General features: G+C 34.2%; 40 protein-coding genes. 8 read left to right on the top strand and 32 right to left on the bottom strand.

Annotated features, from left to right (window positions below; genetic code table 11):
• The 17 genes from TS1_RS06360 to TS1_RS06280 all read right to left on the bottom strand — a co-directional run.
• A partial coding sequence (locus TS1_RS06360) for a CDP-glycerol glycerophosphotransferase family protein (protein ID WP_169792361.1) occupies positions 1–2,409 on the bottom strand: 2,409 nt, incomplete at its 3' end.
• 365 nt (positions 2,410–2,774) lie between these two features.
• On the bottom strand, positions 2,775–4,208 hold the full coding sequence (locus TS1_RS06355; RefSeq protein WP_083498251.1) for a polysaccharide pyruvyl transferase family protein: 1,434 nt from the start codon (positions 4,206–4,208) through the stop codon (positions 2,775–2,777).
• A gap of 121 nt (positions 4,209–4,329) precedes the next feature.
• Entirely contained in the window at positions 4,330–5,517 is a 1,188-nt protein-coding gene (locus TS1_RS06350; RefSeq protein ID WP_068708956.1) for a CDP-glycerol glycerophosphotransferase family protein, read from the bottom strand.
• Positions 5,498–6,247 carry a WecB/TagA/CpsF family glycosyltransferase gene (locus TS1_RS06345; protein WP_174519329.1) on the bottom strand — a complete coding sequence of 250 codons (750 nt, stop codon included), beginning with the start codon at positions 6,245–6,247 and terminating at the stop codon, positions 5,498–5,500. Before TS1_RS06345 ends, TS1_RS06350 begins: the two co-directional genes overlap by 20 nt.
• Complete coding sequence (locus tag TS1_RS06340) at positions 6,237–7,391, bottom strand: CDP-glycerol glycerophosphotransferase family protein (protein WP_068708953.1); 1,155 nt, start codon at positions 7,389–7,391, stop codon at positions 6,237–6,239. Before TS1_RS06340 ends, TS1_RS06345 begins: the two co-directional genes overlap by 11 nt.
• A 223-nt stretch (positions 7,392–7,614) precedes the next feature.
• Complete coding sequence (locus tag TS1_RS06335) at positions 7,615–7,842, bottom strand: hypothetical protein (protein WP_068708951.1); 228 nt, start codon at positions 7,840–7,842, stop codon at positions 7,615–7,617.
• 363 nt (positions 7,843–8,205) lie between these two features.
• Entirely contained in the window at positions 8,206–9,603 is a 1,398-nt protein-coding gene (locus TS1_RS06330; protein WP_068708949.1) for a polysaccharide pyruvyl transferase family protein, read from the bottom strand.
• The gene (tarL, locus tag TS1_RS06325; RefSeq protein WP_068708947.1) at positions 9,596–11,329 is read right to left on the bottom strand and encodes a teichoic acid ribitol-phosphate polymerase TarL; all 1,734 of its coding nucleotides are present in this window, start codon (positions 11,327–11,329) and stop codon (positions 9,596–9,598) included. The genes TS1_RS06330 and tarL overlap by 8 nt, the downstream gene beginning before the upstream one ends.
• Positions 11,330–11,363: 34 nt before the next feature.
• Positions 11,364–12,389, bottom strand: a complete 1,026-nt coding sequence (locus TS1_RS06320) for a ribitol-5-phosphate dehydrogenase (RefSeq protein WP_068708945.1) — start codon at positions 12,387–12,389, stop codon at positions 11,364–11,366.
• Entirely contained in the window at positions 12,382–13,098 is a 717-nt protein-coding gene (locus TS1_RS06315; protein WP_068708943.1) for a D-ribitol-5-phosphate cytidylyltransferase, read from the bottom strand. The genes TS1_RS06320 and TS1_RS06315 overlap by 8 nt, the downstream gene beginning before the upstream one ends.
• Before the next feature lie 212 nt (positions 13,099–13,310).
• Positions 13,311–15,053, bottom strand: a complete 1,743-nt coding sequence (locus tag TS1_RS06310; protein ID WP_068708941.1) for a hypothetical protein — start codon at positions 15,051–15,053, stop codon at positions 13,311–13,313.
• Between the two features lie 91 nt (positions 15,054–15,144).
• Positions 15,145–16,443, bottom strand: coding sequence for an asparagine--tRNA ligase (gene asnS, locus TS1_RS06305; protein WP_068708939.1), 1,299 nt, complete (start codon positions 16,441–16,443; stop codon positions 15,145–15,147).
• Positions 16,444–16,480: 37 nt separating this feature from the next.
• Positions 16,481–17,671: a pyridoxal phosphate-dependent aminotransferase gene (locus TS1_RS06300; protein ID WP_068708937.1), complete on the bottom strand. Its 1,191-nt coding sequence runs from the start codon at positions 17,669–17,671 to the stop codon at positions 16,481–16,483.
• 26 nt (positions 17,672–17,697) lie between these two features.
• Positions 17,698–18,210, bottom strand: coding sequence for a cell wall elongation regulator TseB-like domain-containing protein (locus TS1_RS06295; protein WP_083498250.1), 513 nt, complete (start codon positions 18,208–18,210; stop codon positions 17,698–17,700).
• 80 nt (positions 18,211–18,290) lie between these two features.
• Positions 18,291–21,041 (bottom strand): helicase C-terminal domain-containing protein, encoded by a 2,751-nt coding sequence (locus tag TS1_RS06290; protein WP_068708934.1) that lies wholly within the window; start codon positions 21,039–21,041, stop codon positions 18,291–18,293.
• 288 nt (positions 21,042–21,329) lie between these two features.
• Complete coding sequence (locus tag TS1_RS06285) at positions 21,330–21,530, bottom strand: cold-shock protein (protein WP_068708932.1); 201 nt, start codon at positions 21,528–21,530, stop codon at positions 21,330–21,332.
• Positions 21,531–21,756: 226 nt separating this feature from the next.
• On the bottom strand, positions 21,757–22,854 hold the full coding sequence (locus TS1_RS06280; protein ID WP_068708930.1) for a baeRF6 domain-containing protein: 1,098 nt from the start codon (positions 22,852–22,854) through the stop codon (positions 21,757–21,759).
• Positions 22,855–23,099: 245 nt separating this feature from the next.
• Here TS1_RS06280 and TS1_RS06275 point away from each other — a divergent pair, with 245 nt between their 5' ends.
• The 5 genes from TS1_RS06275 (at position 23,100) to TS1_RS06255 (ending at position 29,320) form a co-directional block, all read left to right on the top strand.
• Positions 23,100–24,443, top strand: coding sequence for a Y-family DNA polymerase (locus TS1_RS06275; RefSeq protein ID WP_083498252.1), 1,344 nt, complete (start codon positions 23,100–23,102; stop codon positions 24,441–24,443).
• Between the two features lie 88 nt (positions 24,444–24,531).
• The gene (locus TS1_RS06270) at positions 24,532–26,589 is read left to right on the top strand and encodes a heavy metal translocating P-type ATPase (RefSeq protein WP_068708926.1); all 2,058 of its coding nucleotides are present in this window, start codon (positions 24,532–24,534) and stop codon (positions 26,587–26,589) included.
• 176 nt (positions 26,590–26,765) lie between these two features.
• Positions 26,766–27,830: an ABC transporter permease gene (locus TS1_RS06265; RefSeq protein WP_068708924.1), complete on the top strand. Its 1,065-nt coding sequence runs from the start codon at positions 26,766–26,768 to the stop codon at positions 27,828–27,830.
• Positions 27,831–27,832: 2 nt separating this feature from the next.
• Positions 27,833–28,510 (top strand): ABC transporter ATP-binding protein, encoded by a 678-nt coding sequence (locus tag TS1_RS06260; protein WP_068708922.1) that lies wholly within the window; start codon positions 27,833–27,835, stop codon positions 28,508–28,510.
• A 210-nt stretch (positions 28,511–28,720) separates the two neighbouring features.
• Positions 28,721–29,320, top strand: a complete 600-nt coding sequence (locus tag TS1_RS06255; RefSeq protein WP_068708920.1) for a TetR/AcrR family transcriptional regulator — start codon at positions 28,721–28,723, stop codon at positions 29,318–29,320.
• Between the two features lie 89 nt (positions 29,321–29,409).
• Here the strand turns inward: TS1_RS06255 and TS1_RS06250 are convergent, their stop codons facing one another.
• From TS1_RS06250 to TS1_RS06230, 5 genes are all read right to left on the bottom strand, one after another.
• Positions 29,410–30,129 carry an MIP/aquaporin family protein gene (locus TS1_RS06250; protein WP_068708918.1) on the bottom strand — a complete coding sequence of 240 codons (720 nt, stop codon included), beginning with the start codon at positions 30,127–30,129 and terminating at the stop codon, positions 29,410–29,412.
• A 5-nt stretch (positions 30,130–30,134) separates the two neighbouring features.
• Positions 30,135–31,940, bottom strand: a complete 1,806-nt coding sequence (gene glpO, locus TS1_RS06245; protein WP_068708916.1) for a type 1 glycerol-3-phosphate oxidase — start codon at positions 31,938–31,940, stop codon at positions 30,135–30,137.
• A gap of 3 nt (positions 31,941–31,943) precedes the next feature.
• Complete coding sequence (gene glpK, locus TS1_RS06240) at positions 31,944–33,461, bottom strand: glycerol kinase GlpK (protein ID WP_068708914.1); 1,518 nt, start codon at positions 33,459–33,461, stop codon at positions 31,944–31,946.
• Positions 33,462–33,597: 136 nt separating this feature from the next.
• Positions 33,598–35,034: a helix-turn-helix domain-containing protein gene (locus tag TS1_RS06235; RefSeq protein ID WP_068708912.1), complete on the bottom strand. Its 1,437-nt coding sequence runs from the start codon at positions 35,032–35,034 to the stop codon at positions 33,598–33,600.
• Positions 35,024–36,340: an NAD(P)/FAD-dependent oxidoreductase gene (locus TS1_RS06230; RefSeq protein ID WP_068708910.1), complete on the bottom strand. Its 1,317-nt coding sequence runs from the start codon at positions 36,338–36,340 to the stop codon at positions 35,024–35,026. Before TS1_RS06230 ends, TS1_RS06235 begins: the two co-directional genes overlap by 11 nt.
• Positions 36,341–36,621: 281 nt before the next feature.
• Here TS1_RS06230 and TS1_RS06225 point away from each other — a divergent pair, with 281 nt between their 5' ends.
• Positions 36,622–37,518: a diacylglycerol/lipid kinase family protein gene (locus tag TS1_RS06225; RefSeq protein ID WP_068708908.1), complete on the top strand. Its 897-nt coding sequence runs from the start codon at positions 36,622–36,624 to the stop codon at positions 37,516–37,518.
• Positions 37,519–37,683: 165 nt separating this feature from the next.
• Here TS1_RS06225 and TS1_RS06220 read toward each other — a convergent pair whose 3' ends face one another.
• Entirely contained in the window at positions 37,684–38,658 is a 975-nt protein-coding gene (locus TS1_RS06220) for a hypothetical protein (protein ID WP_068708906.1), read from the bottom strand.
• Between the two features lie 229 nt (positions 38,659–38,887).
• Between TS1_RS06220 and TS1_RS06215 the strand changes: the two genes are divergently transcribed.
• Positions 38,888–39,772 (top strand): fructose bisphosphate aldolase, encoded by an 885-nt coding sequence (locus TS1_RS06215; RefSeq protein WP_068708904.1) that lies wholly within the window; start codon positions 38,888–38,890, stop codon positions 39,770–39,772.
• A gap of 565 nt (positions 39,773–40,337) precedes the next feature.
• Here TS1_RS06215 and TS1_RS06210 read toward each other — a convergent pair.
• From TS1_RS06210 to TS1_RS06175, 9 genes are all read right to left on the bottom strand, one after another.
• Positions 40,338–41,330, bottom strand: a complete 993-nt coding sequence (locus TS1_RS06210; RefSeq protein ID WP_068708902.1) for a nuclease-related domain-containing protein — start codon at positions 41,328–41,330, stop codon at positions 40,338–40,340.
• A gap of 324 nt (positions 41,331–41,654) precedes the next feature.
• On the bottom strand, positions 41,655–41,786 hold the full coding sequence (locus TS1_RS12805) for a hypothetical protein (protein ID WP_281177363.1): 132 nt from the start codon (positions 41,784–41,786) through the stop codon (positions 41,655–41,657).
• A gap of 118 nt (positions 41,787–41,904) precedes the next feature.
• Positions 41,905–42,168 (bottom strand): helix-turn-helix domain-containing protein, encoded by a 264-nt coding sequence (locus TS1_RS06205; RefSeq protein WP_068708900.1) that lies wholly within the window; start codon positions 42,166–42,168, stop codon positions 41,905–41,907.
• A 112-nt stretch (positions 42,169–42,280) separates the two neighbouring features.
• Complete coding sequence (locus TS1_RS06200) at positions 42,281–42,478, bottom strand: hypothetical protein (RefSeq protein WP_068708898.1); 198 nt, start codon at positions 42,476–42,478, stop codon at positions 42,281–42,283.
• Positions 42,479–42,597: 119 nt separating this feature from the next.
• Positions 42,598–43,473: a serine hydrolase gene (locus tag TS1_RS06195; protein WP_068708896.1), complete on the bottom strand. Its 876-nt coding sequence runs from the start codon at positions 43,471–43,473 to the stop codon at positions 42,598–42,600.
• A 16-nt stretch (positions 43,474–43,489) separates the two neighbouring features.
• Positions 43,490–45,391, bottom strand: coding sequence for an asparagine synthase (glutamine-hydrolyzing) (asnB, locus tag TS1_RS06190; protein WP_068708894.1), 1,902 nt, complete (start codon positions 45,389–45,391; stop codon positions 43,490–43,492).
• A 302-nt stretch (positions 45,392–45,693) separates the two neighbouring features.
• Positions 45,694–46,587: a serine hydrolase gene (locus tag TS1_RS06185; RefSeq protein WP_068708892.1), complete on the bottom strand. Its 894-nt coding sequence runs from the start codon at positions 46,585–46,587 to the stop codon at positions 45,694–45,696.
• 266 nt (positions 46,588–46,853) lie between these two features.
• Positions 46,854–47,690 (bottom strand): hypothetical protein, encoded by an 837-nt coding sequence (locus TS1_RS06180; protein ID WP_068708890.1) that lies wholly within the window; start codon positions 47,688–47,690, stop codon positions 46,854–46,856.
• Positions 47,691–47,814: 124 nt separating this feature from the next.
• Positions 47,815–48,312: an HXXEE domain-containing protein gene (locus TS1_RS06175; RefSeq protein ID WP_068708888.1), complete on the bottom strand. Its 498-nt coding sequence runs from the start codon at positions 48,310–48,312 to the stop codon at positions 47,815–47,817.
• A 160-nt stretch (positions 48,313–48,472) separates the two neighbouring features.
• Here TS1_RS06175 and TS1_RS06170 point away from each other — a divergent pair.
• A partial coding sequence (locus TS1_RS06170; RefSeq protein WP_068708886.1) for a TetR/AcrR family transcriptional regulator occupies positions 48,473–48,977 on the top strand: 505 nt, incomplete at its 3' end.

The raw sequence follows: 48,977 nt of genomic DNA, 5'->3' as shown, positions 1-48,977 counted from the left end.
GTCACTTTTTAAATAAAATTCGGAAATATATTGTTTAAATTTAGGATGCAAAAAGAAAATTAATTGTAAATTATATTTTTCCAATATAGCTTCCAGCTCCTTTGAACTTAAAAAACTAATATAATTATCGTAATAATCCGTCCTCTTAAAATCTTCTTTAGGCATATCTTCCATCCAAGTTCTCCAAGTTGGCATAACAAAAATTTTTTTTCTGTTACCATTATTTACTTTATTAAATAACTTATCCCATCTAGAAAAACCAGTTACCGCTATTTCATTTAGTTCATATTTCCAATTTTGATGAATAATTTCTTTTTCTAAGTCAGACGTTGCAATGACTAAATTAAAATTTCCCCTTCCTTTAGCTTTTTTAAAGACTTTTGATTGCTTTAACGCAGTCACTCCATGTTGAAGAAAAACGCTTTGTTTTTTCATTATTCTTTTAGGGACAAGACCAGTACGAACATGTAAATTATATACATGACGTTTATTTTCTGAAGAAATTAATAATTTACTTGCATAAATTAACAAAAAATACTTAAATGACATAAATGTCACTACATTATTGCTTTCTTTTTTTATGTCATTAAAGTCAGAAGAATTCCTGTCCAAGATAAAATAAAAATCGCCATGTAAATTATTTGTATCTACATATTGAAAAAAAGCATAACCATTATCTTGTGCTGTAGAAGAAAATTTTTCAAACCCGAGCCAGATATCTTTACGCCTAAAGTAAAATGGTTTTAATATTAAATAAACTATATAAGCTAATTTTTCTTTTATTTTAGTTTTTTTATTTTCATAATACTCCCTATTACGCATCATAAAAGCAATATCATCTTTCAATGTTACATAAGGATATAAAATCTTATCTTTCACATATATTGCATTTTCAAAGTAGTCTTTATTTATTTGTTTTTTCAGCTTATATGTAGCGTTTGTTACCTTTATTCTCTCTTCGTTGCCATCCTTATCCATAACTGTTATAAAAATATCCCAATATAATGGAAAGAAATCATTATCCCAATCCAACAAAAGAGAACCTTGAACAGAAAAAGTACGGTTTTGTATATGTTCTACCTCAGTATCTTTTGCCTCAATTAATTTAACTGTATCATGCGAGCGTAACTTTAAAAGGATGTTTTTAATAGTTAAATTTCCATCTTGTTTCACTTGTGCTGTTATTAAAAAGCCCTTGTTGTTTTTTTTGGTTATATCTAACATTTTAGTCTTTACCTTATATTTTTCTTTAAACACAGCGGAACCAGAAGATTTTAAAATAGCAACATAATTATTCATTGTTGAATAAACCATTATTGAGTAATCTTCAATAGAAGTATTCAAATAAGTTAATCTATTGTTTGTTTCTCTCACTACTTGTAATCTTCCAGATTTTGATTTCTTTCCGTCAACAAACCATGCTTCTAAATCCCAACGGTTGTTTCCCACTTCCTGCAGACTTTCTGCAGTCAATGGTACAAAGATATTGCCATTCATCAATTTTACAGTGGTTATTCTGACGCGTCTTTTATTTTTTCTTGAAACAAAAATAATTTCTTTTAACTGACTGTTTATAAATTGCTCGTTAACAATACACAACTCCAACCCTTTTGTAGGTTTGTTATGAACGAGAACTTGTTTCATTACTATATCTTCTCTCTCATCTACAGGAATCGATTTAAAAAATTCTTCAATTAAAAGCGAACATATTATAAGCATATTCTGTCTAAAATAAACACCTTGATGTCTACCTCTGCTATAACCTACATAACCAATAAATGATGATTTGTTATAACACATAGGATCACCTTCGACCACCGTATCCATTAAATAGGTCTCACCTAACTTATAAAGAACTTTTAATTGCCAATGCCCTTGAGGTAAAATTTCAGATAAGTTTATTGAAAATTTATCTTCTGAAAAGGAATAAAGAAGCCTTTGCTCCTCTCCTGTTTCTTCGTTTACAGCAAAAAAACCTTTTACATTATTTTGGGTTAGTTCCTTGTTAAATAGCTTTAATGACGAATTATGTTCTGTAAACTCAACTAATGTAACGGGAATATCACCTTCCATTATGTATTTTGAGTTAGTCGAGTAAATAGAATCTTTATGCTTCCTAAAGACGATGGAATCAGCATTCCCCTCAATACTTAGATTATTTATTCCTATAAGAAAATTTTTCTCACTTGCTTTTTGATAATCATTGATCCATAGAGAATAATTTACACCCTTTTCCATTTTTGCTTCTGGGTTTTTTAAGGCCAAATTATCTTCTTGGGACGTAATTTCAACATCTATCCGATGTTTTTCTTTATCCAAAAGGAAAACATTATCGATGGCTAATTGCTTCGATTTTTCAAATATAATATTATCTTCTTGTGCTGAAATCAGTTGAATTCTTTCTTTCAATATTTGAACCTCCAAAATATTAGCATTACAAATATGCAATACAAATTTTTTCTTACTTAACTGAAATATTCTCTTCATCAATTACTCATCATATAAAAATATTTCTAAACAATCGAGATTAGTATAATAAAATGAAGTTATGATAAAAACATTCACCATAATAACTCTACAATAAAAACTTTAATGATTCAATATAAGTATTATTCTCAAGTAAAAATATCAAACTTAATAAATTTCGTCATATTTTTATTTACTATTTAAATTCTCTTCGCTATTTATTGCTTTAATGAGTAAAAATAGAATTCGGTTTCTTAAAAATAAATAAAAATTTTAAGAAACCGAATTCTATTGAGCTTATTATTTAACTAATGTCTTAACTCTCGTAATGGTTTGGTTAATCTCCAAGACTTTGAATTTTCCATACTACTAATTTTATGGCTTAACCTTTCATTCAGTTTTTCTTTTTTATTCAGTTGACTCCTCAATTGAGATATAGCATCATCTTTTATTTTAAACTTTTTATCGTTATTGTTTTTTATTTTCTCATGCTTTTTTACCATAATATCAAAACTATTTTGTAGCCTCCCACGCATCTCGTTGCTATTACAAGAAGTTATTGGAGTAATAGGAGGCTTTAAATCAATTTGTTCAATTTTTTCATCAAAACGTGTCTTCAATCCTTTTTTATCATAGAGATATACACTTTCAAGGTTATTCTTATTTAGAAAATTAATAAAATTTTCGTAATTTTTTTTCTGATTTTTTTCAACTGAATGTATATCAACCATATTTAACAACTCTTCTAATTCCATACCTTCATACATTTCATCAACAGAAACACGGGGAAAATTATGGAATTCAGCTAGCTCTCGCATTCTACCGTCAATTGGAATTACCATGCTTGGCGTGCCAGCAAGAATAGGGGCAACATTTCCATGCAATCTAGTTCCTACACTTAAGTTTACATTTTTCATATGTTTAATCCATGAAGGAGCAGACAAGAAAAATTTAACTTGATTATTTTTATATAAATCTGAGTTCAAGCTATTAGGGTAATTATTTATTGTAGAATTAATAGCATTTCCTAAAAACGGAGCACCAGAATAAGTTAAAATCATTTCATCAAGATCCTGCGGAATAAATTCTAAGTTCTTATATTTTCGCGATAGCCCATTTAAAAATTTCAATGCTTTTTGATCCGCTTTAGGTGTCATATTAATACTTATAAAAGAATTACTGTTCAAATCTAAATCACGAATATTTATATTATTACCAAAAGTATACATTGATGGACAACCAATTACCATATGGTCTCTTCCTTCTTTAAATCCTAGGTAAGATAGGTAATCAGATGTAATTTGACCTCTTAGTCCCAAAATGTTTGAATTTTCTAACACTGCACTTACAAATTTTCTTACATCGTTATCGAAAGGGCGTTCTTGCTCCACGTTTGGTTCGTAAGGAAAAGCCATCCCCATACCAATAACAATTACCGGTATTGTAAGTTTCTCAATTAAGTCAGTATATTTCCTCAATGTAGGGATAAAGCCTGGTCGTATAGCATTTGCTAAAGGGAGTACATAAGAATCATATGTTTGATTTATCTTCTCCGCATCAGCCGGATTTACTCTATAATAGTCTGGCACCAATTCCACACCATATGTACTCAAATTTCTAAAAACACTAAAAGCGTACATTAAATTGCCCACATTATTTCCAATTGCATTTCTCTTAATAATTTTATCTGCACTAAAAGAGTCTAATGGAGACATCCCAGCTCTTACAAGAATCTTCTTCATGATTTAATTTCTCCCACACATCTTATATTTAAAAAATATTTATATACAAAGTTACTTACAATTGTACCACTAAATTCTAACGCTCGGAATAACAACAAACTTTTCTATTTTAAATAATTTCTCAGTTATGTAGTTTCTCCAACAATATTTGGCTAACTTTTAACGAAGCTTTCCCATCTTCCCAACTACAGAATGTTTGTCCAAACACTTGCTCTTTTTCTGAATATTGTAAAAACTTGCCTCTTTGAACAAATTCATCAATAAATTCATATAATTTTTCTTCGCTCTCGGCAATCGGTCCTGGGACTTCGTTATAATCCAAATAAAAGCCTCGCAATTTTTCTTTATAATGAACCATATCATAAGGGTAAAATAACATTGGGCGCTGTAATATTGCATAATCAAACATCACAGAAGAGTAATCTGTAATTAATAAATCACTTATCAAATAAAGCTCATTAATATTTTCATCTACACATACTTTCACCTGATTTTCATAACCCTTTATATTAATAGAATCGCCAACCAAGTAGTGTGGACGGATAATAAAGGTGTCTTCTTTATCTAAACAAGTAACAATTTTTTTTAAATCAAAAGGCATGAAAAATTTATAGCTTCCTTTTTTAATAAAGTAATCATCGCGCCAAGTTGGTGCATATAGTATAACTCGTCCACTCTTTTTACCGACAATTTTTTCTTTCAATTCGTCTTTTAATTCTCGGTTGCTTTTATTGTTAACTAACTCATCATTACGCGGATACCCAATTTCTAAAAATGTATTTTTAAACTGAAACGCACGTTTGAAAATATCTTCAGAGTATTGGTTAGGAGCAATGAGATAATCCCAACGGCTCGCTTCAAAGATAAAATTATTTCTATACTTTTCCGTGTCAGTCCCAGGCATTGCCACTTCTTGTATATCAGCGCCTAATTTCTTTAAGGGCGTACCATGCCAAGTTTGAATATAGCTTGTATTTTTGTTTTTCTTTAGCCAATTAGGCATGCGGGAATTAAACACCCAAAAATTAGCCCTAGTAGTTAACCACAACCATTTAATAGAAAAACGAGGAACAAGATTTAAATCAGGAAATTGTGCTCTTGCTTCCTTGATATATACCTTTTTTATCCCCCAGTATAAATGTTTGTTATCTGTCTGTTTGACTAATTCCTGATAAATCGCATATGGATTGTCCGAAGGGAGTTTCCCATTAAAAGATTCAAATAATACAAGTCCCTCTTGAATAGGGAAAATAGTAGCCGTAATATTAAAAATAATTTTATATATTTTACTAAGAATTCTTTTTATCATCTTTTATGCAAACCTTCCAACATAAACTTTTAATTACAAACAAAGGAAGTTGCAAAATTCGTTTAAATCTTTTAGGATCAGATAACGAACGATACAACCATTCCAAGTGTACATTAATAAAAAATTGCGGTGCACGCTTGACATGCCCACTTAGTACATCAAAACTTCCTCCCACATCTTGAAAGACTGAAACGTCTAATCGAGGAATATTTCTTGCTAACCACTCTTCTTGCTTAGGGAAGCCTAATGCTACAAATAAAAAGTCCGGACAAGCAAGATTAATTTTTTGAATAATTTCTTCTTCCGTTAAATTCGTATACCCATCAATTTTACCACTCAATTTTAAATCCGGGTAGTTCTTTTTTATCTGTAATGCTGCATCATCAACTACCGCTGGTTTTGCACCATACAAAAAAATACTTTTTTTCTCTTTATTTGCATATTCTAAGAAGCGGTACATCAACTCAATACCTGCCACACGTTCTTTAATTTGTCCACCTATTAACTTTGAAACCAGGACAATGCCAATCCCATCAGGAATCCGATGTGTACTTCTTTTAATAAATGGATAGATTTCCGGATATTTTTGTCCTTCGACAATAATTTGTGGGTTCACGCTAATCGCACTCATTTTCTTGCCATTATTGTTTAAATAATTTGGCAAGTCATTGACTATATCATCATAAGTGAGTACATCGACAGGAACACCCATAATTTCTTCAGTTGTCATATACTTTTTTCACCCACTTTACGAGTTGTTCACATGCATTTCCTTGAGCGTACTCATTCCACATCTGGTTAAAAGAATCGAAAGTTTGATTCGATTCTTTCTTGATTGCAGTAATCAGTTCTTCTTCGTTTGTTACAATCTGTCCTGGAGCCCATTTTTCAAAATCTTCTTCAATCCCCACTTCTTTATTATATTCATCATAGTCATAACAAAAGAAAACCATTTTCCCATTAGGGTTGGCTAAAGAATACTCAAAAACAACAGAAGAATAGTCTGTAATCAAGCAATCCACCGAGGGTAGTAGTTGAGTTAAATCCATTTCTTTAAAGTCGGAAATGACCTCTTTTTCTGACTTTATTTGTTGATAGAGCATTGTATCATGAGGATGTGGTTTTACCATAATTACCCAATTATTTCCCAACTGACGCTTTAGATTGTTAAAATTTAATGGGACTTCTGAGTCATTTTCTCGATAAGTCGGAACATATAAAGCCACTTTTTTATTCGTCGGAAAATAATCTTTGAAAAGCTTCTTAGCTCTACTTAACCATTGCTGGTCAAAAAAAAGATCCGTGGGTAAATAACCAAAGGGCAGTTCTTGAAAGGTCTGTTGATAGTTTTTAGCAAACGTCTGTGACATCTTTTCTGAGCTTACTACATAGTGTGTAAACTTTTCATAAACTTCACGATATCTTTTTCGGTCCTTTTGTGAGACTTTCTTCGTATATTCTGCAGCAAGCCCGAAAGATTTAATCGCGCCATTTGCGTGCCAAAGCTGTACTACCTTAGTATGAGAACTAAACCTGACTCCAGCTAAAAATGCAAAATAGTTGTCGCAAAAAACTATCTGACTTCCTGTTACTACAGGTACAATATGCTTTAACAATATAGAAAAGCCATCCATACAATAAGTAGAACAACCTTTTTGCTCATAATAAGTCGCTAAGTCTTTACTATTTTTAGTATAGCAAATAACAAGTTTATCCGGAAAAGTTTTATACAACAGTTGCAAAGCCATTTGGCTAGTTGTAGGAAAACTCAGCAAAAAAACGATTTTATCATTCTTTTTAGTAGTATTTTTACTGACTAAATGAACAAGCCAGAGATATAATTCTTTGCTGGCCAAAACAAGTGGATTACTCACAACCTCGCCTCCTGAATCATTCTTTACTATTTTAACTGAAAACAATAAAAAAAGAAAACTGTCTTTGTTATTCAATAAACTATAGGGATAAATTTTTATTTTAAATAACGATTGAATATAGAAAAATTTATCCTGATCTTTCAATAAAAAAATACTGTTGTGACAGTCGATCTCTGTCTCAACAGTATTTTTAATAGCTTTATTAGACTTATTTTACTATTCTTTAACTAAAAAAGTAATTTTGATTCATCGGATATTTCACATCTGCAATATCTACAGTAATTAAACGATCATCGTTTATTTTCTCTTGATCGACAAATTCAAAATTTTCCACTTCAAAAGTAATGTCCGTATCCTCCACTTTTTTTACAATACCAATAAATGGACGATGAAAATGGCTCGGTTGTACCTTATAACGTTCTCCGATTTGGATGTTTTCTATAATGTTCATTGAATGTACCCCCTAATAAATACTTATGAAATCGTTACTATACTATATACATAACACGTATAACTTAAACATACAAGTCTTTTAGTTAAAAAAAGTTTGAATTCCTTAAATTTTTTTAGGTATATAGACCAATTATGGAATTTTCTATTTCGTTTATTTTTTTAAAGCGATATATCATTTTTTTGTCGCAAGAACATATATAGACCAATTGTATTCTTATGTAAGTTTCTTCTGAGTATAGATGTACTTTTTCATATCCAATCATACAAAATAATGGATAATGTAAATTTGTAAAAAACAAGAGATAAAATTAATTATATAACTTAGTATAATTAATCTTATCCCTTATTTTATTATTTATTTTCAATTTTTGCGCAAAAAGTCGCCTAATTTACGTACTATCTTAATTTCTTTTCTGTCCAATACATTTTTACAATGTTTATTTTTCTTTTCTAAATCTCTTATTTTTTTCTTATTCTTCCGATCTTTTGTTTTATACTTCTTGTTCTCCTCTTTAATTCCTTTTAACTCTTTATTTCTCCTTTTTTCATAACTTTCTAGTCTGCCAGCTAATTGCTCTGGCTCTAATTGATTGATTGGTTTTACTAAACTAGGAAGTTGCGCTTTTTCAAGTTTTTTGTCTAATGGTGCCTCTGTTTCATGACGATAAATATGATCAAGTCCGTTTAGCTCTAAAAATTGAATAAAATTATCAAAGTTAACTTTTTGCCTTTTTTCTGGTGAATGAAAATCAACCTTTTCAATTAATGCAGCTAAAGTTGTTTCTTCCGTAATTTCATCAGCCCAAATATGAGTTAAATGATGGTAATCTGTTAATTCACGCATTCGCGCATCTTTAGGGATAAGCAAGCTAGGAGTACCAGCAATTGTGGCTGTTATGTTTCCATGTAAACGAGAACCTACGGCTAAATCAGCTGTCTTTAGAAAATCAATCCAAGATTTCGCATTAATAGGAAATCGCACTCTGTCTTCTTCATAAAACTTGTGTGTAATATCTACAGGATAATATTCTGTATCTTTCTTTAGTTTTTCATTTCCTAAATAAGTCATTTTTAATTCTTTTTGCCACTGAGGTATAAAGTAATAATTAGGATACTCCATTGATATTCCTTCAGTAAACTTCAGTACATTATCTGGAGACAACTTCGATCCATTAAGAACAATTAACGAATCTTTTGTGATAGTGGTATCTCGAATATTTAGCGCTGGGCCGAAACTATACATAGAAGGACAACCAATAACCATATGATCTCTTCCTTCTTTAAAACCTAAAGAAGTTAAATAGTCAGCAGTAATTTGTCCACGAACACCAATCATCGAAGAATGCTCTAGCACTGCCTTTACAAATTCTTTTACTTCCTTATCAAAAGAAAACCCCTCTTCTAAATTTGGTTCAAAAGGAGCTCTCAAGCCTACTCCTATCACAATAACAGGAATGTTCAGCTTCTTAAATAACTTAGTGTAGCTTTTAAGTTGTTTTACAAATGCCTCCCTAAAGGCATCTGCTAAAGGAATAATATAAGCATCATATTTTTCATTGATTTCAGTTGCATCTTCTTCGTTAATTCTATAGTTATCAGGAATAATTTCTACATTTTCAGTTGTTAAATTACGATAAACTGAAAAAGCATAAATTAAGTTACCTACATTACCGCCAATCCTTGGATTTACTACCATATCCTCAGGCGTTTTAACATCCGTTGGCGCTATACCTGAACGTATTAAATATCTTTTACCCATATGTCTCTCCTACTTGTTCGTTTTTTTCTTGTGGTTGATCCGAGAAAAGATTATCAACTAATCTCTCGCTTGATTTGCCATCCTGATACTTAAAATGCTTATTTAAGAATTTAGGAACTTTCTCTTGTTCAAAATCTTCTTGATATAAAGCAGTGATCAATTCATCAAAAGTTTCTACGATTTTTCCAGGTACAAAGGTTTCATAAGGTTCATAGAAATCTCTAGAAGTGATATAATCTTCCAAGTCGAAAGCATAAAACAACATAGGTCTTTGAAAAACAGCAAATTCATAAATTAATGAGGAGTAATCACTAATCAATATATCGGTAATAAACAAAATATCGTTTACTTCTCTAGCACTAGAGATATCAAAGAAACAGTTCTCATATTTTTTTGGTATATTCAACTCATTTTTTACAAATGGATGCATTTTAAAAAGAACAATAGCGTTGTTCGCCTCACAATACCGAGCGAACCTTTCAAAATCAATTTTAAAAAATGGATAATGAGCTGTCCGATGTCCATTGCCGCGAAATGTTGGAGCAAATAGTATGACCTTTTTCCCATTAATAAATGGAAGCTCCGCTTTTAATTGTGCAACAACGTTTTTTTCATATTCTTTATCAAACAATATATCCGTTCTAGGTACACCGGTAGGTTTTACATATTCTTCTTTAATACCAAATGCCTCTGCATAAAAAGGAACATCTGTTTCAGAAGAGACATAGGCTTTTGTATAATTCCGATGATTTTTTGAATCGAATAATGGGCCTCCTCTTTTTCCTGCCCGACTAAACCCCACTGTTTTAAAGGCTCCTACTGCATGCCATACTTGAATAATCTCTTGCATACTTTTAAAATTCAGCTTATAAATCAAAGGATGGAAATCATCCACAAATATATAATCAGACTTGCCTAATAAATAAGGAAAACGAAATTTGTCAATCAATCCTCGTCTTTCAGTAATATTGGGCTTAAAAATCTGATGTATCTTATATTCTTTATCCAAACCTTGTCGCAACATCTCATTATAAACAAATTCAAAATTTCCGGACATGCTTTCTCTTGAATCAGAAGTAAATAACACTGTATTCCCTTTTTTTCTATGTAACAATCTTGCGGTTTTAAAGATAGAATGAAAGAAGAAGTTCCGTATTTTAAAGGAAATTTTGTTGTACTTTTTTTTGATAGACTTAATTCTTTTGCTAAATACACTTTTTCGTGGTTTGTTAACACCGTCAAATTTGACATCTAAAACAAATTCATTAACTTCTTCAGAAATCCTGGGTTTAACAGTATACTTCCTCTTTTTAGAATTTCCCCCTTGCCGGAAAACTTCTGTGTAACGATCTAACAAATAATTGTTTCTACCATTCTTAGTTTCTTTTGCCTCATATTTTTCCCATTCTTCATCAGTAAGTTCATATAGATGACTATCAAGAAACTTGGGGTTAATCTGAGCAATGTAATCCAACTCTTGTTTGTTTACTAATAAATATTGACCTGAAGGTAAATAATAACCATTGTCCAAAATAGCTACATCGAAACGACATAGAAATTCATTTCCTCTAACTCTTACTTCATTTGCAGTCAACATTTTTGTTTCTACCAAATTTCTCAAAACGAAATAACTTTGAGAAATATCCAAGTTTTCGGCGTGTCCACTTATAAATAATTGAACCCTTTCCCAGTAAATCTCATCGATTACAATCTTACTACTAACCAAAACTACTTTGCTTCCTTTCTTCGTTTCATAGTATTTATAAAGTCCATTTTATAACCGTTTTCCCCCATGAAGTAGACAAATCAGATTCGAAAGCGTTTGTTATATCATTTATAGAACGAATTTCATATTCGTTACCTTTCAATAAGGATAATTTTTCTACAACATCCGGATATTTTTGATAAAGTGCAACGACTCCCTGGATATCTTTAGCGCCGCTGCGGCTACTTCCAATCAAAGTAATCCCCTTTTCTAGGACTAACCTTGTATTAATTTGCACCGGATATTCGCTTACTCCAAGTAGATCGATACTACCTTCCGGAGAAATATGATCTATAATTTGATTAATTGCTGCTTCGCTTCCATTGCCACCAACACATTCAAACGCGTGGTCAAATGTTATATTCTCCGGAATGTCGTCAATGTGAAAAACTTTGTTTACAAAGGAAAAATGACTTAACTTATAATCTGTTTTCCCAAAAACATAGATCTTAGAGTCAGGATATAGTTTATTGACCAAGACAGCAGTGATGTATCCTAAATTGCCATCTCCCCATATTCCAAAAGATCTTTTATAGCTGTTAGACTTTCTTTCCAAACGTTGGATTGCATGCCAGCTTACAGAAACTAGTTCAGAAAAAGATATGTTACTAAGGTCGATATCGTCAGGAACTTCCACAACACGATCTCGTCGCATAAAAACGTAGTCTTGCATAAAACCATCATAACCACTAGAACGAAATTTACTGCTAGACAAGTAGTTTTCAGCAATTACTTTATCCTCTTCAACAGGAGTATTCGGTACCATAATTACTTTAGTTCCTATTTTAAATTCTTTTTTACTGTCATATACAACTTCACCGACGCCTTCATGAATAAGTGACATAGGAAGTTTTTTACGTAATGCTTGTTCCCCTCTGCTTCCGGTATAATATCGTTGATCAGCTGCACAGATCGAAAGATATAACGGCCTTATAATGACTTGATCAGCATTTATATCTTCATTATTATAAGTAACTTCAAATTGTCTTGGAGAAACTAATTGGTATACTTGGTTAATCACTAGCTATTCCTCCTTGTATAATTGAATTAGCGACTTTCAAATCATAAGGAGTTGTAATTTTAATATTAAACAGTTCTCCATGAACTAATTTAATTTTTTCACCAGAGACAGCTAAAATTTTACAAGCATCAGTTAGTATTCTTTTGTTTGTTTCCGATAAATTTTCATAATTGTGTTTTAATAATTTGATGTTAAACGATTGTGGTGTTTGTCCCTGATACATTTCGTTTCGGACAGGTATAGATGATATAAAATCATGATCTTGGGAGGCCACAATTGTGTCAGTAGCTTCTATCACTGTATCCACTGCCCCGTATTTTAAGACCATATTAATGTTTTCTTCTATAATTCTATGTGTGAGAAAAGGACGAACTGCATCGTGTGTCACTATGACATCTTCATCAGTAATATTTTTTTCTTTATTAATAAAATTTATGATACACATGATCGTTTCGTTTCTATCGCTGCCGCCTTCAATAATTTTTAGCCGCTCATCATAAATATCATAATTACCTATAATGTTCTCTGTATGAGATAGCCATTCCTTGGGAGTAGCTATTATAATATTTTCGAAGTCATTATTTAAAAGGAATTTTTCAACAGTATGTATAAGTATTGGTTTCCCATCTAAATTTAAAAACTGTTTTGGTAAAGGTACATTTCCCATCCTAGAACCTGAACCACCTGCTAATATTCCTGCGTAAATCATTTTTTACTCTCCTTCAAATATTTTCTACCATTCATTTATCTTTACATAACAAAAAAACAAACTAAAAATGGTGCCTATTTAAAAACACCTACTTTTTTATAGTAGCACGTTCTAGAAGAGAAAACAATTACGCTTCAAAAAAAGTATTCTAGAATGACTTTCACCAATTCAAATAAACGTAGTTGAAAAATCTTTCGTACACTTTTTAACTACTATTTTTTTATCACTTTTTTTGTCCAAACAAAACCAAGAAAAAGCCATGATAAAAACGATACAATCATCATATAACGAAATAGTGGAGAAGTTTTATATTGCACAATTAGTTTGTTATTACCCATTTTTGAATTAACAATTAAAGCGCCGATTTTATTTGTTTTAAACTCATTTTTATCTAATTTTTTACCATTTAATACAATTTGTGTCCTCTTATATACAACAATAGGAAGAAGTGTTTCTTTTTTACTCTCAGCTTGCCAATTAAGACTTAAATGTTTATTTTCCACTTTTTTACTAATGTTTTTGTTCATCGGATTGTTTATAATTGCGTTTTTGTATTCCCCAGCCGGGTTAAAATCCTCATCCAAAATAGTATTTTTATCTTTAGCTGGTAAATAATCATGAGTCGCCTTTACAATTAAAGTTAAAGCTTTATTCAAACCAGCTTTTTTATCAAAACTTTGACGCAACATAACTGGATCTCCTTCTTTAATCACAGTATGATGAATCTTAGGCTGTAATGTGTCACTTTTCCAAAACGCCAACTTCTCATTCGCAGAATCATTTTGTATTTTTAATCCTAATAAGCATAGGCCCAACAAAATTACATATAGCATATACGATTTTTTTATTGTTTTTTGTCGACCAGCAAAAAAACTTTCAATAGATAATGCCACACTTAAAATGCTTAATACGATTGCTGGCAGAAATAGTCTCGAAGGAAACTGTAAAATCGCTAACGTCGAAAATTTAGAAGTAATTTCATTCCAAGGAATTATTCTCGAAGACAAGATAAAAAACAAGGAAGATTGGAAGGTAACAATTTTGTTCACCTTGTCTACCTTACCGAACAAAAGCAATAGATATTGGAACGTAAGTAAGCTAAATGAAGCTACTGTCAGATGGTTTGCCGGATTATCTAAAAATAACCTTATAGCAGAGCTTTCCATATCAGGATTTGTAAATGGTGTTAAAAGTTGATTTTCTATGCTCGTCTCTAATAAGGGATACCAAACGTTTGCTGTAGTAAATACTGTAATAACAGCCGCAATCAATACAGAGGTAACTAGCTTTGTTTTTGCCTTTGTTTGAAAAAAACTAATAATGAAAAAAATACCTAATATTATTATTAAAAGCAAAGCCGTGAGTACGTGAACTTGTATAGCTAAAGTCATCACTACTACTAATAGCGGAACAACTTGAGTGTAATCTTTTTCTTCATTTAATTTCACACCCGCTAAAGCGCCTAACGGAACAATGAAAGCTCCCCAAGAACCAAACGCTTGGTTAAAACTCCAAGATTGGACAACGTAATATGTAGCGTATGTAATTGATAAAATTAAGCTAACAGAAAGACGAATTTTAGTTTTTACTAACAAAAAAAGCATAGATATTGCTGATAAAAATGTTATTAAAAAATTAGATACTAATTGATACTTCAACCATGAGCCACAGAGTAACAAAACAAGTCCTTGTAAATAAGCAAATATAGGTCCGTAAAGCGCATTAACAATTCTTCCCGACTGAGAAAAGCCATACATGCTTATAAAATATTGAAAGTTTCCTTCTTTAATTTGTTGTGCAGCGTCATAAAAACGGTTATAGTGAAACACCCAATCCGGACCCAAATATAAATTTTTATGCAACATTTGTACTCTTTGTAGCGCTATAGAAATAAAAAAGATAAGTATAATTGAAAATATAAGTTGGTTTCTTTGTTTTTTTAAAACACGTTCCATTTTTAATCCCCTTGTATTGCTCTTTTATTAAGATAAACTCCAGAAAACTAACAATAGAATTCTGGAGTTTAAAATAAATTTTTCAATCCTTTTATGGATAAATCCGATTTAGTAAACGTGGAAATGGAATGGCTTCTCTTACATGCTCAATTCCAGCTAGCCAAGTGACGGTTCTTTCTAAACCTAGACCAAAACCTGTGTGAGGTACAGAACCATACTTACGTAAATCTAAGTACCACGAATATTCCTCTTCATCTAAGCCTTGTTTTCTGATTTGTTCTAACAGATAGTTATAGTCAGTCGCACGTTCAGAACCACCAATAATTTCTCCATAGCCTTCTGGTGCAATTAAATCAGCGCAAACGACAATATCTTCTCTGGTTGGATGAGGTTTCATGTAAAATGGTTTGATATCTTTGGGATAATTTAAAATAAATACGGGTTGGTCAAATGAATTCGCAATAAACGTTTCATGCGGAGAGCCAAAGTCTTCGCCCCACTCGATATCATCAAAGCCATTTTTTTGTAGCATATCGACTGCATCATCATAAGAGATTCTTGGATATGGTAATTTGGTATACTTTTCTAATACTAAACGATCGCGGCCTAATACATGTAGTGCATAATCACAATGGTCTAAAAGATTTTGCACTAAAAATGCCACGTATTCTTCTTGGATTCTCAAGCTTTCTTCCTGGTGCATAAAGGCCATTTCTGGTTCAATCATCCAAAATTCAATCAGATGGCGACGAGTTTTCGATTTTTCAGCCCTAAATGTTGGACCAAAAGAGAAAACATTGCCGAATGCCATGGCAGCGGCTTCCATATACAACTGTCCTGATTGTGATAGGTAAGCTTTTTGATCAAAATAATTGGTTTCAAATAAATCTGTTGTTCCTTCTGGCGCAGAACCCGTCAGAATAGGAGGATCTACTTTAGTAAAATGACGTGCATTGAAAAACTCATAGGTTGCACGTATGATTTCATTACGTACTTGCATAATTGCATGTTGCTTAGAAGAACGTAGCCATAAGTGACGATGATCCATCAAAAACTCCGTTCCGTGCTCTTTAGGAGTAATCGGATAGTCATGGCTTTCTCCTACAACTTCAATGTCTTGAACTCCCAGCTCGTAGCCGAATTTTGAACGACTATCTTCCCGAACTTCTCCTGTCACCCAAATCGAGGTTTCTTGTGGTAACTCTTTAGCCAAATCAAATATTTCTTCTGAAACATCATTTTTTACCACAACACCTTGAAAATAAGCTGTTCCATCACGCAATTGTAAGAAAGCAATTTTGCCACTTGAACGTTTATTTGCCACCCAAGCGCCGATTTTTACCATTTCGCCTACGTGTTTTTTGGCATCGATAATTTGAATTTTTTCCACTTGTGTCTCTCCAATCTATAACTTACAATCTCATTTTTTATTTTTGTCTCTTTTTCTCTACAAATTCTTTGATGCGTTTGACCATTTCTTCCAATGTTCTGATATCTGTTGCATAACTAATGCGGATATTTTCATTTGAGCCAAATCCTTGTCCAGTGACTGTTGCTACGTGAGCTTCTTTTAACAAGGCATCACAAAACGCTGTTACATTTTCATAGCCACACATTTCCATCGTTTCTTTCACATTAGGAAAGAAATAAAACGCTCCTTGTGGTTTTTGAAGTTTAAACCCAGGAATCTCTAACAGCATTGGATAAATACGTTTCATGCGCTCTTCAAATGCTTTACGCATTTCCTCTACGGAATCTTGTGGGCCATTCAATGCTTCCGCTGCTGCGTACTGACTGACAGCTGCTGGATTACTTGTGGATTGAGAAGCAATATCTGACATGGCCTTAATCAAAGTTTTATCGCCCGCTACAAAGCCGATACGCCAACCGGTCATTGAATAAGACTTTGAAACACCATTGACGATCAATGTTTGGCGGCGGACTTTTTCAGAGATAGTAGCAATGGGTGTAAATACATTATCATCATAAACGAGCCGTCCATAAATATCGTCAGAAACAATCAATATATCATACGCAACTGCCCATTCTCCAATTTTTTCGAGTTCTTCTTTGCTATAAATCATACCTGTTGGGTTTGAAGGGGAATTTAAAATAAACGCCTTGGTATTTTTAGTCCTTGCTTCTTCTAATTGCTCAGCGGTCACCTTAAATTGATTTTCTTCTTTTCCTTTAACAAAAATTGGCGTGCCGGCTGCTAATTTCACTTGTTCGCCATAACTTACCCAATAAGGAACAGGAATAATGACTTCATCCCCTTCATTCAAGACAGCTTGAAATAGAGTGTATAGCGCAAATTTTGCTCCATCTGTTACCATCGTTTCGGATGTATCATAGGTTAACCCATAATATTTTTTTAAATAAGCAACAATAGCTTGTTTTAACTGCGGAATACCTGCTGTAGGCGTATAAAAGCTTGTTTGCCCCGAGCGAATCGCTTCAATGGCAGCTTCTTGGATATGCACTGGCGTGGTAAAGTCCGGCTCCCCCACCGTTAGGCTCAATACATCCGCCCCCTGAGCCTTTAATTGTTTCGCTTTTTCTGATGCTCCTAAAGTCACAGATGGTTCTAATTTCTCTGATCGTTTTGAAAAATTCATATACTTACTCCCTTTCTGTTTACAAGCTAGATATCACGAAGAGCTTTCACTTCTTTTCCATCTTCAAATTGTAATAGATAATAATTGCTGTCTTTAGCATCGTCATTATCGCCTGTAGTCACAATTTCCCAGACCGGCTTATTATCTACCATACCTAAACTTGCTTTTTCAACTGTTTCATTTTTATGATTTTGTAGCACTGTTTGTTTGGCCTCTTGCTCACTCAAACCGTCATCTTGTTGCTCAACTGTTACCTTATTTCCAGCCTTAGGAATAATTACAGCTAAATCACGTCCACTTTCATCTTTTCCCATTACTGTAAAATATGTTTTTTCGCGCGTAAACCAATAAAAATCATCCACAGTATCAATATTGGCATATTTTTCAGCAATTTCAACTGCTTCTTGTTTTGCTTGCCGCATTGGCCGTGAAGCTCGAATGTAAAAAATAATAGAAAAGAAAATAATGAAAAGCAAAACCATACTAATAACAAACAAGGCAGTAACTTTATATGTTTCTCTTTTTTCGTTATCCGGCACCTTTTACACGCACCCTTTCTTTTAACTAATCTCTATTATACAAAAAGTTTTATGAGAACTGTACCATTTTTATTGGAAATTTATGGCTTTTCTAAGAATTCTTCAATCGTATGTTTCATTTCTTCAATAGTTGCTTCTTGAATCGGTAGTTCTTTAGGCAAAGCTTTTTCTAAACGTTTCCCATAATTTTTTGTGACCATCCGCCGATCAAATAAAAGCATCAACCCTTTATCTTCTTCAGAGCGAATCAAACGTCCTAATCCCTGCCGTAATTTTAAAGCAGCTTTAGGCAAGCTTTCTTGTGAAAAAGGGTCTATCCCTTGTTCTTTTAAGTAATAATTTCTAGCTTTATTCAATGGACGGCTTGGATTTTCAAAAGGTATACGAGTGACGATCAGTAATTGTAAAGCATCTCCTGGCAAATCGACGCCTTCCCAAAAGCTATCCGCTCCAAATAAAATCGCTTGTTTTGATTGAATAAAACGCTTGAGGAGTTTTTCTTTGCTCCCGCCCATCCCTTGAGCCAAAATTTCTTTACCTTTACTTAGAAAATGCGGATGAATTTTCTTATAGACTTTTTGCAGTATTTCATGAGAAGTAAACAAGACCAAAGCTGGTTGGGCACTTTCTTCCAAAAGAATGGTTAAGTTTTCAGCTAAATAATTCGCATACTCTTCACTATCTAACTCATTGACATTAATATCGTTATCAGCAATTAAGAGTTTTGCTTGTGTTGTGTAATCGTAAGTCTGCGGAATGACTTTTAAAGCAGCTTCAGGAATGCCCAATTTTTTGGCATAATAATTCCTATTTTTAGGAACTTTCAAACTTCCTCCTAAATAGATAATTTTTTCATAGCGTTTATACCAAGTAGTATTAGGTAAAACAGCCGCATGAAAATTAATTAACTGAATCCGGGCGGTTTTTCTATCGCCATATAAATATAACCAGTGAACATAATGAGACGACCAATTTGTCAGCCAATCATGCATAAATGCAGCTTGTGTCTTCATCGTTTCGTAAAAAGAAAGAAATTCGCCAAAATAAACGCGTTGTCGATCTAACCAAGTATCACTCATTTTATTCATCTGCTCATTCAGCTCAGAACCGATAGTAAGCAGCTCTTGATAATACAAAAGCAAGCGTTGAATGTTCTTTTCACAGTTTAGTGACAAATCTTGTCGCTGTTCTGACTGTAAAATAATTTCTTCTTGGGTAGACCACTGTCCAAACCACTCATTAAAAATATCTTCCTGACATTCAATAATTGCCTGTAATTCTTCTTGATATAAGTGAAACATTCGTAAACTTTCTGAGTCATCTTGGAGCATTTTTTCTATCTGATCAAATAACTGATCTTTTTCATAAAATTGATGGATCTTTCGTTGAAATGTAGATGTATCTAGATAGTGTTTGGATACTTTTTCCATCGTTTCTGGTAAGTGGTGTGCTTCATCAATCAACAGATAACGACTCTTTGGCAACAATGGTTGTTCTCGCTGTGTTTCTTGTGCTAAAAAAGCATGATTTACAATCAAGACATTACTTTGAGTTATCCGTTTTTGCAAATGACGCAAAAAATCTTCCTGATAAAATGACTGCTGAACTGCCAAATATTTGATTCCACGATGGCTAATTTCTTGAAATAATATGTGGTCTAAACGAATTAAATTTAGTTCGTCCAAATCACCAGTAGTAGTCTGCGTTAGCCAAACTAAAATCCCCATTTGATACAAAGCATACTGTTTTTGTTGCACAGGAGAGTCTAAGGTCGCCTTAAATCGTTGTAAATCAATATAATGACTTTTACTTTTAACCACAGTTGCATATAAAGGTTGATTAACCAATGTGTTCAACAATGGAATGTCTTGATCGATTAATTGGTGCTGCAACAAAATAGAAACTGTACTAATAACCATTGGATTCTCCGGAGTTGCCAAAAAAACAGTCGGCAATAAATAACCGATCGTTTTTCCCATACCAGTCGAAGCTTCAATGAATAAGTTTTTCTCCTCACTTTCTGTAAAATGTCGAAACACCGTGTTCATCAATTGCCCCTGTTCTTTACGATAAGTCAGCTTATTTTGGTAGAGTTTCACTTTTTCCTTCTTTGTTTTAGGGTAACGACTATTGTAATAGTTTTCTTCAAACAGCGGCACTTCTTTTTTTTGCAGCGCAATACCATCGACTACTTCCAAGAAAGGAGATAACGGCGGTACTTTTTCTTGTACTTGTGCTGTGACCTCTTTGATAAACCGACTTGTCTGTTTACTTGTCACTTCGCTTAGTTGTGCAATTTTTTCTAAAGTCACTAAGGGTAGTTGTTGCATCGTTGCTTTAATATACAATAATAAAGCCGCAGTCACTTCCGCATCACTATCTGCTTGATGTGGCGTGTCGTGTTCTAATCCTAAATTTTCTGCTAAATCACTTAGACGAAAACTAACTTGTGTAGGCAAAAAAATCTGAGCTAGTTCAACTGTATCAATGCCCGGAATCTGCAACTTTGGCATACCACAACGTACTAACTCGTGATTTAAAAAACTATAATCAAAATGAATATTATGAGCTACGAAGGTAGTATCTGCTAATAAATTATAGATCGTGGCAGCCACGTCTTCAAAATATGGCGCCTTTTTCACGCGTTTATTTGAAATATGCGTTAAGTGCTGGATCTGATTTGAAATTGTTTTTATTGGATTGATATCTACTGCAAAACGGTTAACAATCTCGTCGTTTTCAACAAGCACACATCCAAATTGAATGATACGATCCGTTTTAGGATCCGTCCCCGTTGTTTCGATATCTACAATTGCATAAGTGGTATTCATCGCTTTTCACCTTTTCTTTGCTTATTGCATTATAATACAGAACTACTGAAAAACCAATGAAGGAAAAAGTATAAAACGTTGTCCTCGTTCGAATCACTTTCAAAAAGCTCTTTTCTTTTTGAAAAAACTAGAGTTGTTATGACTCATCTTCGCTAGATTTAGATTAATCTGGGGATAAGTAAAGCTGACTTACATTCATTTTAAATAAAATTAAAGCACAGGCGTTATTGTTTAAACGATAAAAAAACGGAGCGATTATCGCTCCGTTTCAGTGCTTGATTTTTTTAATTAAGCTTTTACTACATTAGTAGCTTGAGGTCCACGTTGTCCTTCTTCGATATCGAAGTTTACAGATTGGCCTTCTTCTAAAGTTTTGAATCCATCTTCTTGGATAGCTGAAAAGTGAACGAACACGTCGTTTCCATCTTCACCTGTAATAAAGCCATAGCCTTTTTCTGCGTTGAACCATTTAACTGTTCCTGTTTCCATGTAAAAAAATCCTCCTTGTGTATAAACACATATTTTGCAAATCCTTGTTAAGTGAATATTTGGAAGATGTTCTTAGATGAAACAAGCTACCATAATTACGTAACAAAAACTACATTTCATAGTATAACACATAATCAAAAAAATACTAGTATTTTTTTGATTTTTTTGTTTACAAAAAGAAAACAGCTTCTTTAAAGAAACTGTTCTCTTATGATTGACCATTCTCTTAATATCTTAATGTGGCATATAAACTTTTATTGCCAGGAGCGTCTTCTTGGTCTAATACAAACACATCGCCGCTATTACGCAATACATCACGTGCAGTTGTATTAAGCACTTGGCGCCAATCGTATTCTGCTTCCGGGTCTTCTCCAAAGTTTTCTTGCAAGTTAGAGGTTGCAATAAAGAATTGATCTACACGCCCTAACTCAGCCGCTTGTTTAATGTCTGCAATTTGGTCAACGCTTTTACGGTTAATGAGTTTTTGATAACTTTCAACTTCTCTTTTTGACAATTCGTCTGTAATTGTTTCTTCAGCCGCTTTTTCCATTTCCTGCACAGAAAGTTGAGCGGGTGAACGAGTAATCGCTATTTCTGGGTCATAATAATTATATTTCGCGTTTTTCTTAAATGCGGTTTGATTTTCAGAAAGGGCAAAAAGGTAAAGCGGAACTTTTTCCTCATTTTCGAGTCCATTTCTTAAGAAATCATCGATAGCCTGATAGTAGTTATTCCAATCAATTTCTACTTCCTCATCTTTAGGATTGCCGCTATGATAGCCTAAACCTGCACGAAAGTCAGTGCTTCCTCCAGTGATTTCACTGCCCAATGCTTTTTCTAAATCTGTGGGTGCATCTTCTGGCAATTCAACTTCCGAAAGTTTTTTATTATTCATAAAATACAAGCTCATCGAACTACGATTTAAAGCCATCAAATAGTAACGATAATTAAATTGTGCATTTTTAATAATCGCAAGTAAATAAGGGGTGTCACCTACATAATATTGTTCATCAACCCGGATACTTAAACGATGAATATTGGTTTCTTCAGCAGTTAAAATTATGGCGACGCTTGTGGTTGCATCACGGAAAAATGTTTTATCGTTTAATAAATTATCAAATTTTTCTTGGAAAGGTCCCCAATCTTGATCTGGGTAACGTTTATCAAAGCGCCTTTGTGCTTCCTTCATAAAATTTTTGATCTTAATTTGGTCTTTTTCGACACCTTGGGGAGACACATTTGTATTCATCATAACTGTAACAAATGGTCCTTGTACTCCTTCTTTTGACAAACGTTCTAATAAATCTCTTCCAATTTTTGCCATATATTATTCCCCTCCTACATAATTTATATGCTACAACTTTAGTGTACCATGTCTAAGTATTATAATAAAATAAAACGTTATCAAAAATTTATTCATTCTTTGTTTGTAAGCCTCAAAATAAGAAGCAGTCTTTCCTGTTTATTAAATAAAAAATTTTTCACCTATTCAATTTGTTATTTAGAAATAAGTTCCCCTTTACTTTGTGGAACATTTGTTCGTATAATAATTATTGAAAGCAGGTGGTGATTTTGGTTTATTTTGATTATAAAAAAGAACCGCTACGGGACATTTTATTTATTGATGTAAAAAGTTTCTACGCTACAGTAGAATGTATTTCTCATGGTTGGGACCCTTTGGAAACACTCCTTGTCGTGGCTAGCCATGCTGATAATACTGGAAATGGTTTGATATTAGCTACTTCGCCTAAGGCTAAAGAAATATTGGGAATTTCCAATGTATCGCGTGTAGATAATTTACCTGACCACCCCTTATTAAAACAAGTTCCGCCACGAATGAATTTGTACATTAAAAAAAATGTCGCTTTAAATCAATTATTTCAGACTTATGTAGCTTCAGAAGATTTATTAATTTATTCAATTGATGAATCAATTTTAGATGTTACACACTCATTAAATTTATTCTTTCCTGATCCAAATTTATCGCGGCAAGAAAAGCGTTGGTTGTTGGCTAGAAAAATTCAAGAAGAAGTTCGTGAAAAAACGGGCTTAATTATTTCTGTAGGAATTGGTGATAATCCATTACTTGGTAAATTAGCGCTTGACACGGATGCAAAATATCAAAAAGAGAATGGATATATTGCAGAGTGGACTTATCAAGATGTCCAAAATAAGGTTTGGCAAATTCATCCTATGACCGAATTTTGGGGAATTGGTTTTCGTACAAAAAAACAGTTGGCTAAAATTGGCATTAATACAATTAAACAACTGGCTCACGCTGATGTGGACCTCCTTTATTATCGTTTTGGTGTCATTGGAGAGCAACTTTATCATCACGCAAATGGTATTGATCGGACCATTTTATCCGAAACACCTCCAGTAGTTAAAGAAAAATCGTACGGCAACAGCCAAGTACTGCCAAAAAACTACACCATCCAACGCGAAATTGAGATTGTCATTGGTGAATTAGCCGAACAAGTGGCCGCCAGAATTCGTCGTCATGGTTGCTTAACTTCCTGTGTTCACCTTTATATTGGTGCTGCTTATGGTGAGACAGATGGAGATTTTTCTCACCAAATGAAAATTCCTCCTACAAATACCAATAAAGAGTTAAAAGCTCACTGTATAAACTTATTTCGTAAATATTATCATGGACAGGCTGTGCGTCATGTTGGAATTTCTTATTCTAAATTAACTTATACGCAAGCTCGCGAACTGGACTTATTTGAAGATGTTAACAACTATTTAAACGAAGAACGTTTAGATAAAGTGATTGATAAAATACGCGCTAAATATGGTTTTAATTCAATCGTTTATGCAACAAGTAAACTAGAAGGCGCGCGTAGTATTGCCCGCAGTCATTTGGTCGGCGGCCATAATGGTGGCGCTGGTGGTTTGGATGGTCTACTCTAAAAGCTTTCTTTTGAATCGTTCATTTTCGTTTACATTAGTAAACAATAGTGCTACACTAAACGTGGATAACAAAAAAGGAGGATCTGTAATGAGTACAAATCATGAACATCATAGCAATAAAGATGAACATCAACACGAACACATGGAGCACGAACATAATCATGGTGGTCATTCCGGTATGGATCATTCCATGCATATGGGAAATTTAAAACCCAAATTTTTCATATCATTAATTTTGACCATCCCTATTATTTTAATGTCGCCGATGATGGGAATAGACTTACCGTTCCAATTTCAATTTCCTGGGTCTGGATGGGTAGTTTTAATTCTAGCCACAATATTGTTCTTTTATGGCGGGATGCCCTTTCTACAAGGAGCAAAAATGGAGTTATCATCTAAAGAGCCGGCAATGATGACCTTAATTTCACTAGGAATTACCGTTGCTTATGTATATAGCTTGTATGCTTTTATTATGAACCATTTTGTCCCTCAAGCAGATCATGTTATGGATTTCTTTTGGGAACTAGCTACATTGGTTGTGATTATGCTGCTTGGCCATTGGGTTGAAATGAATGCAGTAAGCAATGCCGGAAATGCACTAGAAGAAATGGCACAGTTATTACCAAACACTGCTCATGTTGTCAATGAAAATGGAGATACCAAAGATATCTCTTTACAAGACGTCCAAGAAGGACAACATGTATTAATTAAAGCGGGTGAAAAAATTCCAACAGATGGTACCATCATCAAGGGCTCTACCAGTGTTAATGAAGCAATGGTCACTGGGGAATCAAAAGAAGTAGAAAAATCACAAAAAGATACTGTCATTGGTGGTTCTGTTAATGGCTCTGGTACAATCACTGTTGAAGTCACCGGAACAGGCGAGTCCGGTTATCTTTCTCAAGTAATGTCGCTTGTTGAAAATGCACAAAACGAAAAATCAAAAGTGGAAACATTGTCAGACCGTGTCGCTAAATGGTTATTCTATGTTGCCCTAGCCGCTGGAATCTTAGCTTTTATTGGTTGGCTCATTACTTCTGATTTGAGTACAGCTTTTGAACGAATGGTCACCGTACTTGTGATCGCTTGTCCGCACGCATTAGGTCTAGCAATTCCTCTAGTTATTGCACGCTCAACTTCTCTAGGTGCAAAAAATGGGGTATTATTACAAAACCGTGAAGCGCTAGAAACAGCTAAAAATGTCGATGTCATTTTAATGGATAAAACTGGCACATTAACAGAAGGTAATTTTGCCGTAAACGATTATCGTTCATTTAACAATGACTATTCAGCTGAGCAAGTACTCACTTATATTTCAGCATTAGAACAAAATTCTAGCCACCCCTTAGCTGTCGGCATTTTAAATAAAGCAGAAGAACTATCATTGGATATACCTGAAGCTTCAGATGTCAACAATCTACCAGGGGTCGGATTAGAAGGTACAGTGAATGGAAAAAGTATTAAAGTAGCTAGTGTTTCTTATTTGAATAAACAATCGATTGACTATGACAAAGACACTTTTGATCAATTATCAAAACAAGGAAATTCGGTCAGTTTCTTATTAATCGATGAAAAAAATATCGGACTGGTTGCTCAAGGTGATCAAATTAAAGAAAATGCTAAATCAATGATCCAATCATTAAAGGGTCAAAATGTCACCCCTGTTATGTTAACGGGTGACAACCAACAAGTTGCACAATCGGTAGCAAGCGAACTAGGCATTGATGATGTACACGCTGAATTAATGCCTGAAGACAAAGAAAAGTTAGTCAAGGATTACCGTAATAACGGTCAAACTGTAATGATGGTCGGCGACGGAGTTAACGATGCACCTAGCTTAGCAAGAGCGGACATTGGCGTTGCTATCGGTGCTGGTACAGACGTGGCGATTGATTCAGCGGATGTCATCTTAGTCAAAAGTGATCCAGCCGATATTCTCCACTTCTTAACGCTTGCTAAACGTACGCAACGTAAGATGATTCAAAATATCTGGTGGGGAGCTGGCTACAACATTGTAGCTATCCCACTAGCAGCAGGCGTCTTAGCTCCAATTGGCATCATTTTAAGCCCTGCTGTCGGCGCTATTGTGATGTCCCTAAGTACAATTATTGTTGCTATTAATGCCATGCTGCTTAAAATTGATTAACATTCATTTAAAGAAGAAGTTACCTTCAGTCGGTAGCTTCTTTTTTTATGTCTAAAACTTATTCAGTAAAAAATTCATTTTATTAGTGACATTTTGTCACTTTTGCTGTATAGTAAATAAGCAAGTGACAAAGTGTCACTTTTGTTGAATGTTAATTTAACTAGGAGGTCACAGACATGTTCTTAGCATTAAAAGAAATGCGTTATTCAAAGCTACGTTTTGGCTTAATCATTGGGATGATGGTTTTAATTGCTTATGTCGTCTTTATGCTATCTGGATTAGCAAGAGGATTAGCAGAAGAATTTAAAAAAGGCGTAGAAGACTGGCAAGCTGAAGAAATTGTTTTATCAGAGGAAGCTAATAAAACACTCACTGCTTCTCAGCTAACAAGAGGTGATATTGATAATATACAAAGTTCTACCAAAGCTCCGATTGGTTTATACAGTGGCGCTATTAAAGGAACGCAGCAAGATATTACAGTATTTGGTACCAGCAAACAAGCTTTTTTATTGCCTGAACTTACTCAAGGTAAAAAATTTAGATATAAAAATGACATTATCATTTCACAGAATTTAGCAGATACAGGATATCAAATTGGCGATAAAATTAATATTGGTCAATATGAAGAAGAATTAACCATTACCGGTATTTTCCCAGAGACCTATTATACCGTAACCCCTGTGGTTTATACAGACTTGGAAACTTGGACATCGATGAAGTTTGGGAATCAGTCGTTTACTTCCGATAAAGAAAAACCAATCAATGCAATTGCTACAGAAAAAAAGACTACTCAAATAGAAAATGATGAAGATTTAGATCTATTAACGACTTCCGAATTGATTGAAAACATCCCCGGTTATTCGGCCCAAAATCTTACATTAGATGCTATGATCTATTTCTTATTTATCACAGCTACAGCCGTTATAGGTATTTTTATGTATGTTATTACCCTGCAGAAAAACGCTATTTTCGGTGTGATGAAAGCTCAAGGTATACGAAATTGGTTCATAGCAAAATCAATCATTGCGCAATCATTTGTCATAGGCGGACTTGGCACTGGAATTGCAATGTTACTTGCTTATCTTACAAGTTGGGTCTTACCTACTGCGATGCCTTTTACCATTATTTGGACACAGTGGCTGCTGTATAGTTTTGTTTTAGTTTCTGTCGCTATTATTGGAGGATTATTTTCGATACGATCAGTTGCTAAAGTTGACCCCATTACCGCTATAGGAGGATAATTATGAACGATATATTAGTTATGGACAATATTTTTAAAAAATTTGGTTCTGGACGTACAGAAATCACCGCCTTAAAAGAAATTAATTTTACAGTTAAAAAAGGAGAATTCATAAGCATTATTGGCCCTTCTGGTTCAGGGAAAAGTACATTTTTAACTATTTCTGGTGGCCTACAAAGCCCAACTTCTGGCGATATTTTAATTAATGGAACCTCTTTTTCCAACTTACCAGAAAAAAAGCGCTCTGATTTACGTTTTAAGGAAATTGGTTTTATTTTACAAAGTTCTAATTTAATCCCATTTTTAAAGGTCAAAGAGCAATTTTTTCTAGTCGATAAAGTAGACAAACGTAAACCTTCTAACGAGCAAATAAACGAACTATTGGAATCTTTGGACATTGCTTCCTTAAAAAATAGCTATCCGCGTGATCTATCTGGAGGCGAACGACAACGAGTAGCCATCGCACGTGCGCTATTTAATAATCCAAGCCTGATTCTAGCAGATGAGCCTACGGCAAGTTTAGATACAGAACATGCTTATGAAGTAGTTAAATTGTTAGTAAAAGAAGCACATGAAAAACAAAAAGCTACAGTCATGGTGACGCACGATGAACGAATGACTCACTGGAGTGACCGGATATACCAGATGAAAGACGGTAAATTACTTAGGTCTGTGACATAAGTAAAGACAAGACAAAAATACCCAAATTCTATTTGATAAGATTTTCTAATTGTCGTGAATTTACGACGAGTAACTGCAGGAGCTATCTCTCTTATAGTTCGGATATTTTATGATTAAAGGAACTTATGTATATCACAGGCCCTTTTCGATAGTGACAAAAAAAGTAAGCACGAGTATACTATGGATAAAGGTCGCTAAAGGGGAAAACTAATGCCTAAAGAAACATTTCTCAATTTGTCACAGAATAAAAAGCAACGTATTGAACAAATATTATTGGAAAAATTTTATAATCGCCATATTAGCCAAGTGAAAGTCTCAGAAATTGTTGAAGCAATGCAGATGTCTCGAGGTGCTTTCTATAAATATTTTCAAGATTTAGAAGATGCCTACTTCTATCTTATTCATAAATATGCCATGAAAATTCATGGTGATATCTTGGCATCTATCAGTCAGCATAAGCAAGACTTTTTCTTAGGTATCGAAAATTTTCTAATATATTGCAGCAAATTAGATCGAAATGAGCGTTATTGGCAAATGCTTCAATTACTCACTCAAAGTAGTCATTCACAAATGACCAAACGTAAAGCATTGTCCCCGAGTTCGCCAATGTTTTCTCAATGGTTAGATCTGCTTAAACACAATCATTTTGCTATAAATTCTTATGAGGAGGCTCTTAGCTTTTTATATTTCATAATGAATTTAGTGATGGATGCTCTTACTGATTGTATTGTCAATAATTGGAGTACCGAAGAGTTAGTTCAAGATTTCCGTTTTCAAAAAAAATGGTTACTACAGGGAATTAAACAATAATTTACTTCTATAATATTAAACAAAAAACACTTCTATGTAACGACTCTAGCTGCGAGTTTGTTACATAGAAGTGTTCATTTTTTAATTTCTTAAAATGGAATAACGCTAAATACTCCTGCCGCGACTAAACCACCGACAATGGGACCAACAATGGGAACCCATGAGTAACTCCAATCGGAAGCACCTTTATTGGCAATTGGCAAGATTTGGTGCGCAATTCTTGGGCCCAAATCACGCGCTGGGTTGATAGCATAACCGGTAGGTCCACCAAGTGAAAGTCCGATGGATAGTACCAGAATACCTACAAGAAGCGGATTAAAGCCGTCAGAAAGTTGATTTTCTCCTAAGCCAAGTAACCCTAGTACCAAAATAAAAGTACCGATGATTTCAGTTACAGTGTTAGCTGTTAAGTTACGTACAGCTGGAGCCGTTGCAAATGTACCTAAAATAGCATCTTGATCTTTTGTTTCATCCCATAATGGCATATAAGCTAACCAAACAAGGGCCGCACCGACAATACCACCTAGAATTTGGGCGATAATGAAAGGAACGACTAAACCAGTCGAAAAGTCGCCCATTGCGGCAAAAGCAATCGTCACCGCTGGGTTTAAATGAGCTGGTCCCATAAAACCAGCGATATAAACTGCGATAGCAAGGCCCATACCCCAGCCCATCGTTACAGCTACCCAACCGGCGCCTTCTGACTTACTATTTTTTAAATTTACTCCGGCAACCACCCCGTCACCTAGTAAAACAAGTATAGCTGTTCCTAAAAATTCACTAAATATTTGTAAACTATCACTACTCACGATTATTAATCCTCCTTCAGTTCTTTCAAATCTGACTCTGCCACTACTTCTGCCAATTCCTTTTGATAATTGACTTTTTGTTCATCGCTCCATTGATAAAATTCAGCCATCTTATCAATTACTGGTTGCTCTAAAGCATCTAATTCATCCCGGATAAATAGAATAAAGTTGGTCCGACGCATGAAATAGTCAACAGGTGTCAACACTAGCTCTTCATTTAACGCATAATTTAATGAAAGGCTATCACGTTTACTCAATCCTTTAACAGGTTCATCATAAGTGAGTACCTTAGGTAGATTTGACCCATATAGATTAGCCAGATAAAGCGCATCTTTTTCATTTAATCCTTTATCTTGTGCTTGTTGAGCTAGCTGAGCGATTTCTTCATCCACATTTTCAGGATCAATATCACCACCCGAAACAGGGTATTTTTTAGAATCCACTAGCTTAAATGGTTTATCCAATTTTTCTTGAATTTTTTTCAAAGCGCCTTCTGCCATTAAACGGTAATCCGTGATCTTGCCTCCTGAAAGAGTAAGCAAACCATCGCTGGCTTCTTCTAAGCTGCTTCCTCGGGAAACTTGTGAAGGGTCTACTTCGCCGTTATCTTGCTCACTATCAGCTTCTTTGATGGCTTTTTCCACTTCATCTCGTTTTGCCTTATCTTCTAAATATTCCTTGGTCGTATGGACAACGTTATTAAAGCTTTCATCAGAAAGTTTGCCGCTACCGCCGCCGTTATAATCGGAACCGCCATTTGCCGTAATCAACGGACGTAAGCCAGCCCAGCTGGATTCAATATCATCTAAAGAAATATTTGCTTCAGGATAGCGGCGGTTGACAATTCTTAACAGATAGTCGACATCTTCTTTAGTAACCGTTGGATGATTTAAATCTCCATGGTAATCGGTGTCTGTAGTACCAAAATATGTTTTGTCTTCTCTTGGTACAACAAAAATCATACGTCCATCATTTTCACCCGTATCAAAATAAGTAGGTTGTGGTACATTTAACTTTTCTTTATCTACTACCAAATGAACCCCTTTTGTCGGACGCATTTGATCAGACAAATCGTCTTTTTTATCTAAATTACGTACTATATCGCTCCATGGACCTGAAGTATTGATAACGACTTTTGCACTGATATGGAAAGTTTTCCCTGTAAGTAAATCTTTTACCTCTGCTCCATTAACTTGACCTTCTTGGTCATGGGTAATCTTTTCAACTTTAGCTTTGTTTAACGCATAAGCTCCATCTTCGTGGGCTTTTTTTATATTTTCAATAACGAGACGGGCATCATTATTCCGAAAATCAAGATAAACTCCCCCGCCTTGCAAGCCTTCTTTTTCTAATTGCGGTTCTCTTTTAAGTACTTCAGATTTATTTAAGATATAATTAGCATATTTACCAGACACACCAGCCAAACGATCATATAAATCCATAGCCACTTTTACAGAAAACATGTTAAATGTTGCGCCTGGTTCGTCATAAATCGGTAACAGCATGGGATCTGGTTTGGGAATATGCGGAGCAATTCTTTGAACATTGGCCCGTTCTTTAACTGTATCAGATACCACTTCTACATCAAATGTTTTCAAATACCGAATTCCGCCATGAACTAACTTTGTTGACCGAGAAGATGTCCCTTCGGCAAAGTCTTGCATTTCAACTAAGGCAGTTTTCATACCGGAAGCGGCGGCTTGTACAGCTACGCCAGCTCCGGTAATGCCTCCTCCTATCACAAATACATCTATGTCTTCATTTTGTACTTTTTCTATTTCTTCGTTTCTAGTTTTGTATGAAAAAACCATCAATTATCCTTCTTTCCTCGCACGATGTTTGAAGACTTGGGTTGCTTCCACAGCTTCTGTCCAACCCGTGTAAAGGTCATCTCGTTTTTCTGCAGACATTTCTGGTTTAAATACATGTCCTTCTTCTTGTAATTCTTTCAAAGCATCCATATCTTCCCAAAAACCTACAGCTAAACCTGCCAAATAAGCAGCTCCTAAAGCGGTGGTTTCAAGGTTTGCAGCCCGGTCAACTTCTATGTCTAAAATATCTGCTTGAAATTGCATTAATAAGTCATTATTTGCTGCACCACCGTCCACTTTAAGCAATGGTATATCGATGTCAGTATCTTTTTTCATGGTGTCAATAACATCTTTGGATTGATAAGCAATCGATTGTAAGGTAGCTTTGACCAAATCTTCTTTCGTCGTTGCTCGTGTTAAACCAAAGATTGCACCCCGTGCTCCTGAATCCCAATAAGGAGCACCTAGTCCAGTAAAGGCAGGAACGACATAAACATAATCATCATCACTAGCGTTTTTAGCCATATCTTCTGAAGCTGGAGCCGAATCGACCAAACGCATTTCATCACGCAACCACTGAATGGCTGAACCAGCGACAAAGATACTACCTTCTAAAGCATAGTAAATTTTTCCATTGATGCCATAGCCAATTGTAGTTAATAAGTTGTTGTCTGATAGGGTCGGTTCTTCTCCGATATTCATGACAACAAATGCACCGGTTCCATAAGTGTTTTTTACCATTCCTGGTTCAAAGGCCATTTGACCAAACAAAGCAGATTGTTGGTCCCCTGCCATACCAGCAATCGGAACTTCACTACCATAGAAATGATAAGTTTCTGTATAGCCGTAAATTTCTGAATTACTTTTTACTTCTGGTAACATCGATTCAGGTATATTGAGTAAATCTAAAATGTCTTTGTCCCATTCTAAATCATGAATATTATATAACATGGTACGGCTTGCGTTCGAATAATCGGTAACATGTGCTTTTCCACTTGTTAATTTCCAAACCAACCAAGAATCGATGGTTCCAAATAGCAAGTCGCCATTTTCAGCTTTTTCTTGTGCACCTTCTACATGGTCCAAAATCCAACGAATCTTGGTTGCAGAAAAGTAAGGGTCAATAATCAAGCCGGTTTTTTTATGGATATAATCTTTATAACCTTCATCGATTAGTTGGTTGGCAATGTCTGCTGACTGACGAGATTGCCATACAACAGCATTATAAATTGGCAAACCAGTGTTTTTATCCCAAATCACGGTTGTTTCACGTTGGTTTGTAATTCCAATAGCAGCAACTTCGCTAGGATGAATGCCAGATTCAATTAAAGCGCCTGCAACAACAGATTGAACAGAATTCCAAATTTCATTAGCATTATGTTCAACCCAACCAGAATCCGGGAAATATTGGGTAAATTCTTTTTGTGAACTTCCAATATTTTTACTATTTTTATCTAATAAAACAGCTCTGGTACTCGTTGTTCCTTCATCAATTGCCATAATGTATTTTTTCTCTGCCATAATAAAAAACTCTCCTTTATTTTTTGAATACGTTTTCCTTACATTTATATCCTAACGCCTGTGAAGCGCTTTATTTTCCCATCTTTTTACAAATTTTTGGAATTTCTGACAAAATCTCATCATGCCAGCCTTTAAACTAGACTTTTCGAGTCAATTTTTTTATTTCTTTCAAATCATAATCAGAACCAAGTTCGGTCATTCGATAAACGGTCGTATTTGTAGCAAGGTTGGTATTCGTAATTACAAGATCATATTCTTTTGTGTCGTCAAAAGGTTCCACCACCACCCCATTTAAACTTTTCAGCTGCAGCATCAACATATTTGTCGCCGCTTCTTTAAATAATTCATCAAACTCTAAATAAATGCCGACACGCACTTCACGATTGACTCGAATATCAATAATTGTTAAGACGCTTAAATATTTAATGGCAGTCATTGCCCATAAGCTATTTTGCTTATGCGTTTGAACTTGTAATTCTTCAGCCGAAAGCTCCATTAAACGTTCAACATAAGCTTGGATATTACGGGTAGATAAAGTTTCTTCTAATTGCCAGATATTATTGCGATCATAAGTTTCCACATCTCCCACAAAAAAGTAAAGACGCAGATGTATTTGCGATAAATGATAATAACAAGTAGCTTCTAATTCTTTACGAATATTTTGCGGATTATACATTCGTAAAATAGTTTCTAAAATAATGGTGTCACACCAAGCTGTTGGTGTTAGGCGAGAACGTTGTAATGAATAAGCATGAAAGTCTTTTTGCGAAAGAACAGACATTCCAGTTAAAAATACAAAGTGAAGCATCATTTCTTCTTCTTTAATTTCAACCGCATAGAAACTAAACGAACGACGGATAATGGGTACTAGTTTTAAATACAAAGGGTCTTTTTTATAAGGTTCAAATTTCTCTTTAAATTGACGAAACTGCGGGTTAGGTACTGTCATTCGTTTTTTGGTGATACGCAGCCATAAAAGGATCCGCTGTCTAGCTACTGGCATGAATGATAAATTAAGTCCTCGTTCAAGACTTTCAATAATATGTGTCTCTCTTGAGGAACTTTTTTCATAGCCTTGTCCTAAATACCACAAAAGTTGGAAGTAAAAATACCGAATTTGACTTTCTTCACCCATAATTTTTCCTTGCCAAATTCGAATGTCGAATTCTTTTAATAATTGATTAACATCTTTGATTTTACGCGACAAAGAAGATTCACTGATTTTAAGTTCTTGGGACAGACGAACCGGATGGATTTCTTTTTCTTCTAATAAATGCAACAAAATCTGGTATTTTGACGAATTTAAATAAAGCTTACGTTCAAATTCTTCAATCGAAAAATCCGCTGTTTTTGAAAAAGCAACCTTTGTCCCATCGTAAGTGATTTGGCAGCGTCCTTGAAAAGGCTTCAAATCTACCATCAATTCTTCTATATAATTATCCGTTGATTTTTTACTCAGCTCGAGTATTTTACTTACGTTATGGACATTCATTTGTCCGCCAGCGATGATCAATTGCTTAATTAGATAAATTTGCTTTGCTTCTTTTTTCTCTAGCAATTCTTCAAAACGCATGACGATTCTCACTTCCCATATTGATTCTGTTTAAAGGTTCCATTACATTAGTAAATTCTGCTTGAAAAAAATGATCGCTTTGCAAGAGTTCGTCTAACGTCATGTTTTTTTCAATCGCTAAAGCGGCAGTATTAATTTTTTCTAAGCAATCGGCTTTGGATAACAATTGCATTCCCAGTAATTGTTCCGTATTTTTTTCGTAGACAACCTTACAATAAATAATAGTCTTATCAACTAATGAAACCTGTTGAGTAAACGTTTTGCTGGCAATTTCATGAGTATAAACAAAAGCTTCCTCTTCAATCAATCCTGTGCTGGCCAGATACCAGCCAAACGCTTTAGTGCCGATGGTACGTAATCCGCCTTTGAATTTCATGTGCTGCTGCAATAGATTTTCGGCTGCCACAGCTCCGGAACGGACAGCATGATTAATTTGAGGCAGATAGGCACTTTCTTTCCTGATTGGAATCGGACTATGCACCAAATCTCCTACAGCAAAAACATCTTTAGCCGAAGTCTCTAAATACTCATTAACTTGAATGGTGTTATCACTATGCAGCTTAAATTTTTTAGTAAACTTGGCTAATTGTGGATGTACATTGACTGTTGTTAAGACATGATCGCTGATAATTTTTTTATCATCAAGTAAAATTTCATACTGATCATTTTTGACAACTTCTGAGACCGTTGTATTGAAATGAAAATGTAAGTTAGAATACTTTTGTACAGCATTTAAAAATGGAGTTAAAAATTCTGGATCAAAATATTTAAATAATGGATAATCCATCGCTTCAATTAAATGGACAGTCTTTTTTAAATCAATAAATGTGCTGGCTGCTTCCATACCTGCTTGACCGGCGCCGATAATCGCAATTGTTTTTGCGTTTTGTATTTGTGTTAATATTTTATGCGTTAAATCATAATTTTTAAAACTAGGATCCCAATCCTCATCATTTTCTAAACCAATATTTAATGATTTTTGTTCCGAACCATTGGCTAGAATCAATTTGTCATAATGATAGGTTGCTTGATCGGTAATAATTTCATGCTTCTCTGCTTTACAATCAAGTAGGGTTTCTGCTAATTTCACATTGATATTTTGTTCATTTAGCTGCTTTTTAGTAACAAACACAGCATCGTTTAAATTTTCAAACTTATTTTGCAAGTACAGCAGTAATCCTCCTGGCAAGAAACCTACAATTGGGTTTTTTTCAATAATTGTAATTTCCGCCTCAGGATAAAGCTTGCGAGCATGAATCCCACCGCTCACTCCTGCAAAAGATGCACCTATAATATAAATTTTCACCTACGGTCTTCCTTTCTTGGATGCCCTTTCATTATTATAACACGGAGCATTTCGTTCGAATACTACGAACACTTCCCTTTGTTCAAGTGTTAGATAGCCATTAATTATTTTAAATACACCTGCATCAATGAAAGGCTGGTCTATAATAATATAAATGGATAAATCTGTCGAGTTTTTGCTATCTTCTTCTTAAAAAAGCGATTTGATATCTTTTTTGGTTTCTTTCCCTATGAAAATAAGATAAAATATAAGCGATCTAAAAGCAATCAGGAGACCTTGTAGTGAAAAAAGTGTTTATTTTAGCCAATCCCTCTTCTGGGAAAAAACAAGCAGAAAAATACGCCAAAAGTGCTAAGGAATTATATGAGAAAAAAGGGTGGCAAGTAACCATTAAAATTACCCAAGAAAAAGCAGATATTAGCCGTTTTACTAAAGAAGCATGTGAAAATGAATTTGATATTCTCATTGTTTTAGGCGGAGATGGCACTGTTTCAGAACTTGTAAATGTACTAAAAAATGTGAAGCACAAACCCACTATCGGTATTGTCCCAACTGGAACAGTAAACAATATCGCACAGGGATTGGGGATGAATACCGATCCTGAAAAAGCCGTTGATGAATTAATTAAAGGGAGCCAAAAGACAATTGATGTAGGCGAAATTAATGATCAACTTTTTGTAAGTTCTATTTCAGCCGGCTCAATTCCTGCGACCGTTTGGAAAGTAAGTAAAGAACAAAAAGAAAAACTAGGTCCTTTGGCTTATTTCATTGAAGGTCTAAAATCGCTTAATGACAACGAGCCCTATTCCGTAGAAATACGATTAGATAATCAAGAACCAATTGAAATTGATCTTAGCTTGCTTGTTGTTGGAGTTTCAAATTCGATTTTTGGGATTGATTACTTTTTTGACAATGCTCATTATGACGATAAGAAGTTGCACCTATTCTGCGTGAAACAAACAAATTTAGGCAAACAGTTCGTAACTTTTTCCCGCGTATTGACCAATAACGAAGTAACCAGTGAAGATAATATTGCCTTTTCTACTACGTTTGAGCAAGCAAGTTTTCAATTAAAACAAGGCAAAACAAACGTCGCATTAGATGGAGAAAAAGGTCCTACTTTTCCATTAACAGTCAAAATTCATCCTCATTTTGTAAACTTTCTTGTGCCAGCGTAATTATGAATTTATTGTATCTTCATGAGATTTATGCTAATAAAAACAACTCTTTTAATTGAATAAATAAAAGAGTTGTTTTATCATCTAGCAATTTTCGCAACAAAAAATGAAAATAGTTAGTATTTCCTAGCAGTTAAATATCATTTCAATTGCTATCTGTGTATTTTACAATGGAAAAATCGTTATTGTATGTTCCTCTTCATTGACCAATTGCAATTCGTCTACATCGAAATCAAGTGCTGTTAACTGTAGTACCTTTTCTAATTGCTCTTGATCTTCCTTTGTCCAGTCTTTCTCTTGATCATCTTCAATCGTATATTTTACTTCCGCGCGATTTTCATCTACCTTCGCTGAATGAACCTTAACTCTATCATCGATACTGGGCTTTCTTACCACATTATCAGCTTTAACTGAACGCATCGCTTCTATTGTTTCAGCAAAATCAAGCAGTTCTCCTGTGTTATCTCGAATATCTTCCCCTGCAGTAGCTCCTGTTATATAGGAATAGTCAGGATCATCGGTTTCTTCTATCGGAAAAAGATAATAGCCGCGATTTTCATTTGCTTTCACATCCATTGTTGTTACAGTACCAGACTGTCCATAGCTAATCCCCGCTCCATCGCCTACATAAAAATGTATTTTTTCTATCCCATATAGCGAACTAATTTGAAATAACATCTCATCAAATTTGGTATGTTCTGTTGAAGACATACTAGATAACTTTTCTTCTGGTGTAAAAGTTAAGTTCGCTTCATTTTTGTTTTCAATTGTCACATTTTCCAGTTCTGTTAATACCTTTTGTGAAGTCGCATCGCTTTCTCTCAACGACTGTTTTAAGTTTTCTTCTTTTGAATTGTTTTTTTCTGTTCGAATGAAATCAAGTGTTAATAATCCTTCTGTATCCTCACCTAAAAAGACCTGTTGCCCATAAATAAGATACCCTGCTGACATAGTTTTTTCTTGATAGTTAGGTGCTTTTTCTACAGAAGTAGTCTGATTGGTCGTTTCTTCCTTTTCGCTACTTCTTGCAGGTTCTTGCGTGTTTTCAGAGGTAGAATTACCTATTTCACTAACCGAGTTACAAGCAGTAAAAAAGAACAAACTAAGAACAGAAACAAAAAAGAGGTAAAATCTTCTCATATGAACATTCCCTTCAATATGAACTTCCTAAAAGCCAAAAGCATGAGAAACCGCTTGATACAAGTTACCTTCATTCTATCGATTTTTTCGCTTTAAGTCGAATATTTCATGTTTTTCTGTTTTGGAAAGTATTTATTTAAATTGCTTCATATATATACGGTTTCCTTGCAAAAATGCCAAAATTGTTTAATACTGAATAAAGAAGATCCTATAAGGAGAGTGAAGGCTTATGACAAAAGAACAGCTTGACATTATGCGCTCAAAAGACGGATTTATTGCGGCACTAGATCAAAGCGGAGGTAGTACGCCTAAAGCACTTAGTAATTACGGTATTTCTGAAGACCAATATGATTCAGAAGAAGAAATGTTTGATTTAGTTCAAGAAATGCGAGCACGTATCGTTACATCTCCGGCTTTTTCTTCAGATAAAATTATTGGCGCTATATTATTTGAAGCCACTATGGAACGAAAAATTGAAGGAAAGCTAACAGCGGATTATTTAACCGATAAAGGAATTGTTCCTTTTCTCAAAGTAGACAAGGGCTTAGATAAAGAAAGCAATGGCGTTCAATTGATGAAACCCATCGATCATTTAGATGAGCTTTTAACCCGTGCAAAAGAACATCACATTTTCGGAACCAAGATGCGTTCCAATATGCTTTCTTATAACGAACAAGGGATTCGAGATGTAGTAAAACAACAGTTTGATTATGCCAAACAAATCATTGACGCCGGCTTAATTCCTATTGTAGAACCAGAAGTTAATATCGATGCAAAAGAGAAAGAAAAAATGGAAGTCCTATTAAAAGATGAAATTACAGCACAATTAGATCAATTATCTGAAGAGCAAAACGTGATGTTAAAACTAACGATTCCAACAGTGGCTGACACATATAAAAAACTAATGGAACATCCAAGAGTTGTTCGTGTCGTCGCTTTATCTGGAGGTTATCCAATCGATGTAGCAAATAAAAAGCTAAAAGAAAACAAAGGTTTAATTGCAAGTTTTTCAAGAGCTTTGACACAAAACTTACGTGTTGATCAGTCGGACGAAGTATTTAACAAAACACTCAAAGAAGCTGTAGATAGTATCTACGACGCCTCCATCACATGAAAACGAAAAAAGGCTCAAAAAATGGCATCGTTTTTACCTTATAAATGAAGAAGTTGTAAAACCTTACGAAATTAATGTTTTTAAAACATATTTCATAAGGTTTCTTCTTTCTACTAGAATTTTTTCCAATCTCTTTTATTGTAAATGATACTCTACGCCATATCCTAAGGAAAAGTTAACTTACTTGTTTATGAAAAATATTAAAACCAAATATAAAACTTTCATTTAATCATACCATGTCTTATTCTTATAAATGATACCTCCCTCTTTTAAATTTGTTCCGATTAGCAAAACGGACATAAGTTTGAGAAACTTTTGTCCTGTATAAGGAAAGCGGACAAAACTTTAGTGAACTTTTGTCCAATATGTTAAAACCGGACATTAATTCTTTCATCTTTTGTCCTAAAAAGGCCGTTAAACAACAAAAACGCTCTTTTTCCCCAATCATCGGACATTTCTTAAAGAAAGTTTTGTCCTATAAAATCAAACCGGCCATTTGTTTAGCAACCTTTTGTCCCTTTTTTAATTTCAAAACAAAAGTTCCCTTTCATTTTCTAAAACCCACTCAATGAGATGTTTTTGTTTCTTTCCAACTTGTTCTTTTTTGCAATTGCTCCAATGTATTCATTTCTTTTTCAAACCAATATTCAAATAAGACACCTTTATTAATATAGCCAGCTTTCGCATGATGACTATCTTTTAACATAAAATACTTTTGCAAAATAAATTTCAAATAACGTTCGTTCAAGTTTTTACCAAAAAATATTCTCAATTGTGCTCTTTTGATATTATAGTTGTAAAAAAGTGTTCCAAATTCGCAAATAGTTCGTCTATAAGCGATGTCTTTAGCTTCTTTATAGCCACATTTACAATTCATAGTGAATCTGTGTTCTTGCATTTGCGCTTGATGACAATGTGGGCAAAGAATGCCGCTTTTTAATTGACCCAGATTTTTAATATCAAACGTACGAGTAGTTAGATAAGGCGCAATTGTATAATGTCTTAATACTTGAGATACTTTATGTCTAGCAGTTGTATCACCGTTTGATAGCCTTAATAACCAAGCAGGAATTTCTTCTGTCATCAAAACTTCTTCATCCACTTCATCTTTTACCTCTATAACAGAATGAAGGTTTGTGAACGCTAGAACGCCTTTTACCGATAGATGAATTTGATTATCATTAAAAATACTTTGCAAGATACGTACTGCACGCCGTAATTGTTCAAAAATATTATTCGTTAACGCCTTATCACCTACATACCAAGTATTGTTTTTAAATACATAATGTCCTCGATAATGTTTCATATCAATTAAATATACCGTGTGACCTATAATCAACAATTTATCAATTTGTACGACACTATTTTTATACCGTAATGTAATATCATCCAAACTTACTTGCTTTTCTTTAAAAAAGTATTCTACCAGTGCATCAAACTGTACTTCTCCTTCATATCCACGTTGCAATTTTTGAAAAGACTCAAACTCTTCTTTTGCTAGCAAATAACGTTGATCAAGAACGTCTAGCCATTGCAGTTCATGCGGTTTTTTTCTCATTAGAATTTCCTCCTTTTAAATCAATACGCAAAAAATCACCATTTCTTTTTTATGCAATCAATTTTTTAAGAAAAACCTCTTTAAAAACCATCACCATTTTGCTAGCCAGTGAAATGTTCGTTCAATTCTTTCCTACCATTTTTGTCATACGTGCTAAAATAACCCTTTTTGTTAACATTCTCATAGTTTTGCAAGATAGGCTCACTTTATCATTTATAACTACAAAAAAAGACAATCCTTTTGTCCATTGAACTTAAAGTATTCAATAAACATCGGAATTGTCTTTTTTATTTCTCAATTATACTTTGACTGAAACAAAGCTTACTATCTTAAATTATTCTTTTGGGAAAATTTATTTTTTATGGCCCATCTTACTAAGCCAAAAACAACCACCCAACCAATAGCGTTACCTAAAACCTTTAATGGATACATTGCGCCTTTCTTTTTACCTGCCATGCAAAAACACCTCTTTCATATTTTTTGAACTAAAATGTTGTGCTAATTTAAGCATATTTTATATTGAAAAAATATTCAAGTAAAACACTGTATGCCAGTCTAAAAACAACTATAATACTTAAGGAGCATTAGTGAACGACCTCAAAACAGTCAGTTCGGTAGTAGGATGTTTCTCTCCGTTTTCTAAATTTATTAAAACCCTGTTATTTATACCTAATTCTTTTGAAAGAGCTTCGTCAGATAAATTTTTGTCCTGCTGAACCTTTCTAACATTGTGCATCAGCAAAATTGCCTCAATTTCCTCATCACTTAACACATCCTCTTCAGTATCGTCGTATTGAATCATTTCTTTTACCGAATTTAATGACAGAAACTGACCCAAACCTTCTGTTATTGTTTAATTTGTCTTACAATAAAGTCCTTATCTTCAAGGCTCAATTTAATCCTCCTAGAAATAATTTTTTTAACATTGGTAGGAAATTATTCTAACCAAGCTATATTTTGCTCATTTTATTTCTTTGCTTATGCACTATCATCAATTGAATCATAGCTGCCAGCAGCATTAAAAAAGCGGAAATTTTTAATAGACTGCTTTCTTTTGGGGTAAACCACATTAGTCCCGCAGATACTAGCATCATTAAAGCAATATATAAATGAACAGATTTGAAAGGGCTCATTTTATTATTTTTCATCCCTATCCTCCCTTCAGCCAGTCATTTTGAATAAACAATTTGAACTCTCATTCGTGCTCAGAATGTAAAATTACAAATAAGTACTATTATTAAGACTACTAACGTCGTTAAAAAGGATTCTATAGTAGATAATCACTGGTTAACTTCACTAATTCTTCAATCACATGACTTCCCTCTTCAACAGATGGATTGCCATCTGATAGGGCTACGGCAAGGTAGGCATGGTCTCCATCAGAAACTTTTCCTATACTTGTAATTACCCATTCTCCACTTCCCCCATCTGTTGTTAACCAGCCGTTTTTAAAGGAAACATCTTCTGAACCTGCATAAACGCCCCAACTTTGGTCGTCGTCAATTTGAGTCATTAAATGAATGATGTAATCTTGGGATTCTTCCGAGAGATATTCCGAGGGGAAATAAAGTTCTTTCAATAATTTCATTTGGTCCTCAGTTGTTGTCGTCGTATTTCCCCAGTTAGCTAGGTTCACCGTTGTATTTTCCATCCCGAACTCATCAAAAATGGTTTGTAAGGACTCAAACCCTCCTAACGATTCATTTAAAAGTGCGGAAGTCGCCTCGTTGTCGCTACTTAAAATCATGGAAGACATGCGTTCTTCCTCTGCTTCGCTCAGTTCTTCTTGGGCTTGCTCCTTTTGATGTAATAACAACATGGCCACCGCTACTTTTACAATACTGGCGGTTTCATACTGTCGTTCTTCTTCCTCATTGCTATACTGATAAGTTTGTTGTGCGTCAATGTCATAAACCCGATACTCTAAAGAATTCGGACATTCTTCTGCCAACTGGTCTCCTTTTTTTTGTAACTGCTTTTCAAACGTTTTTTTATTCTTTGGTGATTTCTTGAAGGTTTCTTGACTTGTAGACGCTGTGGTCTTCTCTTCATTTTCCCCAGTCGCATTGTCATGCCAGAAACCAAAAGCAACGAGCAAAATAACTGCAAGTAAGACGGGAAAAATTTTAAAAAACTTATTCATTGATGATTGCCTCATTCTATTTCTTAGACGACTTTGATAAAACCAAATCATTTGTTTGTTGCTCTTTCACAAAATAGACTTTATACCAAACAAGAAATGAATAAATCGTCCAAATTCGACGTCGTGCATCGATTTCTTGTTGGTAATTACGATCAAGTAAGTCTAAGATTTTTTCTTGATCAAAAAATTCTGAGGCAAAATCAGCCGCGAAAACTTCCCGTACTTGCTTATAAAAGCGTTCATTATGTAACCAATCTTTAATGGGAACAGGAAAACCTAGCTTTTTACGATTAGCCCATTCCTCAGGTAAATGGCGGTGAGCGACTTTACGAAAGGCATATTTGGTACTTTTACTATTTAATAAATATTTACAAGGAATTTTTTCGGCAACTTCCATCAAACGAATATCTAATAAAGGGGGCCGTGCTTCAAGGGAGTGTGCCATGGTCATTTTATCGGCTTTTAACAAAATATCTTTAGGCATCCACTGGTGCATATCCAGATACTGCATTTTTTTAAGTTCTGGCAAGTCAGGAACTTTTTGATATTGTTTTTCTACAATATCATGTACGGATTCACATTGCTGATACTTCGGCTGCAAATAGTCATCTGATTCACTTTCATCAAAAATTCTCGCTTGACCAATAAAGAAGTCTTCGGCTGGAGCTATGGATTGATACAAGTGAAGTTTTCCATGGAAATTACTTGTATGTTCTAAGCGACTGGCTAAACGATAGCGTGTTTTTTTCGGGAGTTTCTTCAGTCCTTGTGCAAAAACCCGTACCATCCTAGAATTAGACGAAAACCCGTATTCCGTATAACCAGCAAAAAGTTCGTCTACCCCTTCTCCAGAAAAGACCACTTTGACATGCTTTCTGGCCAACTTCGCTAAAAAGTAAAGCGGAACACAGGAAGGATTGGAGGATGGTTCATCTAAATGATATTGAATCATAGGAAAGGCATCAAAAGCTTCTTCTGACTCAATGACACGTGATTCATTGTTGAGATGTAACATATCAGCTAATTTCTTCGCTTCGGATGATTCATTGTAAGTATGTTCGCCAAAGCCAATAGAAAACGTATACTGAGGTTGAACCATCGTTGTCACTAAGCTGGAATCTACCCCACTGGAAAGAAAAGTGCCGACTTCTACATCATCGTTGGGCAAGTGCGCCTGAATAGTATCTTGAACCGCTTGGTCGATTTGATTAATCGCCTCATCTTCGGTCATAGGTTCTTCTGTATATTGCGCATCCCAATATTGCGTAAAAGTTACTTGTCCATCTTTTGCAAAAAAGTAATGTCCTTCGGGTACTCGATAAACCTCTTTAAAAAACGTTTCGTCTGTGGCTGGATATTGGAAAGTCAGATAAGGTTTGAGCGCTTGAGCGTTCACCCTTTTTTCAAAAGCTGGGTGGTCCAAAAAACTTTTAATTTCAGAGCCAAATAGAAAAGTTCCATTTTTATGATAATAATAAAATGGTTTTGTACCAAAATAATCACGGGCACCAAACAATTCTTGTTTTTCACTATCCCAGATGACAAAAGCAAACACACCGCGTAATTTCTTTACAAATTCTGACCCATAAGCTTCATAGCCGTGCAAAATAACTTCTGCATCGTCATTTGTCTTAAAAAGATACCCTTTTTCTTGCAGTTTTTGTTGTAATTCTTGTGAATTATAAATCTCCCCATCGAAAATAATCGTTTTTGAATCGCTTTCATTAAATATCGGCTGATCTCCACACTTCGAACCATTTGTGTCCAAACAGCGAAAGCCTAGTGCCACGCCCACATCCACAAACTTTCTACCGTAGTCTGGACCTCTATGTACAATTCGTTCCATCATTTGATCAATTTGTTCTTCTTTATCTTCTATAGAAGAATCTGTATTCAAAAAACCGACAATACCACTCATTTTTTTCACCTTTTCGTTATAAATTAATTTACCTCATTGTAATTAATGTATCACACGAGGAAAACGAGTGCAAAATAATGCTTTCCTAAATAACACAAAAAGCACATAATAAATCTTTTAAATAATCACAAGTAACTCTATTTATATTTAAAAAATGCATTCAAAAGCTTAAAGAAAAACACCAAGCTTTTGAATGATGAATGATAAAAAAACAACTTAGAAATATTAACGAACAATTACAGTGAATTTTGAATAACCTTTACTAAAACTTTCTTTATTATCAAAAAATATTCTCTTCACACCTATAACAAATAATCGCTGGTAATTCGTACAAGGTCCTCGATTACTCTACTTCCCTCTTCGATCGTTGGATTTTTATCGGAAAGAGCTACTGCTAGATAACTTTTGTCTTTTCGGCTTACTTTTCCAATACTGTTAACAACCCACTGATCATCTACATCATCGATTATCCAACCGTTTTTAAATGAGACATTACTTGAACCGGCGTAAACACCCCAACTTTGGTCAGGCTCGATACGGCTCATTAAATCAATAATTTCGTCTTGGGACTCTTCCGTTAAGTATTCGGAAGGCGTATATAATTCCTGCAGAAGTTTTATTTGGTCTTTTGTGGTCGTTGTCGTTTTGCCCCAGGTTTCTTCATTTGCTTTTGTATCTTTCATATTTCGTTTATCAAAAAATTCTTGCAGAGCAGAATAACCACCTAAAGATTCCCAAAGACTTGTCGTTGCCTCGTTATCACTACTTACAATCATGCGATTTAAAAGCTCTGTCTGTTTATCCGTTAGCTCTTTTTGACTTTCTTCTTTTTCATGTAACAACATCATCGCCACAGCAACTTTTGCGATACTTGCTGTTACATATTTTTTATTTTTTTCATCATTATTGGTATAAGTGTAGCTTTGCTTTGTCCCTAGATCATATACTCTATATTCCAATGAATTAGGATAATCTTTTGCCCATTGGTTTCCTTTTTGCTGTAACTTGTTTTCGAGTTCTTTTTTATCTTTACCTGTATCTTCTTTGTTCTCCTTTTTTACGACTGGCTTTTCTGTACTTTCGGTCGTAGTCTCTGCTTGCTTGGACGGTGCAAAATGATCCCCCAGCCAAAATCCCAACACTAAAAAGAAAATTGCGCCCAATGCTATAGGAAATATTTTAACGAATTGCTTCATATTTGATTGAAAATTCCTTTCTCTTATTAATGATTCACCTTGAATTTTTTATTATTATGATTAGTGTATCATATGTAAGAAGCCCAAAATTTAAAATAACTAAAAAAGAAACAGTCTGTTTTTTTAGTAAATAAAAACAGACCGTCCTAAAGCTTAGTATTATTAAACAAATGTTTGTCACATGGATTAAATAATAACACCACAATTTTTAAGCAAAAAATTAGGCAGGTAATAATTGATAAACCTATTTTTCTACGTCGGAAGAGTTATTGATAGCCTTCTAGTATTTGTCGCCATGCTTTTTGAGCAGCGGCATCCTCTGATACCTTAAAAGTGAATTCGGGTTCAATTTCTTTGGTTTTTCCATCATCGCCATATAGTCCAAAACCTGTTTGGTAACTTCTGAGTTCGCCAACACTTCCTATCAATTCATACACCACGCCATTATCCCCTAATAAATACTTGTGTAGCGGATAGTCCGAATCTGCCACTCTACCGTAGTCACGTCCCCCTCCTGCACCGCCATGTTTTTCTTTAGGCTCTTTGTCATAGCCAGTAACTCCAGAAGATGAAGTGTAAAAAACGACACCTCCTAATGCATGCATGTCATAAGCATCATACCCCGGCAGTTCTTTTGTAGGTACCTGCTGTTGGACTTGTATTTCTCCGTCCTCTGTCTCAGCAAACCAGTCACCAAAACCTGAAGCACCGTGGTCAAAATAATCATCTGTTACAGCCATATTTCCTTCTTCTGCTCGAGGAATTGCCCAATCTAAAAACTCTTGTGTAAGTTCATCTTTTTCTTCATCTGTATATTTTTTAAGAGGGACCGTTGTTTGAGTATTTTCTTCTTGCTCATTTTCTGAGGAAGACGTTTTTTCAGTAGATTCTGAGGTTGTAGCTGAGCTTTCTTTAGTAGTCATTTCACCAGTTTCAGAAGTATCCACTGTTTGGCTCATCTTATTTGTTTGAGACGTCGAGTGTGTTTGCCTTGAAACGCTCGTATCTGAAACAGCAGATCCATCTTCTGATTCAGTTGAGCATCCGAATAAGCTTATCCCAAAGACAACAAAAATTGTGAGTAATAGAAATGATTTGTTCATACGATTGTTCACCTCCTCGAAATAAAAACGCTTTCGACTATTCCTTAATTTAACGATACCATAAATAAAACCTTTGGGCTAATAACTCAAATAATAACATTCTCTTCAAAAGAAATTTCTAAATTTACAAGATATTTTGCTTTAAAATTTTTCTTATTAATTGATGTAAAAATAAAACATTTACCACCAGTAAAATAAATACTATGATACAAGTAAATAAGAGAATAAAGTTGTTTATTGTCATACTGTTATATGTTCTTATTATCCACAAAATTAAAAAAGGCAATTGTATGATGGCTGTTATTACTCCTGGTACATATGCTTTATATTGAAAACAGAAAATGATATGAGCAAATAAATGAATAGTATAACCAATTAATACTGAAAAATAAATGACATTATTAGGATTTTTCATACTCATCACAGAAATCAATAAAAGAAGGATTAATTCTTCCAACACACCAATTGCCAAAGCCGAGCTATCGGTTGTCGCTGCAAACAAAGGTCTCTTCTTTTTGCTTAAAACAGTGAAATTTCTTTTTACCCACCTAGGCACCAAGATGATTTCTTCAAAATCGTGAATAACAAACAGTATCGGCAACCATAAAACATTTTCTAGCATTTTACCTTCCCCTTTCTTATTTTCCATTTGAAATTTCAAATAATTAATAGACACACGTGTGACTATTATTATAGGATAGATACATATCTAACTACAATACAACCAACAAATAGATACGTTTTATCTGAAATGTGTCTATTTATAAAAAGGAAGAAAAGCTATGAAAAACAAAGGAAACGCCAAATCACTTTATTCAAAAAATCAAATTTTAAATGCCTTATTAAAGATCATGCAACAAAAAATGTTTGACGAAATTACTATAAAAGAAATCACAGAAACAGCGATGATTTCTAGAAAAACCTTTTATAGAAACTTTGATGATAAAATTGATGTTTTGAATATAGAAATTAATCGTGTAGTCCTTTTTTACCTTCAAGCTGTAGATAATACGACAGATCTAAGTTTAAGCAATGTTGCATACTTGATTTTTACTACCATGGAAAATTTTCGTTCATTTATTCAATTACTCGTTAAAAATAACTTGAATCATCTGCTAATTGATAAGATGTTCAATAATATAATAGAAGTGTACAAAGTGAGAAAAAAAGAATTATTTGAACTGTATGGTGAAAAAATTATCTGCCAGACATTATTGTTTAGTTTTGGAGGCTTCGAAAAATATATAAGCTATTGGATTATGTCAGAAACACCAGTAACAACCACAC

This window comes from Tetragenococcus solitarius NBRC 100494 (genome assembly GCF_001544195.1).
GTDB classification, from domain to species: Bacteria; Bacillota; Bacilli; order Lactobacillales; family Enterococcaceae; genus Tetragenococcus; species Tetragenococcus solitarius.
This window is presented reverse-complemented; position numbering and strand designations above follow the sequence as displayed.

What these genes read in the sequence shown, in the direction of transcription:
- TS1_RS06355 (WP_083498251.1), bottom strand. Translation starts at nt 4,208, where the DNA reads ATGAAGAAGATTCTTGTAAGAGCTGGGATGTCTCCATTAGACTCTTTT.
- TS1_RS06350 (WP_068708956.1), bottom strand. Translation starts at nt 5,517, where the DNA reads ATGATAAAAAGAATTCTTAGTAAAATATATAAAATTATTTTTAATATT.
- TS1_RS06345 (WP_174519329.1), bottom strand. Translation starts at nt 6,247, where the DNA reads ATGACAACTGAAGAAATTATGGGTGTTCCTGTCGATGTACTCACTTAT.
- TS1_RS06335 (WP_068708951.1), bottom strand. Translation starts at nt 7,842, where the DNA reads ATGAACATTATAGAAAACATCCAAATCGGAGAACGTTATAAGGTACAA.
- TS1_RS06330 (WP_068708949.1), bottom strand. Translation starts at nt 9,603, where the DNA reads ATGGGTAAAAGATATTTAATACGTTCAGGTATAGCGCCAACGGATGTT.
- TS1_RS06315 (WP_068708943.1), bottom strand. Translation starts at nt 13,098, where the DNA reads ATGATTTACGCAGGAATATTAGCAGGTGGTTCAGGTTCTAGGATGGGA.
- TS1_RS06310 (WP_068708941.1), bottom strand. Translation starts at nt 15,053, where the DNA reads ATGGAACGTGTTTTAAAAAAACAAAGAAACCAACTTATATTTTCAATT.
- TS1_RS06300 (WP_068708937.1), bottom strand. Translation starts at nt 17,671, where the DNA reads ATGAATTTTTCAAAACGATCAGAGAAATTAGAACCATCTGTGACTTTA.
- TS1_RS06290 (WP_068708934.1), bottom strand. Translation starts at nt 21,041, where the DNA reads ATGAATACCACTTATGCAATTGTAGATATCGAAACAACGGGGACGGAT.
- TS1_RS06285 (WP_068708932.1), bottom strand. Translation starts at nt 21,530, where the DNA reads ATGGAAACAGGAACAGTTAAATGGTTCAACGCAGAAAAAGGCTATGGC.
- TS1_RS06280 (WP_068708930.1), bottom strand. Translation starts at nt 22,854, where the DNA reads ATGGCAAAAATTGGAAGAGATTTATTAGAACGTTTGTCAAAAGAAGGA.
- TS1_RS06270 (WP_068708926.1), top strand. Translation starts at nt 24,532, where the DNA reads ATGAGTACAAATCATGAACATCATAGCAATAAAGATGAACATCAACAC.
- TS1_RS06265 (WP_068708924.1), top strand. Translation starts at nt 26,766, where the DNA reads ATGTTCTTAGCATTAAAAGAAATGCGTTATTCAAAGCTACGTTTTGGC.
- TS1_RS06260 (WP_068708922.1), top strand. Translation starts at nt 27,833, where the DNA reads ATGAACGATATATTAGTTATGGACAATATTTTTAAAAAATTTGGTTCT.
- TS1_RS06255 (WP_068708920.1), top strand. Translation starts at nt 28,721, where the DNA reads ATGCCTAAAGAAACATTTCTCAATTTGTCACAGAATAAAAAGCAACGT.
- glpO (WP_068708916.1), bottom strand. Translation starts at nt 31,940, where the DNA reads ATGGTTTTTTCATACAAAACTAGAAACGAAGAAATAGAAAAAGTACAA.
- glpK (WP_068708914.1), bottom strand. Translation starts at nt 33,461, where the DNA reads ATGGCAGAGAAAAAATACATTATGGCAATTGATGAAGGAACAACGAGT.
- TS1_RS06235 (WP_068708912.1), bottom strand. Translation starts at nt 35,034, where the DNA reads ATGCGTTTTGAAGAATTGCTAGAGAAAAAAGAAGCAAAGCAAATTTAT.
- TS1_RS06220 (WP_068708906.1), bottom strand. Translation starts at nt 38,658, where the DNA reads ATGAGAAGATTTTACCTCTTTTTTGTTTCTGTTCTTAGTTTGTTCTTT.
- TS1_RS06215 (WP_068708904.1), top strand. Translation starts at nt 38,888, where the DNA reads ATGACAAAAGAACAGCTTGACATTATGCGCTCAAAAGACGGATTTATT.
- TS1_RS06210 (WP_068708902.1), bottom strand. Translation starts at nt 41,330, where the DNA reads ATGAGAAAAAAACCGCATGAACTGCAATGGCTAGACGTTCTTGATCAA.
- TS1_RS12805 (WP_281177363.1), bottom strand. Translation starts at nt 41,786, where the DNA reads ATGGCAGGTAAAAAGAAAGGCGCAATGTATCCATTAAAGGTTTTAGGT.
- TS1_RS06200 (WP_068708898.1), bottom strand. Translation starts at nt 42,478, where the DNA reads ATGAAAAATAATAAAATGAGCCCTTTCAAATCTGTTCATTTATATATT.
- TS1_RS06195 (WP_068708896.1), bottom strand. Translation starts at nt 43,473, where the DNA reads ATGAATAAGTTTTTTAAAATTTTTCCCGTCTTACTTGCAGTTATTTTG.
- asnB (WP_068708894.1), bottom strand. Translation starts at nt 45,391, where the DNA reads ATGAGTGGTATTGTCGGTTTTTTGAATACAGATTCTTCTATAGAAGAT.
- TS1_RS06185 (WP_068708892.1), bottom strand. Translation starts at nt 46,587, where the DNA reads ATGAAGCAATTCGTTAAAATATTTCCTATAGCATTGGGCGCAATTTTC.
- TS1_RS06180 (WP_068708890.1), bottom strand. Translation starts at nt 47,690, where the DNA reads ATGAACAAATCATTTCTATTACTCACAATTTTTGTTGTCTTTGGGATA.
- TS1_RS06175 (WP_068708888.1), bottom strand. Translation starts at nt 48,312, where the DNA reads ATGCTAGAAAATGTTTTATGGTTGCCGATACTGTTTGTTATTCACGAT.